Origin of the sequence: Escherichia sp. E2586, assembly GCF_005781105.1 — a bacterium.
In the GTDB taxonomy this organism is placed as follows: Bacteria; Pseudomonadota; Gammaproteobacteria; order Enterobacterales; family Enterobacteriaceae; genus Escherichia.
Genome location: NZ_VATN01000014.1, coordinates 1 through 54,888, shown reverse-complemented (window position 1 = coordinate 54,888; position 54,888 = coordinate 1). Strand labels below are relative to the sequence as shown.

The 54,888-nt window shown below is 48.9% G+C and carries 63 protein-coding genes, 7 tRNA genes, 1 other RNA gene and 3 pseudogenes (1 of these 74 only partly in view); 38 read left to right on the top strand and 36 right to left on the bottom strand.

Annotated elements, in window-relative coordinates:
• Together glmL and glmS are read right to left on the bottom strand one after the other, a co-directional pair.
• Window positions 1-1,254: the 5' portion of a methylaspartate mutase accessory protein GlmL gene (gene glmL, locus FEK50_RS15185; RefSeq protein ID WP_131161677.1), read on the bottom strand. It extends 135 nt beyond the left edge of the window; only the first 1,254 of its 1,389 coding nucleotides appear in the window; its start codon is at window positions 1,252-1,254; the stop codon falls past the left edge of the window.
• Entirely contained in the window at window positions 1,254-1,703 is a 450-nt protein-coding gene (gene glmS / locus FEK50_RS15180) for a methylaspartate mutase subunit S (RefSeq protein ID WP_131161678.1), read from the bottom strand. The genes glmL and glmS overlap by 1 nt, the downstream gene beginning before the upstream one ends.
• Before the next feature lie 1,379 nt (window positions 1,704-3,082).
• Here glmS and cydA point away from each other — a divergent pair.
• The 21 genes from cydA to pnuC all read left to right on the top strand — a co-directional run bounded on the left by cydA (window position 3,083) and on the right by pnuC (window position 15,336).
• A complete protein-coding gene (gene cydA, locus FEK50_RS15175; protein WP_131161695.1) occupies window positions 3,083-4,651 on the top strand; it encodes a cytochrome ubiquinol oxidase subunit I in 1,569 nt (522 codons plus the stop codon).
• A 15-nt stretch (window positions 4,652-4,666) separates the two neighbouring features.
• Window positions 4,667-5,806: a cytochrome d ubiquinol oxidase subunit II gene (cydB, locus tag FEK50_RS15170; protein ID WP_000568264.1), complete on the top strand. Its 1,140-nt coding sequence runs from the start codon at window positions 4,667-4,669 to the stop codon at window positions 5,804-5,806.
• A 14-nt stretch (window positions 5,807-5,820) separates the two neighbouring features.
• Window positions 5,821-5,934 (top strand): cytochrome bd-I oxidase subunit CydX, encoded by a 114-nt coding sequence (gene cydX / locus FEK50_RS15165; RefSeq protein ID WP_000270283.1) that lies wholly within the window; start codon window positions 5,821-5,823, stop codon window positions 5,932-5,934.
• A complete protein-coding gene (gene ybgE, locus FEK50_RS15160) occupies window positions 5,934-6,227 on the top strand; it encodes a cyd operon protein YbgE (RefSeq protein WP_063096546.1) in 294 nt (97 codons plus the stop codon). The genes cydX and ybgE overlap by 1 nt, the downstream gene beginning before the upstream one ends.
• Before the next feature lie 149 nt (window positions 6,228-6,376).
• Entirely contained in the window at window positions 6,377-6,781 is a 405-nt protein-coding gene (gene ybgC / locus FEK50_RS15155) for a tol-pal system-associated acyl-CoA thioesterase (RefSeq protein ID WP_001098372.1), read from the top strand.
• A complete protein-coding gene (gene tolQ, locus FEK50_RS15150) occupies window positions 6,778-7,470 on the top strand; it encodes a Tol-Pal system protein TolQ (protein ID WP_000131310.1) in 693 nt (230 codons plus the stop codon). The genes ybgC and tolQ overlap by 4 nt, the downstream gene beginning before the upstream one ends.
• A 3-nt stretch (window positions 7,471-7,473) precedes the next feature.
• Entirely contained in the window at window positions 7,474-7,902 is a 429-nt protein-coding gene (gene tolR / locus FEK50_RS15145) for a colicin uptake protein TolR (protein WP_000090096.1), read from the top strand.
• A 63-nt stretch (window positions 7,903-7,965) separates the two neighbouring features.
• On the top strand, window positions 7,966-9,258 hold the full coding sequence (gene tolA / locus FEK50_RS15140) for a cell envelope integrity protein TolA (protein WP_131161679.1): 1,293 nt from the start codon (window positions 7,966-7,968) through the stop codon (window positions 9,256-9,258).
• Between the two features lie 132 nt (window positions 9,259-9,390).
• A complete protein-coding gene (gene tolB, locus FEK50_RS15135; protein ID WP_010352214.1) occupies window positions 9,391-10,683 on the top strand; it encodes a Tol-Pal system beta propeller repeat protein TolB in 1,293 nt (430 codons plus the stop codon).
• Window positions 10,684-10,717: 34 nt separating this feature from the next.
• Complete coding sequence (pal, locus tag FEK50_RS15130; protein WP_001295306.1) at window positions 10,718-11,239, top strand: peptidoglycan-associated lipoprotein Pal; 522 nt, start codon at window positions 10,718-10,720, stop codon at window positions 11,237-11,239.
• A 9-nt stretch (window positions 11,240-11,248) separates the two neighbouring features.
• Window positions 11,249-12,037 (top strand): cell division protein CpoB, encoded by a 789-nt coding sequence (gene cpoB, locus FEK50_RS15125; RefSeq protein WP_130209908.1) that lies wholly within the window; start codon window positions 11,249-11,251, stop codon window positions 12,035-12,037.
• A 164-nt stretch (window positions 12,038-12,201) separates the two neighbouring features.
• Window positions 12,202-12,277, top strand: a tRNA-Lys gene (locus tag FEK50_RS15120).
• Between the two features lie 126 nt (window positions 12,278-12,403).
• A tRNA-Val gene (locus FEK50_RS15115) sits at window positions 12,404-12,479 on the top strand.
• A gap of 2 nt (window positions 12,480-12,481) precedes the next feature.
• Window positions 12,482-12,557 (top strand) — tRNA-Lys (locus FEK50_RS15110).
• A gap of 51 nt (window positions 12,558-12,608) precedes the next feature.
• Window positions 12,609-12,684: transfer RNA gene (locus FEK50_RS15105), tRNA-Val, on the top strand.
• 3 nt (window positions 12,685-12,687) lie between these two features.
• Window positions 12,688-12,763: transfer RNA gene (locus tag FEK50_RS15100), tRNA-Lys, on the top strand.
• Window positions 12,764-12,909: 146 nt separating this feature from the next.
• A tRNA-Lys gene (locus FEK50_RS15095) sits at window positions 12,910-12,985 on the top strand.
• A 33-nt stretch (window positions 12,986-13,018) separates the two neighbouring features.
• A tRNA-Lys gene (locus tag FEK50_RS15090) sits at window positions 13,019-13,094 on the top strand.
• Window positions 13,095-13,118: 24 nt separating this feature from the next.
• A non-coding RNA gene (locus FEK50_RS15085) (RtT sRNA) lies at window positions 13,119-13,250 on the top strand.
• Window positions 13,251-13,535: 285 nt separating this feature from the next.
• Window positions 13,536-14,579: a quinolinate synthase NadA gene (nadA, locus tag FEK50_RS15080; protein WP_131161680.1), complete on the top strand. Its 1,044-nt coding sequence runs from the start codon at window positions 13,536-13,538 to the stop codon at window positions 14,577-14,579.
• 37 nt (window positions 14,580-14,616) lie between these two features.
• The gene (gene pnuC, locus FEK50_RS15075) at window positions 14,617-15,336 is read left to right on the top strand and encodes a nicotinamide riboside transporter PnuC (RefSeq protein WP_131161681.1); all 720 of its coding nucleotides are present in this window, start codon (window positions 14,617-14,619) and stop codon (window positions 15,334-15,336) included.
• On the opposite strand, the gene zitB is transcribed toward pnuC, so the two are convergent.
• Together zitB and FEK50_RS15065 are read right to left on the bottom strand one after the other, a co-directional pair.
• Window positions 15,333-16,268, bottom strand: coding sequence for a CDF family zinc transporter ZitB (gene zitB, locus FEK50_RS15070; protein ID WP_130214939.1), 936 nt, complete (start codon window positions 16,266-16,268; stop codon window positions 15,333-15,335). The genes pnuC and zitB overlap by 4 nt on opposite strands.
• A 114-nt stretch (window positions 16,269-16,382) precedes the next feature.
• Window positions 16,383-16,763 carry a YbgS-like family protein gene (locus tag FEK50_RS15065; protein WP_064530615.1) on the bottom strand — a complete coding sequence of 127 codons (381 nt, stop codon included), beginning with the start codon at window positions 16,761-16,763 and terminating at the stop codon, window positions 16,383-16,385.
• 315 nt (window positions 16,764-17,078) lie between these two features.
• On the opposite strand from FEK50_RS15065, the gene aroG reads away from it, so the two are divergent.
• Complete coding sequence (gene aroG, locus FEK50_RS15060; protein WP_131161682.1) at window positions 17,079-18,131, top strand: 3-deoxy-7-phosphoheptulonate synthase AroG; 1,053 nt, start codon at window positions 17,079-17,081, stop codon at window positions 18,129-18,131.
• Between the two features lie 147 nt (window positions 18,132-18,278).
• Here aroG and gpmA read toward each other — a convergent pair whose 3' ends face one another.
• From gpmA to modE, 7 genes are all read right to left on the bottom strand, one after another.
• Window positions 18,279-19,031, bottom strand: coding sequence for a 2,3-diphosphoglycerate-dependent phosphoglycerate mutase (gpmA, locus tag FEK50_RS15055; protein ID WP_001295305.1), 753 nt, complete (start codon window positions 19,029-19,031; stop codon window positions 18,279-18,281).
• A gap of 202 nt (window positions 19,032-19,233) precedes the next feature.
• Window positions 19,234-20,274 carry a galactose-1-epimerase gene (gene galM, locus FEK50_RS15050; RefSeq protein ID WP_059321515.1) on the bottom strand — a complete coding sequence of 347 codons (1,041 nt, stop codon included), beginning with the start codon at window positions 20,272-20,274 and terminating at the stop codon, window positions 19,234-19,236.
• Window positions 20,268-21,416, bottom strand: a complete 1,149-nt coding sequence (gene galK / locus FEK50_RS15045; protein WP_131161683.1) for a galactokinase — start codon at window positions 21,414-21,416, stop codon at window positions 20,268-20,270. Before galK ends, galM begins: the two co-directional genes overlap by 7 nt.
• Window positions 21,417-21,419: 3 nt before the next feature.
• Window positions 21,420-22,466 (bottom strand): galactose-1-phosphate uridylyltransferase, encoded by a 1,047-nt coding sequence (gene galT / locus FEK50_RS15040; protein WP_000191508.1) that lies wholly within the window; start codon window positions 22,464-22,466, stop codon window positions 21,420-21,422.
• 9 nt (window positions 22,467-22,475) lie between these two features.
• Complete coding sequence (gene galE / locus FEK50_RS15035) at window positions 22,476-23,492, bottom strand: UDP-glucose 4-epimerase GalE (protein ID WP_001265443.1); 1,017 nt, start codon at window positions 23,490-23,492, stop codon at window positions 22,476-22,478.
• A gap of 261 nt (window positions 23,493-23,753) precedes the next feature.
• Window positions 23,754-25,226 carry a molybdate ABC transporter ATP-binding protein ModF gene (gene modF / locus FEK50_RS15030; RefSeq protein WP_131161684.1) on the bottom strand — a complete coding sequence of 491 codons (1,473 nt, stop codon included), beginning with the start codon at window positions 25,224-25,226 and terminating at the stop codon, window positions 23,754-23,756.
• Window positions 25,227-25,293: 67 nt separating this feature from the next.
• Entirely contained in the window at window positions 25,294-26,082 is a 789-nt protein-coding gene (gene modE, locus FEK50_RS15025; RefSeq protein WP_130214929.1) for a molybdenum-dependent transcriptional regulator, read from the bottom strand.
• 128 nt (window positions 26,083-26,210) lie between these two features.
• Here modE and acrZ point away from each other — a divergent pair, with 128 nt between their 5' ends.
• The 4 genes from acrZ to modC all read left to right on the top strand — a co-directional run bounded on the left by acrZ (window position 26,211) and on the right by modC (window position 29,049).
• Entirely contained in the window at window positions 26,211-26,360 is a 150-nt protein-coding gene (acrZ, locus tag FEK50_RS15020) for a multidrug efflux pump accessory protein AcrZ (RefSeq protein ID WP_000891515.1), read from the top strand.
• A gap of 165 nt (window positions 26,361-26,525) precedes the next feature.
• Window positions 26,526-27,299: a molybdate ABC transporter substrate-binding protein gene (modA, locus tag FEK50_RS15015; RefSeq protein WP_130259794.1), complete on the top strand. Its 774-nt coding sequence runs from the start codon at window positions 26,526-26,528 to the stop codon at window positions 27,297-27,299.
• On the top strand, window positions 27,299-27,988 hold the full coding sequence (gene modB / locus FEK50_RS15010) for a molybdate ABC transporter permease subunit (protein ID WP_000604034.1): 690 nt from the start codon (window positions 27,299-27,301) through the stop codon (window positions 27,986-27,988). Before modA ends, modB begins: the two co-directional genes overlap by 1 nt.
• Window positions 27,989-27,990: 2 nt before the next feature.
• Entirely contained in the window at window positions 27,991-29,049 is a 1,059-nt protein-coding gene (gene modC, locus FEK50_RS15005; protein WP_131161685.1) for a molybdenum ABC transporter ATP-binding protein ModC, read from the top strand.
• Here the strand turns inward: modC and ybhA are convergent, their stop codons facing one another.
• A complete protein-coding gene (gene ybhA / locus FEK50_RS15000; RefSeq protein WP_000213425.1) occupies window positions 29,050-29,868 on the bottom strand; it encodes a bifunctional pyridoxal phosphate/fructose-1,6-bisphosphate phosphatase in 819 nt (272 codons plus the stop codon).
• 154 nt (window positions 29,869-30,022) lie between these two features.
• Between ybhA and pgl the strand changes: the two genes are divergently transcribed.
• Entirely contained in the window at window positions 30,023-31,018 is a 996-nt protein-coding gene (pgl, locus tag FEK50_RS14995; RefSeq protein WP_130209934.1) for a 6-phosphogluconolactonase, read from the top strand.
• A 41-nt stretch (window positions 31,019-31,059) separates the two neighbouring features.
• Here pgl and FEK50_RS14990 read toward each other — a convergent pair whose 3' ends face one another.
• Complete coding sequence (locus tag FEK50_RS14990) at window positions 31,060-32,013, bottom strand: LysR family transcriptional regulator (protein ID WP_131161686.1); 954 nt, start codon at window positions 32,011-32,013, stop codon at window positions 31,060-31,062.
• 183 nt (window positions 32,014-32,196) lie between these two features.
• Here FEK50_RS14990 and FEK50_RS14985 point away from each other — a divergent pair, with 183 nt between their 5' ends.
• The 4 genes and pseudogenes from FEK50_RS14985 to FEK50_RS14970 all read left to right on the top strand — a co-directional run bounded on the left by FEK50_RS14985 (window position 32,197) and on the right by FEK50_RS14970 (window position 38,215).
• Window positions 32,197-33,249, top strand: coding sequence for a 4-oxalomesaconate tautomerase (locus tag FEK50_RS14985; RefSeq protein WP_130209938.1), 1,053 nt, complete (start codon window positions 32,197-32,199; stop codon window positions 33,247-33,249).
• Window positions 33,250-33,324: 75 nt separating this feature from the next.
• Window positions 33,325-34,758 carry an anion permease gene (locus FEK50_RS14980; RefSeq protein ID WP_130259791.1) on the top strand — a complete coding sequence of 478 codons (1,434 nt, stop codon included), beginning with the start codon at window positions 33,325-33,327 and terminating at the stop codon, window positions 34,756-34,758.
• Window positions 34,759-34,940: 182 nt separating this feature from the next.
• Window positions 34,941-37,201, top strand: a pseudogene (locus FEK50_RS14975) (hydratase).
• Window positions 37,202-37,561: 360 nt separating this feature from the next.
• Window positions 37,562-38,215: a hypothetical protein gene (locus tag FEK50_RS14970; protein WP_131161687.1), complete on the top strand. Its 654-nt coding sequence runs from the start codon at window positions 37,562-37,564 to the stop codon at window positions 38,213-38,215.
• A gap of 47 nt (window positions 38,216-38,262) precedes the next feature.
• On the opposite strand, the gene FEK50_RS14965 is transcribed toward FEK50_RS14970, so the two are convergent.
• The 23 genes and pseudogenes from FEK50_RS14965 to FEK50_RS14845 form a co-directional block, all read right to left on the bottom strand.
• A complete protein-coding gene (locus tag FEK50_RS14965; RefSeq protein WP_130210879.1) occupies window positions 38,263-39,546 on the bottom strand; it encodes a putative acyl-CoA thioester hydrolase in 1,284 nt (427 codons plus the stop codon).
• A gap of 135 nt (window positions 39,547-39,681) precedes the next feature.
• Entirely contained in the window at window positions 39,682-40,752 is a 1,071-nt protein-coding gene (locus FEK50_RS14960; RefSeq protein ID WP_000533643.1) for a tyrosine-type recombinase/integrase, read from the bottom strand.
• Entirely contained in the window at window positions 40,730-40,948 is a 219-nt protein-coding gene (locus tag FEK50_RS14955) for an excisionase (protein ID WP_061351518.1), read from the bottom strand. Before FEK50_RS14955 ends, FEK50_RS14960 begins: the two co-directional genes overlap by 23 nt.
• A 39-nt stretch (window positions 40,949-40,987) precedes the next feature.
• A complete protein-coding gene (locus FEK50_RS14950; protein WP_131161688.1) occupies window positions 40,988-41,155 on the bottom strand; it encodes a hypothetical protein in 168 nt (55 codons plus the stop codon).
• An 83-nt stretch (window positions 41,156-41,238) separates the two neighbouring features.
• Window positions 41,239-41,667 (bottom strand): DUF2513 domain-containing protein, encoded by a 429-nt coding sequence (locus FEK50_RS14945; protein ID WP_048970919.1) that lies wholly within the window; start codon window positions 41,665-41,667, stop codon window positions 41,239-41,241.
• Between the two features lie 28 nt (window positions 41,668-41,695).
• The gene (locus FEK50_RS14940; RefSeq protein ID WP_131161689.1) at window positions 41,696-42,034 is read right to left on the bottom strand and encodes a hypothetical protein; all 339 of its coding nucleotides are present in this window, start codon (window positions 42,032-42,034) and stop codon (window positions 41,696-41,698) included.
• A gap of 336 nt (window positions 42,035-42,370) precedes the next feature.
• A complete protein-coding gene (locus FEK50_RS14930; RefSeq protein WP_130210873.1) occupies window positions 42,371-43,072 on the bottom strand; it encodes a hypothetical protein in 702 nt (233 codons plus the stop codon).
• 272 nt (window positions 43,073-43,344) lie between these two features.
• Window positions 43,345-43,503 carry a DNA polymerase III subunit theta gene (locus FEK50_RS14925; RefSeq protein ID WP_105269881.1) on the bottom strand — a complete coding sequence of 53 codons (159 nt, stop codon included), beginning with the start codon at window positions 43,501-43,503 and terminating at the stop codon, window positions 43,345-43,347.
• A 379-nt stretch (window positions 43,504-43,882) separates the two neighbouring features.
• Window positions 43,883-44,011, bottom strand: a pseudogene (locus FEK50_RS24550) (hypothetical protein); the annotation flags it as partial.
• Window positions 44,008-44,217, bottom strand: coding sequence for a hypothetical protein (locus FEK50_RS14915; RefSeq protein WP_130216487.1), 210 nt, complete (start codon window positions 44,215-44,217; stop codon window positions 44,008-44,010). The gene FEK50_RS14915 and the pseudogene FEK50_RS24550, both read right to left, overlap by 4 nt.
• 186 nt (window positions 44,218-44,403) lie before the next feature.
• Window positions 44,404-44,580, bottom strand: coding sequence for a hypothetical protein (locus FEK50_RS24205; RefSeq protein ID WP_000797289.1), 177 nt, complete (start codon window positions 44,578-44,580; stop codon window positions 44,404-44,406).
• A 517-nt stretch (window positions 44,581-45,097) separates the two neighbouring features.
• A pseudogene (locus tag FEK50_RS24545) lies at window positions 45,098-45,313 on the bottom strand (ead/Ea22-like family protein); the annotation flags it as partial.
• On the bottom strand, window positions 45,310-45,531 hold the full coding sequence (locus FEK50_RS14900; RefSeq protein ID WP_000763363.1) for a TraR/DksA family transcriptional regulator: 222 nt from the start codon (window positions 45,529-45,531) through the stop codon (window positions 45,310-45,312). The pseudogene FEK50_RS24545 and the gene FEK50_RS14900, both read right to left, overlap by 4 nt.
• A gap of 98 nt (window positions 45,532-45,629) precedes the next feature.
• Window positions 45,630-45,845, bottom strand: a complete 216-nt coding sequence (locus FEK50_RS14895; protein WP_000188870.1) for a hypothetical protein — start codon at window positions 45,843-45,845, stop codon at window positions 45,630-45,632.
• Window positions 45,846-45,921: 76 nt separating this feature from the next.
• Window positions 45,922-46,479: a phage N-6-adenine-methyltransferase gene (locus tag FEK50_RS14890; protein WP_032255841.1), complete on the bottom strand. Its 558-nt coding sequence runs from the start codon at window positions 46,477-46,479 to the stop codon at window positions 45,922-45,924.
• Window positions 46,476-46,634: a DUF1317 family protein gene (locus FEK50_RS14885; protein ID WP_024203134.1), complete on the bottom strand. Its 159-nt coding sequence runs from the start codon at window positions 46,632-46,634 to the stop codon at window positions 46,476-46,478. Before FEK50_RS14885 ends, FEK50_RS14890 begins: the two co-directional genes overlap by 4 nt.
• The gene (locus FEK50_RS14880; RefSeq protein WP_131161691.1) at window positions 46,631-47,311 is read right to left on the bottom strand and encodes a lambda exonuclease family protein; all 681 of its coding nucleotides are present in this window, start codon (window positions 47,309-47,311) and stop codon (window positions 46,631-46,633) included. Before FEK50_RS14880 ends, FEK50_RS14885 begins: the two co-directional genes overlap by 4 nt.
• Window positions 47,308-48,093 carry a phage recombination protein Bet gene (bet, locus tag FEK50_RS14875; protein ID WP_000100847.1) on the bottom strand — a complete coding sequence of 262 codons (786 nt, stop codon included), beginning with the start codon at window positions 48,091-48,093 and terminating at the stop codon, window positions 47,308-47,310. Before bet ends, FEK50_RS14880 begins: the two co-directional genes overlap by 4 nt.
• A 5-nt stretch (window positions 48,094-48,098) precedes the next feature.
• Window positions 48,099-48,395 (bottom strand): host-nuclease inhibitor Gam family protein, encoded by a 297-nt coding sequence (locus FEK50_RS14870; protein WP_000995439.1) that lies wholly within the window; start codon window positions 48,393-48,395, stop codon window positions 48,099-48,101.
• A gap of 75 nt (window positions 48,396-48,470) precedes the next feature.
• On the bottom strand, window positions 48,471-48,677 hold the full coding sequence (locus tag FEK50_RS14860) for a phage encoded cell division inhibitor protein (RefSeq protein ID WP_000233576.1): 207 nt from the start codon (window positions 48,675-48,677) through the stop codon (window positions 48,471-48,473).
• A gap of 482 nt (window positions 48,678-49,159) precedes the next feature.
• Complete coding sequence (locus tag FEK50_RS14855; RefSeq protein ID WP_131161692.1) at window positions 49,160-50,092, bottom strand: hypothetical protein; 933 nt, start codon at window positions 50,090-50,092, stop codon at window positions 49,160-49,162.
• Window positions 50,089-50,562, bottom strand: coding sequence for a hypothetical protein (locus FEK50_RS14850; protein WP_000414677.1), 474 nt, complete (start codon window positions 50,560-50,562; stop codon window positions 50,089-50,091). The genes FEK50_RS14855 and FEK50_RS14850 overlap by 4 nt, the downstream gene beginning before the upstream one ends.
• Before the next feature lie 81 nt (window positions 50,563-50,643).
• The gene (locus FEK50_RS14845; RefSeq protein WP_000712399.1) at window positions 50,644-51,336 is read right to left on the bottom strand and encodes a helix-turn-helix transcriptional regulator; all 693 of its coding nucleotides are present in this window, start codon (window positions 51,334-51,336) and stop codon (window positions 50,644-50,646) included.
• Between the two features lie 110 nt (window positions 51,337-51,446).
• Between FEK50_RS14845 and FEK50_RS14840 the strand changes: the two genes are divergently transcribed.
• From FEK50_RS14840 to FEK50_RS14815, 7 genes are all read left to right on the top strand, one after another.
• The gene (locus tag FEK50_RS14840; RefSeq protein ID WP_000184665.1) at window positions 51,447-51,674 is read left to right on the top strand and encodes a helix-turn-helix domain-containing protein; all 228 of its coding nucleotides are present in this window, start codon (window positions 51,447-51,449) and stop codon (window positions 51,672-51,674) included.
• A 30-nt stretch (window positions 51,675-51,704) separates the two neighbouring features.
• Window positions 51,705-52,244, top strand: coding sequence for a toxin YdaT domain-containing protein (locus tag FEK50_RS14835; protein WP_001182881.1), 540 nt, complete (start codon window positions 51,705-51,707; stop codon window positions 52,242-52,244).
• A complete protein-coding gene (locus tag FEK50_RS14830; RefSeq protein WP_077888178.1) occupies window positions 52,241-53,260 on the top strand; it encodes a replication protein in 1,020 nt (339 codons plus the stop codon). The genes FEK50_RS14835 and FEK50_RS14830 overlap by 4 nt, the downstream gene beginning before the upstream one ends.
• Window positions 53,257-53,958 carry a replication protein P gene (locus tag FEK50_RS14825; protein WP_000788810.1) on the top strand — a complete coding sequence of 234 codons (702 nt, stop codon included), beginning with the start codon at window positions 53,257-53,259 and terminating at the stop codon, window positions 53,956-53,958. Before FEK50_RS14830 ends, FEK50_RS14825 begins: the two co-directional genes overlap by 4 nt.
• Window positions 53,955-54,254 carry a protein ren gene (locus FEK50_RS14820; protein ID WP_131161693.1) on the top strand — a complete coding sequence of 100 codons (300 nt, stop codon included), beginning with the start codon at window positions 53,955-53,957 and terminating at the stop codon, window positions 54,252-54,254. Before FEK50_RS14825 ends, FEK50_RS14820 begins: the two co-directional genes overlap by 4 nt.
• A 146-nt stretch (window positions 54,255-54,400) precedes the next feature.
• A complete protein-coding gene (locus FEK50_RS24540) occupies window positions 54,401-54,508 on the top strand; it encodes an ash family protein (protein ID WP_215629063.1) in 108 nt (35 codons plus the stop codon).
• 21 nt (window positions 54,509-54,529) lie between these two features.
• Window positions 54,530-54,888 (top strand): Bro-N domain-containing protein (locus FEK50_RS14815; RefSeq protein ID WP_138211668.1); only part of this gene is annotated, 359 nt, incomplete at its 3' end.

Sequence of the window (54,888 nt, the reverse complement as noted above, 5' to 3'; positions counted from 1 at the left end):
GTCGTCGTTTAACTCGCGGTATTTCAACCAACGATGAATATCAAACTGGCTGGCGCGCGACAGCCATCCACCGGAACCAACGACTTTGCGCACGGTGGTCAGGTCGCGTCCCATCTGTAAATCGACATTGCCGACGCAGGTGCAGACCTCTTTTTTGGTGCCGGCATGACGTTCAGTGGCGTAACCTACGCACAGTCCGGCCAGCACAGTATCGAAATATTTTTCTTCTGCGTTAGTGGGTAAATGGTCGGGATGTGCAACCAAATGACGGAGATAATGATAAAAAGCGTCCTGCTGCGTGGGGTGCTGAGAAAAGATCACATTAACTAAGTCTTTTGCGCTTTCACCAACCACCATTGCTGAGACGCGCATCCCCAGATCGCCTTCAACGGTCCGTTTTACGAAGGGTTCCGGTACGCCGTGTAAAACGGTGTCGGGTGAGAGATTATTGGCACAGGCAGAATACATATCGGTGGTTGCGCCGCCCATGTCGATCAGCATGAACTCTTTCCAACGGCTATCGACATTACTGATTGCCTTAACCAGTTCAAAAACTGTCCACGGCGTTGGCATTGGCTCTTCGCCCGTTTCATCAACAATGACATCCAGTCCTTTTCCTTTAACAATGCGTTTGAGGAAAATGTCGCAGATGGCCTGTCGCGCGGCGAAAGGGGAGGGATTTTCAAGGTCAGGCAGGACGTTATCGACGATGGTCAGATCTTTATGCCCGAGGATGTCCTGTATATTGTCCTGAATGTCCCTGTTTCCGGCATAAATAATGGCGCAATCGAGTTTTGATTCCGCCAGCACACGGGCGTTATTTAGCCCGTAACTCTCTTCTCCGCCGTCGGTGCCGCCAGTGAATAAGAGGATATCGGGTGGTGACTCTTCCAGCGCCTGAATATCACGGCGGTTCAGCTTGTAGGAGTAATGCTGCGCAATTTTAGCGCCAGCAGAGTGAGCGGTTACTTTCGCGGATTCCAGGGTAATAGAAGGCACTAATCCCATTGCGGCAACCGCCAGTCCACCTTTGGCTGAAGAAGAGTACTTCAATGCGACTTCGCCGCTTTTTAACAGGGGGAGGGCGTTATCTACGTTTAACACCTGATTCAGGCTTGAGAAAAAACCATCGGCCAGATGATGCGTGGTGGTTGGGGTCAGAACGTGGTTAACCAGCGTTAACGCGTCCCCCTCCCGGGTAAAGAGGGCAGCTTTGGTCCACGTCGATCCAATATCGACAGAGACGATTTGCATCAGATGGCCTCTTCGAAAATACGTGTTTCAACACCATGACGCTGGTTGATATCGTTGGACATCAGCTGGCAGACATCTTCTAAGTCATGGCTGGGGGCGAAGACGCGGTCAAAACCCATCTCTTTGAATTTGATTTCCACGTTAGCGAAGTCATGTTTACCCACCACCAGGTTACCGCCTACATAGAGCAGAATGTCGCCCAGCCCACGTTCGATGCAGCGTTCACGCATGCCCAGACAGTCGATATCCCCATGCCCATAGATAGAGGAAACTACTATCGCGTCAGCGCCAGTTTCAATGGCAGCATCAATATATTCATCCTGGCTGACCATTACGCCCAGGTTTATGACTCTGAAGTCATGAGAAGTAAAAACGCGATCCAGAACTTTATTGCCAACTGCATGGCAGTCGGCACCAATAACGCCAAGCACTAGTGTTGCTTTCTTCATGGGTAATCCTTTGTAAGACAGAGAGTAAAATAAGTTACACACGTCGTATTTATGGCCGTTTCTGTGGCACATGATTAATAACACTGGAGTGTCTGTGTCCTGTCGTCTGGTTGCAATTGATCTATTTTCAAAATATCTTTCGAAAAATGCTTGTTTATGTGATTGCTTTAAATATGACGGTTATTTCAATGGGTTACGTATATGGTTGTTATTGATTTTAATTTTTCAAATTATATTGATTTAATGTGTTGATATATTTGTGATCAACATCTGATTTGCATTTTTTAAGAGGGGACTGGTTATAAAAGTAGTTCATAAAGTTTGGTGCGCATTATTAATGCAATTTACTGCCGTCTTAACATGGAATTGTAACGGTAATGTTTAAAGTAACAAATGGTTAATAACTAATTTGGGGTTGTGCTATTCATTGGGCCTAATTAATCACTTCTACTCAAATGATTATTCTTGAGCAGTGGAACGTATTACTTAGAGTGGGCTGGTGTTCAATAACGTCCAGATATAATACCGTTTCATTGTCTCGTCTTGCTGCTGGGTTAATAAAAATAATTTACATATATCAACACAGGATAAACTTAGTTATTGAATCTCATGTTGTTTGATGTTGGGTCACTGAGCCGTTCATTGAATATAAAAAGGGGAAAAATACTTATATCAGATGTAATTTAGCTTAAAAGCTCTCTTTCCCTTCTTCCTGAATTCAACAAATCCATCCTTCAATGTGATTATTAGCAAAGCAACAATAACATTCCGGGGTAAAGGTTGGTGCTCATAAAGACAACAATCAATTAACTTTGATAAAAATATGTTATGTAAAATGACAACAAATTGGCTAATCTAACCAATTAGTCTTATAAAAAGTGGGTAAGGCGGTTCTGTTAAATAAAATACTGGTTTTTTATCTATGCATTTCCATAGTGGTAATTTTACTGTGCTATTTGGTTACAATAAATTAACAATAAAATTACCAATGATCTATAGATTATACATGGTTAACATATCTGGTTGATTTTGATATAAATCAATTTTTAATTCTTGAAAAAAATCTGCAAAACGCGATAAATTGTCGTAGATCAAATTGGTGGGATGGTGACAATTTCACTATAAATTGATCACTGTCGAAAAATGCAAATTTGCTCAATAAAAACCTGTTTATTGTAAGGATTTTGCGGCGTAATATAATTACGGGATCAATTTGGTTTATTCATTAACATATTTGTAACTTTTTTATCATTGTCTTTCCTCTTTTGATGAAATGGCAACGATAGGGGCGAGCAAATAATTTTGTATTGGGGCATGCGTGTGACCCTTTCTAACGGGGTTCACTCTCGGAGTCTTCATGCGATGAGCAAGGAGTCATGATGTTAGATATAGTCGAACTGTCGCGCTTACAGTTTGCCTTGACCGCGATGTACCACTTCCTTTTTGTGCCGCTGACGCTCGGTATGGCGTTCCTGCTGGCCATTATGGAAACGGTCTACGTCCTTTCCGGCAAACAGATTTATAAAGATATGACCAAGTTCTGGGGCAAGTTGTTTGGTATCAACTTTGCTCTGGGTGTGGCAACCGGTCTGACCATGGAGTTCCAGTTCGGGACTAACTGGTCCTACTATTCCCACTATGTAGGGGATATCTTCGGTGCGCCGCTGGCAATCGAAGGTCTGATGGCCTTCTTCCTCGAATCCACCTTTGTAGGTCTGTTCTTCTTCGGTTGGGATCGTCTGGGTAAAGTTCAGCATATGTGTGTCACCTGGCTGGTGGCGCTCGGTTCAAACCTGTCCGCACTGTGGATTCTGGTTGCGAACGGCTGGATGCAAAACCCAATCGCGTCCGATTTCAATTTCGAAACCATGCGTATGGAGATGGTGAGCTTCTCCGAACTGGTGCTTAACCCGGTTGCTCAGGTGAAATTCGTTCACACTGTAGCCTCTGGTTATGTGACTGGCGCGATGTTCATCCTCGGTATCAGCGCATGGTATATGCTGAAAGGCCGTGACTTCGCCTTCGCTAAACGCTCCTTTGCTATCGCTGCAAGCTTCGGTATGGCTGCCGTTCTGTCTGTTATTGTTCTGGGTGATGAATCCGGTTACGAAATGGGCGACGTGCAGAAAACCAAACTGGCTGCAATTGAAGCCGAGTGGGAAACTCAACCTGCGCCTGCTGCCTTTACTCTGTTCGGTATTCCTGATCAGGATGAGCAGACGAACAAATTTGCGATCCAGATCCCTTACGCGCTGGGCATCATTGCAACGCGTTCCGTGGATACGCCAGTGATCGGCCTGAAAGAGCTGATGGTTCAGCATGAAGAACGCATCCGTAACGGGATGAAAGCGTACTCTCTGCTCGAACAACTGCGTTCTGGTTCTACCGACCAGGCGGTTCGTGACCAGTTCAATAGCATGAAGAAAGACCTCGGTTACGGTCTGCTGCTGAAACGCTATACGCCGAACGTGGCTGATGCGACTGAAGCTCAGATTCAACAGGCAACCAAAGACTCCATTCCGCGTGTAGCGCCGCTGTACTTCGCGTTCCGTATTATGGTGGCGTGTGGCTTCCTGCTGCTGGCAATCATTGCGCTCTCCTTCTGGAGTGTCATCCGCAACCGCATTGGCGAGAAAAAATGGCTGCTGCGCGCCGCGCTGTACGGTATTCCGCTGCCGTGGATTGCTGTAGAAGCGGGCTGGTTCGTGGCTGAATATGGCCGCCAACCGTGGGCTATCGGTGAAGTGCTGCCGACAGCTGTGGCGAACTCGTCACTGACCGCAGGCGATCTCATCTTCTCGATGGTGCTGATTTGCGGCCTGTATACCCTGTTCCTGGTGGCAGAATTGTTCTTAATGTTCAAGTTTGCACGCCTCGGCCCAAGCTGCCTGAAAACCGGTCGCTATCACTTTGAGCAGTCCTCCACGACTACTCAGCCGGCACGCTAAGACAGGAGTCGTCAAATGATCGATTATGAAGTATTGCGTTTTATCTGGTGGCTGCTGGTTGGCATTCTGCTGATTGGTTTTGCAGTCACTGACGGTTTCGACATGGGGGTGGGCATGCTCACCCGTTTCCTCGGTCGTAACGACACCGAGCGTCGAATTATGATTAACTCCATCGCACCACACTGGGACGGTAACCAGGTTTGGCTTATCACCGCAGGCGGCGCACTGTTTGCTGCCTGGCCGATGGTCTATGCCGCTGCGTTCTCCGGCTTCTATGTGGCGATGATCCTTGTGCTGGCGTCTCTGTTCTTCCGTCCGGTCGGTTTTGATTACCGCTCCAAGATTGAAGAAACCCGCTGGCGTAACATGTGGGACTGGGGCATCTTCATTGGTAGCTTCGTTCCGCCGCTGGTGATTGGTGTGGCGTTCGGTAACCTGTTGCAGGGCGTACCGTTTAACGTTGATGAATATCTGCGTCTGTACTACACCGGTAACTTCTTCCAGCTGCTTAACCCATTCGGCCTGCTGGCAGGTGTGGTAAGCGTAGGGATGATCATTACCCAGGGCGCAACCTATCTGCAGATGCGTACCGTGGGCGAACTGCACCTGCGTACCCGTGCAACGGCACAGGTAGCGGCACTGGTGACGCTGGTCTGCTTCGCACTGGCGGGTGTATGGGTGATGTACGGTATCGATGGTTATGTCGTGAAATCGACAATGGACCATTACGCTGCCTCTAACCCGCTGAATAAAGAAGTGGTTCGTGAAGCTGGCGCATGGTTGGTGAACTTCAACAACACGCCGATTCTGTGGGCTATTCCGGCGCTGGGTGTGGTTCTGCCGCTGCTGACCATCCTGACTGCACGTATGGATAAAGCCGCGTGGGCGTTTGTGTTCTCCTCCCTGACGCTGGCCTGCATCATCCTGACTGCCGGTATTGCAATGTTCCCGTTTGTGATGCCGTCCAGCACCATGATGAATGCAAGTCTGACAATGTGGGATGCAACTTCCAGCCAGCTGACGCTTAACGTCATGACCTGGGTTGCGGTGGTTCTGGTTCCGATCATTCTGCTCTACACCGCCTGGTGTTACTGGAAAATGTTCGGACGTATCACCAAAGAAGATATTGAACGTAACACCCACTCTCTGTACTAAGTAAGGAGCTAAAAATGTGGTATTTCGCATGGATTCTGGGAACGCTTCTTGCCTGTTCGTTTGGGGTAATCACCGCGCTGGCGCTTGAGCACGTCGAATCAGGTAAAGCCGGTCAAGAAGACAGCTGATGAGTAAGGTTATCGCAACTTTGTATGCGGTAATGGACAAGCGCCCCCTGCGGGCGCTTTCCTTCGTGATGGCGCTTCTGTTAGCAGGATGTATGTTTTGGGACCCATCACGTTTTGCCGCGAAGACCAGTGAACTGGAAATCTGGCATGGTTTATTGCTGATGTGGGCCGTCTGTGCTGGCGTAATTCACGGCGTGGGTTTTCGTCCGCAGAAGGTTCTCTGGCAAGGGATTTTTTGCCCACTGCTTGCCGATATCGTTCTCATTGTCGGGCTGATTTTCTTCTTCTTTTAAATCAGAATTCTCTTTAAAAATTTATGGACCTTCAACAGTCCATAAATTTTTACGCTCCCTTAACTTGCCCTCATTCCCAAACCTCAATCGCGCGCGTATAGTAGCAGCGTTTAAAAGTTCTAATTTTTGTTGCATTACTGGGATGTAAAGTGAATACAACGCTGTTTCGATGGCCGGTTCGCGTCTACTATGAAGATACCGATGCCGGTGGTGTGGTGTACCACGCCAGTTACATCGCTTTTTATGAAAGAGCACGCACAGAGATGCTGCGTCATCATCACTTCAGTCAACAGGCTCTGATGGCTGAACGCGTTGCCTTCGTGGTGCGTAAGATGACGGTGGAATATTACGCGCCTGCGCGGCTCGACGATATGCTCGAAATACAGACTGAAATAACATCAATGCGTGGCACCTCTTTGGTTTTCACGCAACGTATTGTCAACGCTGAGAATACTCTGCTGAATGAAGCTGAGGTTCTGATTGTTTGCGTTGACCCACTCAAAATGAAGCCTCGTGCGCTTCCCAAGTCTATTGTCGCGGAGTTTAAGCAGTGACTGACATGAATATCCTTGATTTGTTCCTGAAGGCGAGCCTTCTGGTTAAACTTATCATGTTGATTTTGATTGGTTTTTCAATCGCATCCTGGGCCATTATTATCCAGCGGACCCGTATTCTTAACGCCGCGGCTCGCGAAGCCGAAGCGTTTGAGGATAAATTCTGGTCTGGAATCGAACTTTCTCGCCTCTATCAGGAGAGCCAGGGAAAACGAGATAATCTCTCGGGGTCGGAACAAATCTTTTACAGTGGGTTCAAAGAATTTGTGCGCCTGCATCGTGCTAACAGCCATGCACCGGAAGCCGTAGTGGAAGGCGCGTCGCGCGCGATGCGTATTTCCATGAACCGTGAGCTGGAAAATCTGGAAACGCACATTCCGTTTCTCGGTACGGTAGGTTCCATCAGCCCGTATATCGGTCTGTTCGGTACGGTCTGGGGGATCATGCACGCCTTTATCGCGCTCGGCGCGGTGAAACAGGCGACGCTGCAAATGGTTGCACCGGGTATCGCAGAAGCGTTGATCGCCACGGCTATCGGTCTGTTTGCCGCAATCCCTGCGGTTATGGCTTACAACCGTCTGAACCAGCGCGTCAACAAACTGGAGCTGAACTACGACAACTTTATGGAAGAGTTCACCGCCATTCTGCACCGCCAGGCGTTTACCGTTAGCGAGAGCAACAAGGGGTAAGCCATGGCCAGAGCGCGTGGACGAGGTCGTCGCGATCTCAAGTCCGAAATCAACATTGTACCGTTGCTGGACGTACTGCTGGTGCTGTTGCTGATCTTTATGGCGACAGCGCCCATCATCACCCAGAGCGTGGAGGTCGATCTGCCAGACGCTACTGAATCACAGGCGGTGAGCAGTAACGATAATCCGCCTGTGATTGTTGAAGTGTCTGGTATTGGTCAGTACACCGTGGTGGTTGAGAAAGATCGTCTGGAGCGTTTACCACCAGAGCAGGTGGTGGCGGAAATATCCAGCCGTTTCAAGGCCAACCCGAAAACGGTCTTTCTGATCGGTGGCGCAAAAGATGTGCCTTACGATGAAATAATTAAAGCGCTGAACTTGTTACACAGTGCGGGTGTGAAATCGGTTGGTTTAATGACGCAGCCTATTTAAGCATCTGCGTTTCCCTTGCTTTAAGAGAGCGGGTAACAGGCGAACAGTTTTTGGGAACCGAGAGTGTCAAAGGCAACCGAACAAAACGACAAGCTCAAACGGGCGATAATTATTTCAGCAGTGCTGCATGTCATCTTATTTGCAGCGCTGATCTGGAGTTCGTTCGATGAGAATATAGAAGCTTCAGCCGGAGGCGGCGGTGGTTCGTCCATCGATGCTGTAATGGTTGATTCAGGTGCGGTAGTTGAGCAGTACAAACGTATGCAAAGCCAGGAATCAAGCGCGAAGCGTTCTGAAGAGCAGCGCAAGATGAAGGAACAGCAGGCTGCTGAAGAACTGCGTGAGAAACAAGCGGCTGAACAGGAACGCCTGAAGCAGCTTGAGAAAGAACGGTTAGCTGCTCAGGAACAGAAGAAACAGGCTGAAGAAGCCGCTAAACAGGCCGAGTTAAAGCAGAAGCAAGCGGAAGAGGCAGCAGCGAAAGCGGCGGCAGATGCTAAAGCGAAGGCTGAAGCGGAAGCCAAAGCTGCCGAAGAAGCAGCGAAGAAAGCGGCTGCGGACGCGAAGAAAAAAGCAGAAGCAGAAGCCGCCAAAGCCGCAGCCGAAGCGCAGAAAAAAGCCGAGGCCGAAGCCGCCAAAGCTGCAGCGGCGCTGAAGAAGAAAGCGGAAGCGGCAGAAGCTGCTGCAGCTGAAGCAAGAAAGAAAGCGGCAACTGAAGCTGCTGAAAAAGCGAAGGCCGAAGCTGAGCAGAAAGCGGCTGCTGAAAAGGCGGCTGCAGATAAGAAAGCCGCCGCTGAAAAAGCTGCAGCCGACAAAAAAGCAGCAGAAAAAGCGGCTGCTGAAAAGGCAGCAGCTGATAAGAAAGCAGCGGCAGAAAAAGCCGCCGCAGACAAAAAAGCCGCAGCGGCAAAAGCAGCAGCAGAAAAAGCAGCAGCAGAAAAAGCGGCTGCAGCAAAAGCTGCCGCGGAGGCAGATGATATTTTCGGTGAGCTAAGCTCTGGTAAGAATGCACCGAAAACGGGGGGAGGGGCGAAAGGGAACAATGCTTCGCCTGCCGGGAGTGGTAATACTAAAAACAATGGCGCATCAGGCGCAGATATCAATAACTATGCCGGGCAGATTAAATCTGCTATCGAAAGTAAGTTCTATGATGCATCGTCCTATGCAGGTAAAACCTGTACGCTGCGCATAAAATTGGCACCGGATGGCATGTTACTGGATATCAAACCTGAAGGTGGCGATCCCGCTCTTTGTCAGGCTGCGTTGGCAGCAGCTAAACTTGCGAAGATCCCGAAACCACCAAGCCAGGCAGTATATGAAGTGTTCAAGAACGCACCATTGGACTTCAAACCGTAATCGCGATGTTGGTCGTCACGGCGGTCAACATCAGACATCGGTTGTCGCAGGGTTCTGGTAGTTTTGTGTATTTGAGTTTGTTAACATTCTGCTAAATTATCGTGGGCTATCTGTCCAGATAAGGGAGATATGATGAAGCAGGCATTACGAGTAGCATTTGGTTTTCTCATACTGTGGGCGTCAGTTCTGCATGCTGAAGTCCGCATTGTGATCGACAGTGGTGTAGATTCCGGTCGTCCTATTGGTGTCGTTCCATTCCAGTGGGCGGGTCCAGGTGCGGCACCTGAAGATATTGGCGGCATCGTTGCTGCTGACTTGCGTAACAGCGGTAAATTTAATCCGTTAGATCGCGCTCGTCTGCCTCAACAGCCAGGTAGCGCGCAGGAAGTTCAACCTGCTGCATGGTCTGCGCTGGGCATTGACGCTGTCGTTGTAGGTCAGGTCACTCCGAATCCGGACGGTTCTTACAATGTTGCTTATCAGCTGGTTGATACCGGCGGTGCACCGGGTACTGTGCTTGCTCAGAACTCATACAAAGTAAACAAACAATGGCTGCGTTACGCTGGCCATACCGCCAGTGATGAAGTGTTTGAAAAACTGACCGGCATTAAAGGTGCGTTCCGTACCCGTATTGCCTATGTTGTTCAGACCAATGGTGGCCAGTTCCCGTATGAGTTGCGCGTGTCTGACTATGATGGCTACAACCAGTTTGTGGTTCACCGTTCTCCGCAGCCGCTGATGTCTCCGGCGTGGTCACCGGACGGTTCTAAACTGGCATATGTTACCTTCGAAAGCGGTCGTTCTGCGCTGGTAATCCAGACGCTGGCTAACGGTGCAGTGCGTCAGGTTGCTTCCTTCCCGCGTCACAACGGTGCGCCTGCATTCTCGCCGGACGGCAGCAAACTGGCTTTTGCTCTGTCGAAAACTGGTAGCCTGAATCTGTACGTAATGGATTTAGCCTCTGGTCAAATCCGTCAGGTAACAGATGGTCGCAGCAACAACACCGAACCGACCTGGTTCCCGGACAGTCAAAACCTGGCCTTCACCTCTGACCAGGCCGGTCGTCCGCAGGTTTATAAAGTGAATATCAACGGCGGTGCGCCGCAACGTATTACCTGGGAAGGTTCGCAGAACCAGGATGCGGATGTCAGCAGCGACGGTAAATTTATGGTAATGGTTAGCTCCAATGGTGGGCAGCAGCACATTGCCAAACAAGATCTGGTAACGGGAGGCGTACAAGTTCTGTCCTCAACGTTCCTGGATGAAACGCCAAGTCTGGCACCTAACGGCACTATGGTAATCTACAGCTCTTCTCAGGGGATGGGATCCGTGCTGAATTTGGTTTCTACAGATGGGCGTTTCAAAGCGCGTCTTCCGGCAACTGATGGACAGGTCAAATTTCCTGCCTGGTCGCCGTATCTGTGATAATAATTAATTGAATAGTAAAGGAATCATTGAAATGCAACTGAACAAAGTGCTGAAAGGGCTGATGATTGCTCTGCCTGTTATGGCAATTGCGGCATGTTCTTCCAACAAGAACGCCAGCAATGACGGCAGCGAAGGCATGCTGGGTGCCGGCACTGGCATGGATGCGAACGGCGGAAATGGCAACATGTCTTCCGAAGAGCAGGCTCGTCTGCAAATGCAACAGCTGCAGCAGAACAACATCGTTTACTTCGATCTGGACAAATACGATATCCGTTCTGACTTCGCTCAAATGCTGGATGCGCACGCAAACTTCCTGCGTAGCAACCCGTCTTACAAAGTCACCGTAGAAGGTCACGCGGACGAACGTGGTACTCCGGAATACAACATCTCCCTGGGTGAACGTCGTGCGAACGCCGTTAAGATGTACCTGCAGGGTAAAGGCGTTTCTGCAGACCAGATCTCCATCGTTTCTTACGGTAAAGAAAAACCTGCAGTACTGGGTCATGACGAAGCGGCATACTCCAAAAACCGTCGTGCGGTACTGGTTTACTAAGAGAATTGCATGAGCAGTAACTTCAGACATCAACTATTGAGTCTGTCGTTACTGGTTGGTATAGCGGCCCCCTGGGCCGCTTTTGCTCAGGCACCAATCAGTAGTGTCGGCTCAGGCTCGGTCGAAGACCGCGTCACTCAACTTGAGCGTATTTCAAATGCTCACAGCCAGCTTTTGACCCAACTCCAGCAGCAACTCTCTGATAATCAGTCCGATATTGATTCCCTGCGTGGTCAAATTCAGGAAAATCAGTATCAACTGAATCAGGTCGTGGAGCGGCAGAAGCAGATCTTGTTGCAGATCGATAGCCTTAGCAGCGGTGGTGCAGCGGCACAATCAGCCGGCGGCGATCAAAGCGGAGCGGCGGCAACGACGCCAACAGCTGATGCAGGTACTGCGAATGCTGGTGCGCCGGTGAAAAGCGGCGATGCAAACACTGATTACAATGCAGCTATTGCGCTGGTACAGGATAAATCCCGCCAGGATGACGCGATGGTGGCATTTCAGAATTTCATCAAAAATTATCCTGATTCAACTTACCTGCCCAACGCCAATTATTGGCTGGGTCAGTTAAACTACAACAAGGGTAAGAAAGATGATGCGGCGTACTATTTTGCTTCGGTAGTGAAAAACTATCCGAAGTCACCGAAGGCTGCAGATGCGATGTTTAAAGTTGGCGTCATCATGCAGGACAAAGGTGACACCGCGAAAGCAAAAGCCGTGTACCAGCAGGTTATCAGTAAATACCCTGGTACTGATGGTGCTAAACAGGCGCAAAAACGTCTGAACGCCATGTAATGCATAACACGCGACCAGAAGTCGCATTATTTCTGGTCGTGTCGTGCGATTCATAAGCAGTTGAGTGATCTACATCGAAATTTTTGTTGCGCTCAAGTCTGAAATCAGTAATATATGCCGCCGTTGCCACGGGATATCAAACAAACCGAAAGCAACGAAAAAGTGGGTCGTTAGCTCAGTTGGTAGAGCAGTTGACTTTTAATCAATTGGTCGCAGGTTCGAATCCTGCACGACCCACCAATCGCTAAGGTGGAAGCGGTAGTAAAACGTGAAGGATAACGTTGCGTCAGCAACGGCCCGAAGGGCGAGACGAAGTCGAGTCATCCTGCACGACCCACCACTTTAAGTAGTATCCAGCGTAGTATCGGGTGATTAGCTCAGCTGGGAGAGCACCTCCCTTACAAGGAGGGGGTCGGCGGTTCGATCCCGTCATCACCCACCACCGGGTCGTTAGCTCAGTTGGTAGAGCAGTTGACTTTTAATCAATTGGTCGCAGGTTCGAATCCTGCACGACCCACCACTAATTGCGGTGGGTTTGGTGGAAGTAGTTTGTAGTATCCAGCGTAGTATCGGGTGATTAGCTCAGCTGGGAGAGCACCTCCCTTACAAGGAGGGGGTCGGCGGTTCGATCCCGTCATCACCCACCACTCGGGTCGTTAGCTCAGTTGGTAGAGCAGTTGACTTTTAATCAATTGGTCGCAGGTTCGAATCCTGCACGACCCACCAATTTTAACATCAAACTCAGATGTTAAGCGTGAAGGATAACGTTGCGCCAGCAACGGCCCGTAGGGCGAGCGAAGCGAGTCATCCTGCACGACCCACCAATCTTAAAGATTGGATTCGAGTAGAAATCTTTCAGGTAACACCCATATGGGTCGTTAGCTCAGTTGGTAGAGCAGTTGACTTTTAATCAATTGGTCGCAGGTTCGAATCCTGCACGACCCACCATCCTGAATGATTAAAGCAGCATAATCCCGCAAGGGGTCGTTAGCTCAGTTGGTAGAGCAGTTGACTTTTAATCAATTGGTCGCAGGTTCGAATCCTGCACGACCCACCAATGTAAAAAAGCGCCCTAAAGGCGTTTTTTTGCTATCTGCGATACTCAAAGATTCGAACCTGCAGCAGGTTCGAGTTGAGCGCAGCGAAACAACGGAGCCGCTTGCGGCGACGGCCCGAAGGGCGAGCGAAGCGAGTCATCCTGCACGACCCACCAATGTAAAAAAGCGCCCTAAAGGCGCTTTTTTGCTATTCAGGCATCCCACAATTTCAATTTGTAAACCTGATGGCATAGTCAGAGGCTTACTGCGCAAGCAACTCTGTGTCTGCGTCGGTTGAATTAGGCGTAAAATGACGCATCCTGCATATCAGGCGTAATACGTGTGACTTTTCCTCACCATTCGGCTATTTTGTTTAGCATATAAAACAATTGAGGCCGATTGCAGCGGATTGAACGCTTCATGTCGGCATAAACGTTAAGCCTGTAAAACGAGATGGCCAAATGAGCGTGATGTTTGATCCTGAAACGGCGATATATCCTTTTCCACCGAAGCCAACGCCGTTAAGCATTGATGAAAAAGCGTATTATCGCAAGAAAATCAAACGGCTGCTGAAAGAACGTAATGCGGTGATGGTCGCCCACTACTATACCGATCCCGAAATTCAACAGCTGGCTGAAGAAACCGGTGGCTGTATTTCTGATTCTCTGGAAATGGCCCGCTTCGGTGCAAAGCATCCCGCTTCTACGCTGTTAGTCGCTGGGGTGAGATTTATGGGGGAAACCGCCAAAATTCTCAGCCCGGAAAAAACAATTCTGATGCCAACACTTCAGGCTGAATGTTCACTGGATCTCGGATGTCCGATTGAAGAATTCAACGCATTTTGCGATGCCCATCCCGATCGTACTGTCGTTGTCTACGCCAACACTTCTGCTGCGGTAAAAGCGCGTGCAGATTGGGTGGTAACTTCAAGCATTGCCGTCGAACTCATTGATCATCTGGATAGTTTGGGTGAAAAAATTATCTGGGCACCAGACAAACATCTGGGGCGTTACGTGCAAAAACAGACAGGCGCAGACATCTTATGCTGGCAAGGTGCCTGTATCGTTCATGACGAGTTTAAGACTCAGGCGTTAACCCGCTTACAAAAACAGTACCCTGATGCTGCCATACTGGTGCATCCGGAGTCACCACAAGCTATTGTCGATATGGCCGATGCTGTTGGTTCCACAAGTCAGTTGATTAACGCTGCAAAAACATTGCCACATCAGCAGCTGATTGTGGCGACTGACCGGGGCATTTTCTACAAAATGCAGCAGGCCGTGCCAGATAAAGAATTGCTGGAAGCGCCAACCGCAGGCGAGGGCGCTACCTGTCGAAGTTGCGCTCATTGTCCGTGGATGGCAATGAATGGCCTTCAGGCCATCGCAGAGGCGCTGGAACAGGGAGGAAGCAATCACGAGGTTCATGTTGACGAAAATCTGCGAGAGAGGGCGCTGGTGCCGCTCAACCGTATGCTGGATTTTGCGGCTACACTACGTGGATAACTGACAATAAGGCGTCACGCTACGCATTGGGGGAAAGATGGATTTTTTTAGCACACAGAGCATTCTGGTTCATATACCGATCGGTGCTGGCGGTTACGATCTCTCATGGATCGAAGCGGTGGGGACGATCGCTGGGTTACTGTGTATTGGCCTTGCCAGTCTGGAGAAGATCAGCAACTACTTTTTTGGCCTGATCAACGTTACCCTGTTTGGCATTATTTTCTTTCAGATTCAGCTGTATGCCAGCCTGCTGTTACAGGTGTTTTTCTTTGCCGCTAACATTTATGGCTGGTATGCCTGGTCGCGACAAACCAGTCAACATGAAGCTGAGTTAAAAATTCGCTGGTTGCCATTGCCGAAGGCGCTAAGCTGGTTGGCGGTTTGCGTGGTTTCGATTGGTCTGATGACGGTATTTATCAATCCGATGTTTGCATTTTTGACCCGCGTGGCAGTCACGATTATGCAAGCATTGGGTTTGCAGGTAGTGATGCCAGAATTGCAACCGGACGCCTTCCCATTCTGGGACTCCTGCATGATGGTACTCTCCATCGTGGCAATGATCCTGATGACGCGTAAATACGTCGAAAACTGGTTATTGTGGGTCATCATTAACGTGATTAGCGTGGTGATTTTCGCCTTGCAGGGCGTCTATGCCATGTCGCTGGAGTATCTGATCCTGACCTTTATTGCCCTCAACGGCAGCCGGATGTGGATCAACAGCGCACGCGAAAGAGGTTCACGCGCGCTGTCCCATTAATGGTGATGATGTGAATGGCCAGACACCCCTTCATTCAGGTGGCAGTCTGGCCCATGACAAGGTTGATATTCCATCTGGATGGTGGCGTGCTCAATCTGATAGTGATCCATCAGATAGTGTTGGATCTGATCTAACAAGGCATCGTGATCGTGTGGCGGGATCACCTGCACATGCAGCGTCATCACTGGCTTTTCGCCCACCATCCACACATGTACATGGTGCACATTGCGGACTTCCGGGATTTCCCGGCACATGCGGCGTTTCATTTCAGCAATATCCAGCGAAACGGGCGCACCTTCAAGTAATTCATTCACGCTGTCTTTCAATAATCGCCACGCGCTGCGTAGAACCAGAAGCGACACGAGTATCGAGAGAATGGGGTCCGCAGGTGTCCAGCCGGTCCAGATAATTATCAACGCGGCGACGATAGCACCAACGGAACCCAGCAGGTCCCCAAGCACATGCAGTGCCGCTGCTCGCACGTTGAGGTTTTTCTCTTCACTACCGTGATGAAGTAACCAGAAAGAAAGTATATTTGCCAGCAATCCCGCCACGGCAATCGCCATCATCATACCGCCTTCAACCGGACGCGGCGTGCGGAAACGTTCTATTGCCTCCCAGACAATCAAAATCGTAATCACCACCAGGGCGATGGCATTCACAAACGCCGCGAGCGTGGTCAATCTTAGCCAACCGAAAGTGTGGCGAATGGTGGGAGGACGACGTGAAAATTGCACTGCGAGTAGGGCGAAAAGCAGGGCGGCAGTATCGGTCAACATATGTCCGGCATCAGCCAGCAATGCCAGAGAACCGGAAAGAAAACCGCCAATGACTTCTACCAGCATAAACCCGGCAGTTACGCCGAAAGCATACAACAAGCGACGAGCATTATTATCTTCTGGTAGGTGTGGGGAAGTGTGTGAGTGCGCCATGACGAGTCATCCCTTAATTTATCTCACTTAACTTTATGACATCATACTTCTTTTAGAAGGGAAAAATTAAAAAGGAGAGCCTCCGCTCTCCCATTATCAGCCATATATCCTGGCTTACTGCGTAGTACCGTCGGTTTTGGTATCGACATCATTATTGATGCCATCACCGGTTTGTACCTTTTTATTGATGTCCGGGCAGCGACCATCTTTGCACATGGTGTTTTTGTGCTCTTCATCTTTGGTCATGCCGTCATTATTCATGGATGAACCATTCGGGTGCAGCATCGTCCCGCCCGAGTTGGTATTAACCCCGTTATTGTCGACGTTATTTGGCGCGACATTTTCACGGGCGTCAGGGGCTACCTGGCCCGCATCAGCTGCGGCGTTTGCCTGGCCGTTATTGGTTTGCGCCCCGCTATCGGCAGCCAGTGCGGCACCGCTGGCAAGGCTCAGAGTGGCAGTCAGAAATAGTGTGGCCAGTTTTGTCATTTTCATAGGATGCTCCTGTTATGGGCGTTATGTCGGATAACCTCTTCCAACAGTGCATTTGCAGGTGAATATCAGGCAATGGTTGAAGATTTCAGCCAGAAGAAGAGATCCAGCTGAGAATCTTGAAAAAATTAATAAATAGAGAAGTTACAGTTAGAAATTGTAGGGGAGATCTCGTTTTTCGCGACAATCTGGCGTATTTCTTGCCGATTCCAGGATTATTCCGTCCATAGTGTAAAACCCCGTTTACACATTCTGACGGAAGATATAGATTGGAAGGATTGCATTCACCAAGATAAGTATGGCAACACTGGAACAGACATGAATTATCAGAACGACGATTTACGCATCAAAGAAATCAAAGAGTTACTTCCTCCTGTCGCACTGTTGGAAAAATTCCCCGCTACTGAAAATGCCGCGAATACGGTTGCCCATGCCCGAAAAGCGATCCATAAGATCCTGAAAGGTAATGATGATCGCCTGTTAGTGGTGATTGGTCCGTGCTCAATTCATGATCCTGTCGCGGCTAAAGATTATGCCACTCGCTTGCTGGCGCTGCGTGAAGAGCTAAAAGACGACCTGGAAATCGTAATGCGCGTTTATTTTGAAAAGCCACGCACCACGGTGGGCTGGAAAGGGCTGATTAACGATCCGCATATGGACAACAGCTTCCAGATCAACGACGGTTTGCGAATTGCCCGTAAATTGCTGCTCGATATTAACGACAGCGGTCTGCCAGCGGCGGGCGAATTTCTCGACATGATCACCCCTCAGTATCTCGCTGACCTGATGAGCTGGGGCGCAATTGGCGCACGTACCACCGAATCGCAGGTGCATCGCGAACTGGCGTCTGGTCTTTCTTGCCCGGTAGGTTTCAAAAATGGCACAGACGGTACGATTAAAGTGGCTATCGATGCCATTAATGCCGCCGGTGCGCCGCACTGCTTCCTTTCAGTGACCAAATGGGGTCATTCGGCGATTGTGAATACCAGCGGTAACGGCGATTGCCATATCATTCTGCGCGGCGGTAAAGAGCCTAATTACAGTGCAAAACACGTTGCTGAAGTGAAAGAAGGGCTGAACAAAGCAGGCCTGCCAGCACAGGTGATGATCGATTTCAGCCATGCTAACTCGTCCAAACAATTCAAAAAGCAGATGGATGTTTGTGCTGACGTTTGCCAGCAGATTGCCGGTGGCGAAAAGGCCATTATTGGCGTGATGGTGGAAAGTCATCTGGTGGAAGGCAATCAGAGTCTGGAGAGCGGGGAGCCGCTGGCTTATGGCAAGAGTATCACTGATGCCTGCATTGGCTGGGACGATACCGATGCTCTGTTACGTCAACTGGCAAATGCAGTAAAAGCGCGTCGTGGATAATTTATAGTCAAATCGCCATGACTGTATGTTTGTAGGTCTGATAAGACGCGCAGCGTCGCATCAGGCAATGTGCTCCATTGTTAGCAACGACAAACAAAAAAGCCGACTCGCTTGCAGTCGGCTTTCTCATTATTAAACAAATGACGTTTACTTCGCTTTACCCTGGTTAGCGACAGCAGCTGCTTTCGCCGCGATCTCGTCAGCATTACCCAGATAATAGCGTTTCAGCGGTTTGAAGTTCTCGTCGAACTCATACACCAGCGGCACGCCAGTCGGGATATTTAGCTCAAGAATCTCTTCTTCGCTCATGTTATCAAGATATTTCACCAGCGCACGCAACGAGTTACCATGAGCGGCGATGATTACGCGCTCACCGCTCTTCATACGGGGCAGAATGGTTTCATTCCAGTAAGGGATCACGCGGTCAATGGTCAGCGCCAGGCTTTCAGTCAGCGGCAGCTCTTTCTCGCTCAGTTTCGCGTAACGCGGATCGTGGCCCGGATAACGCTCATCATCTTTAGTCAGTTCCGGCGGAGTCACCGCAAAACCACGACGCCACTGTTTCACCTGCTCGTCGCCATACTTTTCAGCAGTTTCCGCTTTGTTCAGACCCTGCAACGCACCGTAGTGACGTTCGTTCAGTTTCCAGGATTTCTCAACGGGCAGCCATGCCTGATCCAGTTCGTCCAGCACGTTCCACAGGGTATGGATAGCGCGTTTCAGCACAGAGGTGTAAGCAAAGTCAAAGCTGTAACCTTCCTCTTTCAGCAGCTTACCTGCTGCTTTTGCTTCGCTTACGCCTTTCTCAGACAGATCCACGTCGTACCAACCGGTGAAACGGTTTTCTTTGTTCCACTGACTTTCGCCATGACGAACCAGAACCAGCTTAGTTACAGCCATATACTTACTCCTCAAATCATCTTTTAATGATAATAATTCTCATTATATTGCCGTGACGAAGCAACAGCAATGCTTACGCATAACCATAGCGAAAATAGTGTCGCAGTGTAAGGTTGTTGTGAATATTGAGTTGCAAATATGTCGGTATTTGCTGGTGATTTGAACAATACGAGGATAAAGCCCTCATGACGAGGGCTTAACATTACTCAGCAATAAACTGATATTCCGTCAGGCTGGAATACTCTTCGCCAGGACGCAAGAAGCAGTCCGGCTGCGGCCATTCAGGGTGGTTCGGGCTGTCCGGCAGAAACTCGCTTTCCAGCGCCAGCCCCTGCCAGTCGGCGTAAGGTTCAGTTCCTCTTGATGGCGTGCCGCCGAGGAAGTTGCCGGAGTAGAATTGCAGAGCCGGAGCGGTGGTGTAGACCTTCAGCTGCAATTTTTCATCTGCTGACCAGACATGCGCCGCCACTTTTTTGCCATCGCCTTTGGCCTGTAACAAGAACGCGTGATCGTAACCTTTCACTTTGCGCTGATCGTCGTCGGCAAGAAACTCACTGGCGATGATTTTGGCGCTGCGGAAATCAAAAGACGTTCCGGCGACAGATTTCAGGCCGTCGTGCGGAATGCCGCCTTCATCAACCGGCAGGTATTCGTCCGCCAGAATCTGCAACTTGTGATTGCGCACGTCAGACTGCTCGCCGTCAAGATTGAAATAGACGTGATTAGTCATATTCACCGGGCAAGGTTTATCAACTGTGGCGCGATAAGTAATAGAGATACGGTTATCGTCGGTCAGACGATATTGCACCGTTGCGCCGAGATTACCCGGAAAGCCCTGGTCGCCATCATCTGAACTCAGGGCAAACAGCACCTGACGATCGTTCTGGTTCACAATCTGCCAGCGGCGTTTGTCGAACCCTTCCGGGCCGCCGTGCAGTTGGTTGACGCCCTGACTTGGCAACAGCGTCACGGTTTCACCGTCAAAGGTATAACGACTATTGGCGATACGGTTGGCATAACGACCAATAGAGGCCCCAAGAAATGCGGCCTGATCCTGGTAGCATTCCGGGCTGGCGCAGCCAAGCAGAGCCTCGCGGACGCTGCCATCGGAAAGCGGAATACGGGCGGAAAGTAAAGTCGCACCCCAGTCCATCAGCGTGACTACCATCCCTGCGTTGTTACGCAAAGTTAACAGTCGGTACGGCTGACCATCGGGTGCCAGTGCGGGAGTTTCGTTCAGCACTGTCCTGCTCCTTGTGATGGTTTACACACGTAAAAAGTCTCTTTAATACCTGTTTTTGCTTCATATTGTTCAGCGACAGCTTGCTGTACGGCAGGCACCAGCTCTTCCGGAATAAGCGCGACGATACAGCCGCCAAATCCGCCGCCGGTCATGCGTACGCCACCTTTGTCGCCAATCACAGCTTTTACGATTTCGACCAGAGTGTCAATTTGCGGCACGGTGATTTCGAAATCATCGCGCATAGAGGCATGAGACTCTGCCATCAACTCGCCCATACGTTTCAGGTCGCCTTTCTCCAGCGCGCTGGCAGCTTCAACGGTACGCGCGTTTTCGGTCAGGATATGACGCACGCGTTTCGCGACGATCGGGTCCAGTTCATGCGCAACAGCGTTGAACTCTTCAATGGTGACATCGCGCAGGGCTGGCTGCTGGAAGAAACGCGCACCGGTTTCGCACTGTTCACGACGGGTGTTGTATTCGCTGCCAACCAGGGTACGTTTGAAGTTACTGTTGATGATGACCACAGCTACGCCTTTCGGCATGGAAACCGCTTTGGTCCCCAGCGAGCGGCAGTCGATCAGCAAGGCATGATCTTTCTTGCCGAGTGCGGAAATTAGCTGATCCATGATCCCGCAGTTACAGCCAACAAACTGGTTTTCTGCTTCCTGACCGTTAAGCGCGATTTGTGCGCCGTCCAGCGGCAGATGATAAAGCTGCTGCAATACGGTTCCGACCGCGACTTCGAGTGAGGCGGAAGAACTTAACCCGGCACCCTGCGGCACGTTGCCGCTGATCACCATGTCCACGCCGCCGAAGTTGTTGTTACGCAGTTGCAGATGTTTCACCACGCCACGAACGTAGTTCGCCCATTGATAGTTTCCATGCGCGACAATGGGCGCATCGAGGGAAAACTCGTCAGTCTGATTTTCATAATCGGCTGCCATTACGCGAACTTTACGGTCATCGCGTGGCGCACAGCTAATGACGGTTTGATAATCAATCGCGCAGGGCAGAACGAAACCGTCGTTGTAGTCGGTGTGTTCACCAATCAAATTCACGCGGCCAGGCGCCTGAATGGTGTGAGTGGCAGGGTAGCCAAATGCGTTGGCAAACAGAGATTGTGTTTTTTCTTTCAGACTCATTTCTTACACTCCGGATTCGCGAAAATGGATATCGCTGACTGCGCGCAAACGCTCTGCTGCCTGTTCTGCCGTCAGATCACGCTGGGTTTCTGCCAGCATTTCATAACCGACCATAAATTTACGTACGGTGGCGGAGCGCAGCAGAGGCGGATAAAAGTGCGCGTGCAGCTGCCAGTGTTGATTCTCTTCACCATTAAACGGCGCACCGTGCCAGCCCATAGAGTAGGGGAAGGAGCACTGGAAGAGGTTGTCATAACGACTGGTCAGCTTTTTCAACGCCAGCGCAAGATCGCTGCGCTGGGCGTCGGTCAAATCGGTGATCCGCAAAACATGGGCTTTGGGCAGCAGTAGCGTTTCGAACGGCCAGGCAGCCCAGTAAGGCACTACGGCTAACCAGTGTTCGGTTTCGACAACGGTACGGCTACCGTCTGCCAGCTCGCGCTGGACATAATCCACCAGCATTGGCGATTTCTGCTCGGCAAAATATTCTTTTTGCAGGCGGTCTTCGCGCTCAGCTTCGTTAGGCAGGAAGCTATTTGCCCAAATCTGTCCGTGCGGATGCGGGTTAGAGCACCCCATCGCTGCACCTTTGTTTTCAAATACCTGCACCCACGGATAGGTTTTTCCCAGCTCTGCGGTTTGCTCCTGCCAGGTTTTGACGATTTCCGTCAATGCCGCAACGCTGAGTTCTGGCAGTGTTTTACTGTGATCAGGTGAAAAGCAGATCACCCGGCTGGTACCGCGCGCGCTCTGGCAACGCATCAACGGATCGTTGCTTTCTGGCGCGTCTGGCGTGTCAGACATCAAGGCCGCAAAGTCATTGGTAAAAACGTAAGTCCCGGTGTAATCGGGGTTTTTATCGCCTGTCACCCGCACATTACCTGCGCAGAGAAAGCAATCTGGATCGTGCGCAGGTAACACCTGTTTGGCTGGCGTTTCCTGCGCCCCCTGCCAGGGGCGCTTAGCGCGGTGCGGTGAAACCAGAATCCATTGCCCGGTGAGCGGGTTGTAGCGGCGATGTGGATGATCAACGGGATTAAATTGCGTCATGGTCGTTCCTTAATCGGGATATCCCTGTGGATGGCGTGACTGCCAGTGCCAGGTGTCCTGCGCCATTTCATCGAGTGTGCGCGTTACGCGCCAGTTCAGTTCACGGTCGGCTTTGCTGGCGTCCGCCCAGTAGGCTGGAAGGTCGCCCTCGCGACGCGGTGCAAAATGATAGTTAACCGGTTTGCCGCAGGCTTTGCTGAAGGCATTAACCACGTCCAGCACGCTGCTGCCTACGCCTGCGCCGAGGTTGTAGATGTGTACGCCAGGCTTGTTCGCCAGTTTTTCCATCGCCACGACGTGACCGTCCGCCAGATCCATTACGTGGATGTAATCGCGTACGCCAGTACCGTCTTCGGTCGGATAATCGTTACCAAAAATAGCCAGCGAGTCGCGACGGCCTACAGCAACCTGGGCAATGTACGGCATCAGGTTATTCGGAATGCCTTGCGGATCTTCGCCCATATCGCCCGACGGATGCGCGCCAACCGGGTTGAAGTAGCGCAGCAGGGCAATGCTCCAGTCCGGCTGGGCTTTTTGCAGGTCGGTGAGGATCTGTTCCACCATCAGTTTGCTTTTGCCGTAAGGGCTTTGCGGTGTGCCGGTCGGGAAGCTTTCAACGTAAGGAATTTTGGGCTGATCGCCATAGACGGTGGCGGAGGAGCTGAAGATAAAGTTTTTGACGTTAGCGGCGCGCATGGCGCTAATCAGGCGCAGAGTGCCGTTGACGTTGTTGTCGTAATATTCCAGCGGTTTTTGTACCGATTCGCCAACGGCTTTCAGCCCGGCGAAGTGGATCACGGTGTCGATAGCGTGATCGTGCAGGATCTCGGTCATCAACGCTTCGTTACGGATATCGCCTTCAACAAACGTTGGATGTTTGCCGCCTAAACGCTCGATAACAGGCAGTACGCTGCGCTTACTGTTACAGAGGTTATCAAGAATGATGACATCATGACCGTTTTGCAGTAATTGCACACAGGTATGACTTCCAATGTAACCGCTACCACCGGTAACCAGAACTCTCATAATTCGCTCCATTAGGCTTATGGTATGAAATAACCATAGCATAACAAAGATGCGAAAAGTGTGACATGGAATAAATTAGTGGAATCGTTTACACAAGAATTTAGCCGTTTTTTATGCGCGATTAAGTGATTATAAAACAGAGGGTTTATGAATGATTGCGCTTTTTATCTGAAAAAAAGATGCGGTTTTATGCCTGGATGCGTCGAACCGTGGGCCGGATAAAGCGTTTACGCCGCATCCGGCACAGTCAGCATTACCGACTCAATTTATTTTTGTCAGCGCATAACGATAGAGGTCACCGTCTGGCACGAACTCCAGACGATGGGTAATACAGGCAGGCGCATCTTCCGCATGGTGCGAAACAAACAATAATTGCGTTTCACCTTCGCTAATTAGCACGTCAACAAAACGGCGGATAAGCTGGCGATTGAGCGGATCCAGCCCCTGTAGTGGTTCATCGAGAATAAGCAAAGTCGGATGTTTCACCAGTGCGCGGACGATCAGCGCCAGGCGTTGTTGCCCCCAGGAAAGACTATGGAAAGGGGCGTCAGCCGTGCGTTTATCAATGCCGAGAATATCCAGCCACTGCTGCACCAGCTTTTGCTGGCGATCCGAAACGGCCTGATAAATGCCAATCGAATCAAAATAGCCAGAAAGGATCACATTACGCACGGTAGTGCTGACCCGGTAATCCAGATGCAAACTACTGCTGACGTAACCGATATGCTTTTTAATATCCCAGATGGTTTCGCCGCTGCCGCGACGTCGGCCGAAAAGCGTCAAATCGTTGCTGTAACCTTGCGGATGATCGCCAGTAATCAGGCTTAATAATGTCGATTTTCCCGCGCCATTTGGCCCGATAATTTGCCAGTGTTCGCCAGAATTCACCTGCCAGCTAAGGTTATTAAGAATGGGGCGATCGTTATAAGAAACCACGCCGTTGTTCAGCACAATGCGCGGTTCGTTGGCGGGTAAGGCGTGACGTGCTGAAGGTTCATCCGGCTCCGGCAGTTGCACACCTTCAAGCTGTTCGCTATGCGCCAGTTGCGCGACGAGTGCTTGCTGGAGCAGTTCCTCTTTAGCGCCAGTTTCCGCTAACGTGCAATCCGCCAGCACACCAGCAAACTGGACAAATTCCGGGATCTCATCGAAGCGATTGAGCACTAGTACCAGAGTAATACCGGACTGATGTAACGAGGCGAGTAATTCTGCCAGCTGCTGACGTGAGGCAACGTCAAGACCATCGAACGGTTCATCAAGAATCAATAAGGCAGGCTTCGACATCAGCGCCTGACAGAGCAGGGTTTTACGCGTCTCGCCAGTGGAAAGATATTTAAAACGTCGGTCGAGCAGGGCGGTAATGCCGAACTGCTGTGCCAGTTGCGCACAACGCGGTGCATCCTTAACTTCATCCTGAATGATCTCAGCCGTGGTGCGCCCGGTGTCATCTTCGCCAGGGCCGAGCATATCGGTGTTATTCCGCTGCCATTCGTCACTGACGAGCTTTTGCAATTGCTCGAAGGAGAGACGAGTGATGTGGGAAAACTGGCTTTGCCGTTCACCTTTCAAAAGCGGAAGTTCACCGGCCAGCGCGCGGGCCAGCGCCGACTTACCGCTGCCATTAGAACCGACAAACGCCCAACTATCACCCGCGTTTAACGTTAGCTGAGGCAATTGCAGCGTTTTTGTGTCGCTAAGACGAAACGTGCCTTGCAAAATTTGCAACGATGACATTTTATATCCCATTTTTTGCAGCGATTACTGACAGGGATACGTGTTTCATAACAAATTGTCAACACGCTTAGCACAGTGTGGCGATAATCACGCTGTCGGCATTAAAGTAGGCCGTGACATTCTGTCCTTGCTCAAGAGAAGCCGCTTCATTTACCGGCACCGTGGCGCACAAGGTTTGCCCGTCGGGTAGCGCCATTAATACTTCGCACTGTTCTGCGCCGCGCTCTATATGGCGAATAATGCCCGGCAATTGGTTGTCGGCACTCTGGGCTACGGTGTCATCTTGGGTAATGTTCACCCACGGCGCTTTCAGCAGAATCAACACTTCTTTGCCTTCATCCAGCCCCAGACGCGCGCCACTTTGCGCGGTAATCGCGACTTTTAAGCGTGTTTTGCCGTCGGCCAGTAAGACATCAACATGCTGTTGAACGTCATCATGATCGCGGGCTGTGATGGTACCGAACCACTGGTTACGGGCGCTGGTTTGCAGTGAAAAACGTGAGATCGCGGCCAGCAGGCTGTTCAGCGGCAGGGCGTCATCGTCACTTAACACATCAAAGGCTTTTTGCTGGATCTGGGCGAGAAGATCGTAAAGCTGAATCAGTCGTTGACCATAGCGGGTCAGCACAGCACCGCCACCGCCTTTTCCGCCCGTAGCTCGTTCAACCAGCGTATGCTCACTTAACTGATTCATTTCGTTAATGGCATCCCAGGCGCTTTTATAGCTGATACCGGCATCTTTCGCCCCCTGGCTGATGGAACCGGAAAGCGCGATGTGTTTTAGTAGCGAAATGCGGCGTGGGTCGGCAAAGAGCTTTTGTTGCAGCTTAAGAGTGAGAAGGATTTCGGCCTGCATAACAATGTCCTGGCAAAAGTCTTATTGTGACGGAAAATGAGCGCCACGCAAAGCTGACCGCACAAAAGGGGAGTGCTTTTCTGTGCTTAACGGTTAGAATAGTCACAGGACTACATCTGGAGTTGACCATGTTAGAGTTATTAAAAAGTCTGGTATTCGCCGTAATCATGGTACCTGTCGTGATGGCCATCATCCTGGGTCTGATTTACGGTCTTGGTGAAGTATTCAACATCTTTTCTGGTGTTGGTAAAAAAGACCAGCCCGGACAAAATCATTGATTCCATGAATGCCCGCTGAGTCGGGCATTTTCTTTTTCTCAACTTCCTGCTTTTCCTGCCGATATTTTTTCTATCTACCTCTCAAAGGTTAACAATAACTGCTGGGAAAATTCTGAACTTGCCGTTATATTGACGCCTACATAACGTTAAATAAAGGGGTTACAAATGGCTCGTAAATGGTTAAACCTGTTTGCCGGGGCGGCGCTCTCTTTCACTGTTGCTGGCAATGCGTTGGCGGATGAAGGGAAAATCACGGTTTTTGCCGCAGCATCACTGACCAACGCGATGCAGGATATCGCTACGCAGTATAAAAAAGAGAAAGGCGTAGACGTCGTTTCTTCTTTCGCCTCCTCTTCTACTCTGGCTCGTCAGATTGAAGCAGGTGCGCCTGCGGATCTGTTTATTTCTGCCGATCAGAAATGGATGGATTATGCAATTGATAAAAAAGGAATTGATACCGCCACGCGTCAAACCTTGCTCGGCAATAGCCTGGTCGTTGTAGCACCGAAAACCAGCGAGCAGAAAGAGTTCACCATCGACAGCAAAACTAACTGGACCTCTCTGCTGAATGGCGGCCGCCTGGCGGTTGGCGATCCGGAACATGTTCCGGCTGGCATTTATGCGAAAGAAGCTCTGCAAAAACTGGGCGCATGGGATACGCTCTCCCCGAAACTGGCTCCGGCAGAAGATGTTCGTGGGGCGCTGGCGCTGGTCGAACGTAATGAAGCGCCGCTGGGTATTGTCTACGGTTCTGACGCAGTTGCCAGCAAAGGGGTAAAAGTGGTCGCCACTTTCCCGGAAGGTTCGCATAAAAAAGTGGAATATCCGGTTGCCGTCGTGGAAGGGCATAACAACGCGACAGTGAAAGCATTTTACGATTATCTGAAGGGACCGCAGGCTGCGGAAATCTTTAAACGTTACGGATTTACAACTAAGTAATGATACTGACCGATCCAGAATGGCAGGCGGTTTTATTAAGCCTGAAAGTTTCTTCCCTGGCTGTGCTGTTTAGCCTGCCGTTTGGGATCTTTTTTGCCTGGTTACTGGTGCGTTGCACGTTTCCGGGCAAAGCTCTGCTCGACAGCGTACTGCATCTACCGCTGGTGTTACCGCCCGTGGTTGTCGGTTACTTGCTGTTAGTTTCTATGGGACGGCGCGGATTTATCGGCGAACGCCTGTATGACTGGTTTGGCATTACCTTCGCGTTTAGCTGGCGCGGCGCGGTTCTCGCTGCCGCAGTCATGTCTTTTCCGTTGATGGTGCGGGCGATTCGTCTGGCGCTGGAAGGGGTTGATGTCAAACTGGAACAGGCCGCAAGAACGCTGGGGGCTGGGCGCTGGCGTGTTTTCTTTACTATCACGTTACCGCTGACGTTGCCGGGAATTATCGTCGGTACAGTACTGGCATTTGCTCGTTCGCTCGGTGAATTTGGTGCAACCATCACCTTTGTTTCTAACATTCCAGGTGAAACGCGAACCATTCCTTCTGCCATGTATACCCTGATCCAGACCCCAGGCGGTGAAAGCGGCGCGGCGAGACTCTGCATTATTTCTATTGCGCTGGCGATGATCTCCCTGTTGATTTCAGAATGGCTGGCCAGAATCAGCCGTGAACGGGCGGGGCGCTAATCATGCTGGAACTGAATTTTTCCCAGACCTTGGGCAACCATTGCCTGACCATTAATGAAACGCTGCCCGCCAATGGCATCACTGCTATCTTTGGCGTCTCCGGTGCCGGAAAAACTTCGCTGATTAACGCCATTAGTGGACTGACGCGCCCGCAAAAAGGGCGGATTGTCCTCAATGGTCGGGTACTAAATGATGCCGAAAAAGGTATCTGCCTGACGCCGGAAAAGCGTCGCGTTGGCTATGTGTTTCAGGATGCACGGCTGTTCCCGCATTACAAAGTGCGTGGCAATCTGCGCTACGGCATGTCGAAAAGTATGGTCGATCAGTTTGATAAGCTGGTGGCGCTTTTAGGCATTGAACCGTTGCTTGACCGTTTACCGGGCAGCCTGTCCGGGGGCGAAAAACAGCGTGTGGCAATTGGTCGGGCATTGCTGACGGCTCCGGAATTATTATTGCTGGATGAACCACTGGCGTCGCTGGATCTTCCGCGCAAACGCGAGCTATTGCCTTATCTGCAACGGCTGACGCGGGAAATCAACATTCCGATGCTGTATGTCAGTCATTCGCTGGATGAAATCCTCCATCTGGCGGACAAAGTGATGATACTGGAAAACGGCCAGGTGAAAGCTTTCGGGGCGCTGGAAGAAGTGTGGGGCAGTAGCGTGATGAATCCGTGGCTGCCGAAAGAGCAACAAAGCAGCATTCTGAAAGTAACGGTACTGGAACATCATCCGCGTTACGCAATGACCGCGCTGGCGCTGGGCGATCAGCATTTATGGGTTAATAAGCTGGATGAACCGCTGCAAGCCGCGCTACGCATCCGCATCCAGGCTTCCGATGTTTCTCTGGTTTTACAACCGCCGCAACAAACCAGCATCCGCAATGTGCTGCGCGCAAAAGTCGTCAATAGCTATGACGATAACGGCCAGGTGGAAGTGGAACTGGAAGTCGGCGGTAAAACGCTGTGGGCGCGAATAAGCCCGTGGGCCAGGGATGAACTGGCGATCAAACCTGGCCTGTGGCTATACGCGCAAATTAAAAGTGTGTCGATAACCGCCTGATTAAATCAGGTGGCTATAAATAAACTGGGCGATGCTGTCGGTGGTATTGTCACCAATCACGATATTGGCGCGTGCTTTTACCGCGTCATCGGCATTGCCCATCGCTACACCCGTTCCGGCAGCTTCCAGCATACTGATATCATTGAAGTTATCGCCGAATGCGACTACGTTTTCCATCGACCAGCCTTGCGCCTCAACCCATTTCGTCAGGCGTTTGCCTTTACTGTTGCCGCCGCGTGCAATATCAACCTGATCGTGCCAGGACCATTCACACTCCAGACCCAACTCATGTTCAACATGCTTACCAAAATGCTGTAACTGCGGCAGGTCATCGTGCGTCAGAGCGAACTTCCACACGGCGTTAACTTGTTGCGCCGTTTCAGCCAGAGAAGCGACTTGTGTGAAAGTCGGGCGTTGTTCCGGCGGCAAAGTCTGCGCCCAGTTAGACGTGCGAATGACATGTCCGGTCGGATGCTCATAGACCATTGCGTCATCCACATACATCAGACCGTGAATGTGGTGTTCATTCAGCATCTCGATGAGTTGCAGGGCTTTGTTAACGGGCATTGGATCGGCTTCAAGCACAGTTTTTGCATGATAATCATACAAATAGGTGCCATTACAGCAAATAGCAGGTGTATCCAGCGCCAGCGCCTGATAAAAAGGATGAATAGCGACGTGATGGCGACCCGTGACGATAATCAATTGGTAACCTGCTTCGCGAGCGCGGGCAAGCGCTTCAATCGATGAGGGAAGCAGAGTCTTTTTCGGGGTCAATAAGGTGCCGTCTAAGTCGAGAGCAATCACGCGTGTGGTCATGGCGTTTTCCAGATTAAGGTTAAGAATTTTCGTCTGCGCGAATGGTACACCGATACCACTATCGGACAAAATTCTGCGTTTTAATTCAGCATTCACCGCCAAAAGCGACTAATTTTAGCTGTTAAAGTCAGTTGCTAAATGCAAAGGAGCATTCATGAAGCAAACAGTTTATATCGCCAGCCCTGAGAGCCAGCAAATTCACGTCTGGAACCTGAATCATGAAGGCGTGCTGACGCTGACACAGGTTGTCGATGTGCCGGGGCAGGTGCAGCCGATGGTGGTCAGCCCGGATAAACGTTACCTCTACGTTGGCGTTCGTCCCGAATTTCGCGTTCTGGCGTATCGCATTGCACCAGATGATGGCGCACTGACATTTGCCGCAGAGTCTGCGCTGCCGGGTAGCCCGACGCATATTTCCACCGATCACCATGGGCAGTTTGTCTTTGTCGGCTCTTATAATGCGGGGAATGTGAGCGTAACGCGACTGGAAGATGGCCTGCCTGTGGGCGTTGTCGATGTGGTTGAGGGACTGGACGGCTGTCATTCCGCCAATATTTCACCAGATAACCGCACCCTGTGGGTTCCGGCATTAAAGCAGGATCGTATTTGCCTGTTTACGGTCAGCGATGACGGTCATCTGGTGGCGCAGGACCCCGCAGAAGTGACTACCGTTGAAGGGGCCGGTCCGCGTCATATGGTGTTCCATCCAAACGAACAATATGCATATTGCGTCAATGAGTTAAACAGCTCAGTGGATGTCTGGGAACTGAAAGATCCGCACGGCAATATCGAATGTGTCCAGACGCTGGATATGATGCCGGAAAACTTCTCCGACACCCGTTGGGCGGCTGATATTCATATCACCCCGGATGGTCGTCATTTATACGCCTGCGACCGTACCGCCAGTCTGATTACCGTTTTCAGCGTTTCGGAAGATGGCAGCGTGTTGAGTAAAGAAGGCTTCCAGCCAACGGAAACTCAGCCGCGCGGCTTTAATGTTGATCACAGTGGCAAATATCTGATTGCCGCCGGGCAAAAATCGCACCATATCTCGGTATACGAAATTGTCGGCGAGCAGGGGCTGCTGCATGAAAAAGGCCGCTATGCGGTAGGGCAGGGGCCAATGTGGGTTGTGGTGAACGCACACTAACCGCTGATTTACCCGGCGCTGAATCTCCTGCGCCGGGAGTATTAGCCCATCTCCTGTAACGCGTGTCTCTGGCGTTCGACGATATTGGTCCACAAATTGTCTTTATCGTCAGTCCATAAATTAATCAGCAAGGCAAAAAAGCGTTCTGCTGCTGGAGAAAGTACGGCATCTTTACGGCGAATTATTCCCAATGTCCGACGTATAACGGGTTCCACCAATGGGATACCAATAATCGAAGAATAGGGCGCATGAGGCATTGCCAGGCCAGGAAGCGCCGAAATCCCCAGTCCCGCTTCCACCAATCCTAATGACGTCGAAAGATGACGCACTTCATAAAACCAGTCCAGTTTCCAGGGCTTGTTGGACAATTTTTGCTCAATTAGCAGTCGGTTGCCGCTGGAGGAACGCACGCCAATCATTTTGTAACCTACTAACTCCTGCCATTCCACCAGCTGCTTTTTGGCCAATGGATGGTCACGCCGACAGGCCAGCACGAACGGCTCATTGACCAGTGGGGTAAAGTCAATGGATGAATTTGTGACATTGTTCATGTTTATGCCAAAGTCAGATTCATTGCACAGCACCGATTCCATGCAATTATTCGTACCTTGTTCCAGAATCCGCACTTTAATATTGGGATACAGCTCATTAAATTTACCGATTGCCAGTGGTAAAAAATAAAATACGGCGGTCGGAATACATGCTAACGTCACCATACCACGATGATAAGCATTCATATCACGAATACTAAAAAGCGTTTCATCGAATTTCTTTATTAATTCCCGCGCCTCCGGGAGCAACCTTTTTCCTGCTTTTGTTAACGTAACCTTGCGAGTTGTACGCTCAAAAAGTTGAATATGTAAATCTTCTTCCATCTTTTTTATTCTTCGCGTTAATGCAGGTTGCGTAATATTGAGTAATTTAGCGGCATTGTTAAATGAACTGGACTCTGCCAGTATGACAAATGCCTTCATACCTGATAATTCATGCTTCATTATTACTCCGAAAAATGGATGCGGTGCATTTTAGTGATTTACAGTTAAACAGTTTAACTGCAATTTAATCACTTAAATTAATGAAAAAATGTTATTAATCGTGGAGCTAAAGTCATTAGAGATGCTTTGCCCTTAATGTAACCATATCGCAATAAGTTATGTTTTTAAATTGAGGGCATTATTATGAAAAAAATACCCTGCGTGATGATGCGAGGTGGAACCTCGAGGGGCGCGTTCCTGTTAGCGGAACATTTACCCGAAGATCAAACGCAGCGCGATAAAATATTGATGGCAATTATGGGTTCCGGTAACGATCTGGAAATAGACGGTATCGGCGGCGGTAATCCGCTGACCAGTAAAGTCGCCATTATTAGCCGTTCCGACGATCCGCGTGCTGATGTCGATTATCTGTTTGCTCAGGTTATCGTCCATGAGCAGCGTGTTGATACGACACCAAACTGCGGCAATATGCTGTCTGGGGTTGGGGCATTCGCCATTGAAAATGGTTTGATTGCAGCGACATCACCGATCACCCGTGTGCGTATCCGCAACGTCAATACTGGTACGTTCATCGAAGCTGATGTGCAAACGCCAAATGGTGTTGTCAAGTACGAGGGTAGCGCCAGAATTGATGGTGTGCCAGGGACAGCCGCACCGGTCGCTCTCACTTTCCTGAATGCAGCAGGAACAAAAACCGGAAAAGTCTTCCCGACTGATAAACAGATTGATTATTTTGACGATGTTCCAGTGACCTGTATTGATATGGCGATGCCAGTCGTCATTATTCCGGCTGAATATCTGGGCAAAACAGGCTATGAATTACCGGCGGAACTGGATGCCGACAAAGCATTATTAGCCCGCATTGAATCTATCCGTCTGCAAGCGGGTAAAGCAATGGGCTTAGGCGATGTTAGTAATATGGTTATCCCTAAACCTGTGCTTATTTCTCCAGCGCAGAAAGGCGGGGCAATTAATGTGCGTTATTTTATGCCGCATTCTTGCCATCGCGCACTGGCGATAACTGGCGCTATTGCCATTTCCAGTAGCTGTGCATTGGAAGGCACCGTCACCCGACAAATCGTCCCTTCTGTGGGGTACGGCAATATCAATATTGAACACCCCAGTGGTGCGCTTGACGTTCATTTAAGTAATGACGGTCAGGATGCCACAACGTTACGTGCATCTGTTATTCGGACGACCAGAAAAATATTTTCCGGTGAAGTTTATCTTCCCTGAAAAATTTCGTTGTCGTGATAAGGACAATCAATAAAGGACTTCTGTATGAGTCATACAGAAAGAACAGGATTTTAAATGAATAAGAAATCGTTATGGAAGCTAATTCTGATATTAGCGATCCCATGTATTATTGGCGTTATGCCAGCCCCGGCAGGATTAAGCGAACTGGCATGGGTACTTTTTGGTATTTACCTGGCGGCGATTGTGGGGCTGGTTATCAAGCCTTTCCCGGAACCTGTCGTACTGTTAATTGCCGTTGCTGCCTCGATGGTGGTGGTCGGTAACTTATCCGACGGTGCGTTTAAAACCACCGCCGTATTAAGCGGTTACTCTTCAGGTACCACCTGGCTGGTGTTCTCGGCGTTTACCTTAAGCGCCGCATTTGTGACCACCGGCTTAGGCAAACGTATTGCCTATTTGCTGATTGGTAAAATTGGTAGCACTACCCTGGGTCTGGGTTACGTTACGGTATTCCTTGATCTGGTACTCGCTCCGGCTACGCCTTCGAATACCGCGCGTGCGGGCGGTATTGTATTACCGATCATCAACAGCGTGGCGGTGGCTTTGGGGTCAGAACCGGAAAAAAGTCCGCGTCGTGTTGGACATTACCTGATGATGTCCATTTACATGGTCACCAAAACCACCAGCTATATGTTCTTTACCGCAATGGCGGGGAACATTCTGGCGCTGAAAATGATCAACGACATTCTGCACCTGCAAATTAGCTGGGGTGGATGGGCGCTGGCCGCCGGATTGCCGGGCATCATTATGCTGCTGGTTACTCCGCTGGTGATTTACACCATGTATCCGCCAGAAATTAAAAAGGTGGATAACAAAACCATCGCCAAAGCGGGCCTTGCTGAACTGGGGCCGATGAAAATCCGTGAAAAAATGCTGCTCGTTGTCTTTGTGCTGGCACTGCTGGGCTGGATTTTCAGTAAGAGCCTGGGTGTTGATGAATCTTCAGTGGCAATTGTTGTTATGGCGACCATGTTGTTGCTGGGCATTGTGACCTGGGAAGACGTGGTTAAAAATAAAGGCGGCTGGAATACCTTAATCTGGTACGGCGGTATTATCGGCTTAAGCTCATTATTATCGAAAGTGAAATTCTTCGAATGGTTAGCTGAAGTCTTTAAAAATAACCTGGCATTTGATGGTCACGGTAACGTTGCTTTCTTCGTTATTATTTTCCTTAGCATCATCGTGCGTTATTTCTTCGCTTCCGGTAGTGCCTATATCGTTGCCATGTTGCCGGTATTTGCCATGCTGGCGAACGTCTCCGGCGCACCGTTAATGTTAACCGCGCTGGCACTGTTGTTCTCCAACTCCTATGGCGGCATGGTTACTCACTATGGTGGCGCGGCTGGTCCGGTCATCTTTGGTGTGGGTTACAACGATATTAAATCTTGGTGGTTGGTTGGTGCGGTACTGACGATATTAACCTTCCTGGTGCATATCACCCTTGGCGTATGGTGGTGGAATATGCTGATCGGCTGGAACATGCTGTAAATATACTCGTCATACTTCAAGTTGCATGTGCTGCGTCTGCGTTCGCTCACCCCAGTCACTTACTTATGTAAGCTCCTGGGGATTCACACGCTTGTCGCCTTCCTGCAACTCGAATTATTTAGAGTATATCCCTTCATTATTTTTCTGCGCACTTCACGGTGCGCAGATATCTGGAGCATTTGATGATCAAGTTATCTGAAAAAGGCGTGTTTCTCGCCAGTAATAACGAAATAATTGCCGAAGAACATTTCACCGGCGAAATAAAAAAAGAAGAAGCAAAAAAAGGCACTATTGCCTGGTCAATACTCTCTCTCATAATACGTCCGGAAATATGGATAAACTTAAAATTAAGTTTGATTCATTAGCCTCTCACGATATTACCTTTGTTGGTATTGTACAGACCGCTAAAGCGTCCGGTATGGAACGTTTCCCGCTGCCGTATGTGCTGACCAACTGCCATAATTCACTCTGTGCTGTGGGCGGCACTATTAACGGTGATGACCATATTTTTGGTTTATCGGCAGCCCAGCGTTATGGCGGTATTTTTGTGCCTCCGCATATTGCGGTCATCCATCAATATATGCGTGAAATGATGGCAGGCGGCGGCAAAATGATCCTCGGGTCAGACAGCCACACCCGTTACGGTGCATTAGGGACAATGGCAGTCGGTGAGGGCGGCGGCGAGCTGGTAAAACAACTGCTTAATGACACCTGGGATATCGACTATCCGGGCGTGGTTGCGGTGCATCTGACCGGAAAACCTGCGCCGTATGTGGGGCCGCAGGATGTGGCGCTGGCTATCATCGGTGCCGTGTTCAAAAACGGTTACGTCAAAAACAAAGTGATGGAATTCGTAGGTCCCGGTGTTGCTGCGCTCTCTACCGATTTCCGTAACAGCGTTGACGTGATGACCACTGAAACTACCTGTTTAAGTTCTGTCTGGCAAACCGATGAAGAAGTGCATAATTGGCTGGCGCTGCACGGTCGCGGCCAGGATTACTGCCAGCTTAATCCTCAGCCAATGGCGTACTACGATGGCTGCATCAGCGTTGATTTAAGTGCCATCAAACCGATGATTGCGCTGCCGTTCCACCCGAGCAACGTGTATGAAATCGACACGCTGAACCAGAATCTGACTGACATTCTGCGTGAGATTGAAATTGAGTCCGAACGCGTGGCGCACGGTAAAGCCAAACTCTCGCTGCTGGATAAAGTGGAAAATGGTCGCCTGAAAGTGCAGCAGGGGATTATCGCTGGCTGTTCTGGCGGTAACTATGAAAACGTTATCGCCGCAGCAAATGCGCTGCGCGGTCAATCCTGTGGCAATGACACCTTCTCGCTGGCGGTTTACCCGTCATCACAGCCGGTGTTTATGGATCTCGCCAAAAAAGGTGTGGTAGCAGATTTGATTGGCGCAGGCGCAATCATCAGAACTGCGTTCTGCGGCCCATGCTTTGGCGCGGGCGATACGCCAATCAACAACGGTTTGAGTATTCGCCACACCACGCGTAACTTCCCGAACCGCGAAGGCTCTAAGCCAGCCAATGGGCAGATGTCAGCGGTGGCGTTGATGGACGCTCGCTCTATCGCTGCGACTGCGGCAAACGGTGGCTATTTAACCTCTGCCAGCGAACTCGATTGCTGGGACAACGTGCCGGAGTACGCCTTCGATGTAACGCCGTATAAAAACCGTGTTTATCAGGGTTTTGTGAAAGGGGCGACTCAGCAACCGCTGATCTACGGACCGAACATTAAAGACTGGCCGGAATTAGGCGCGCTGACTGACAATATCGTCCTCAAAGTGTGCTCGAAGATCCTCGACGAAGTGACCACCACTGACGAATTGATTCCTTCCGGTGAAACCTCTTCGTATCGTTCAAATCCAATTGGTCTGGCGGAGTTTACCCTGTCACGCCGTGATCCGGGTTATGTTGGCAGAAGTAAAGCCACTGCCGAGCTGGAAAATCAGCGTCTGGCGGGGAATGTCAGCGAACTGGCAGAGGTGTTTGCGCGCATTAAGCAGATTGCTGGTCAGGAAAATATTGATCCGCTGCAAACTGAAATTGGCAGCATGGTCTATGCGGTCAAACCAGGCGATGGTTCTGCGCGTGAGCAGGCGGCGAGTTGCCAGCGTGTGATTGGCGGTCTGGCGAATATTGCCGAGGAGTACGCGACTAAACGCTACCGTTCTAACGTCATCAACTGGGGGATGTTACCGCTGCAAATGGCGGAAGCACCGAATTTTGACGTAGGTGATTACATTTACATCCCTGGCATTAAAGCGGCGCTGGATAATCCAGGTACGACGTTTAAAGGTTATGTGATCCATAAAGATGCGCCGGTAACGGAGATTACGCTCTATATGGAAAGTCTGACTGCTGAAGAGCGCGAGATTATCAAGGCGGGTAGTTTGATTAACTTCAATAAAAACCGTCAGATATAGCAGAGCAAGGGATACCAATGTTTTCATTGGTATCCCTCTCATACAGCAATTATATTTCTATCAATTAATTATTATCCATTCGATTAATGGTATGCGTCACATTATTTATCCACATTGTGGATGTGTTGGTGTTTTAATATAACCAATGATGATGAATATTGTAAATTGTTACTAAGAAATGATTTCTCTGTCGCAATAATATGTCTATCTTAAAGATGCTTTGGCGAGATATATGGCTCCATGGTTACAATTGTAGTAAGGGAGTTTGATGATATTTTTGTATCGTAATTTAAAGATGCAATATTCAAAATGATTGCTTATATATCTATTGTTACATAGCTATTGATAACAGGTGGTTTTATGAAGTGGGGTATGTATTTATTCTTTTTATCATTATTGCAGATTCTATTTCTGATAAAAATGAAGTCTTTATCTAAAGCGTGTAAAATTGAAAATAGCTATTTAGTTATGCAGCCGGTATCTTTACCTATAAAAATTTTCACCAGCAGTTTGTGTATAATGGCATTTTCATTTTTTATCGGTTTTATTCGCAATTGTCAAGTCGTAACTGAAAATAATATACACTTTTTAACAGGTATGGATAATCTGATGGCATGGTTGCTTGGAAGTGGATTAATGGTTGGCATTAGTGGTTTGCTAATACCCTATTTTTTTATCAAAGCTATCGAAATTTCAGACAAAGGGATTGTGATTGAAAATGTGGATGTCCCATACTCATTAAAAAAATTTTCTGCAGGAAATAACGTCAGGGTATTTATTCAGTTTTATTTGAAAGGGAAAAAATATGTTTATGCGACGACCAGCAAAAATGAACTGGAGTGGGAGACTAAAGCGGAAGGGATAAATTTTCCTGAAACAGATGCTAAAAAAAGATTAATTAGTGTATTGGAGCGAAATAAGAAAAACGCTAAAGTTATTTTCTTTCCGTTATCGATAAAAATTGCAGCGGTTTTATTTGTCATGATGTTAATATTGACTTTCATGACTTTATAATTCCGGATGAGATGTATACACATCACCATCCGGTAATTTTAAACGTATTACTTCTTCGCTTCTGCAACCACTTTGCTACCCACGCCGCGGTTATTGTATTCCCACATGCGGTTGTAGTTAGTGTCATTCAGATTGCGCTGTACTTCGTCGCTATCGTCAACGCTGCCGGTATTACCCGCAAATGGACGATTGGAAATCACCGCATCGGCCCACGGTTTAGCCGTGTTAAAACCTTCGTTGATGGCGCTATCACGGATCACCACCTGACCGTTGGTATTGGCATCAACATCCAGCGAGCGGCCCAGTTGCGCCACGCCATCACCGGAAGCATTGAAACGGCTGTTTACGGCGAGGAAACCGTAATAGATGTTAGACAGTGTAGCCGGTGCAAACACGTACGCTTCTTGCTGGGTACGGGAGTTCACCACGCGGAATTCGGTGTTATCGAACACCACCGCGCCGCGACCAGAAACGATATCCACATCCCCTTCAATGTAGCTATTCGTCACCAGAGTACGCGGTTGACGATTGGTTTCCAGACGGTTTTGCACACCACTGTTGGTGACAAAGAAGGTGTTCTGACGACCGAGAATGTTGACGTTATTGATCTGCACTTTGTCGCCATCAGTACGCAGCGCCACCGCCGGATGGTTACCCGCATCTACGCTATCGCCCAGCGTGTTTTCGATGGTTAGGTTTTGCAGTTGCAGGCCATTGTTTTGTGACCAGAAAACCGCAGAACAGAGCACGCCAATACTGTCGCTGCGTTTGCTCTGGCAGCTATCGTACATGTACCACGCTGGTTTACCTGGCATATATTTGCCGCGCGGGTTGACGTCGTGACGCCAGTCGGCAGGGCTCATGCTCCCATCAAGGGAAAGCCCAATCTTCACATCAATCGGTTTTTCACCTGTACCGTACAGAGTAATTCCACCCGGAGCGGCAGGGACATAGACCGTGCCTTCATACTCACCAGGCATCACGGCAATATACTGGCGCTTGTTGGTACGCTTGATAATTGCCGCATCCACCGCTGCCTGAATCGTGGTATGCGTTACACCTTGGGTACCCGCCGGGCCGACAACAAAGTCAGGTTGCGCAGGCAGGGTAATCGGGGAAGGATTCCACGCTGCAGCACCTGGTGTCAGGGATGCAAAATAGTGTTGAGCATCGAAATTCTGCGCTTCTTTTGCCGACAGAATCGGGCGAGAAGAGGTACCAGGCGCGGTTTGATCAGAAGGACGTTGATCGGGCGGTGTTGAGCTACAGGCGGTCAGCGTCACGCCAAAAGCCAGTGCCAGCGCCAGACGGGAAACTGAAAATGTGTTCACAGGTTGCTCCGGGCTTTAAAATGGAAAAAATGAATCCGTTGAAGCCTGCTTTTTTATACTAAGTTGGCATTATAAAAAAGCATTGCTTATCAATTTGTTGCAACGAACAGGTCACTATCAGTCAAAATAAAATCATTATTTGATTTCAATTTTGTCCCACTCCCTGCCTCTGTCATCACGATACTGTGATGCCATGGTGTCCGACTTATGCCCGAGAAGATGTTGAGCAAATTTATCGCTTATCTGCTTCTCATAGAGTCTTGCAGACAAACTGCGCAACTCGTGAAAGGTTGGCGGATCCCCTTCGAAGGAAAGACCTGATGCTTTTCGTGCGCGCATAAAATACCTTGATACTGTGCCGGATGAAAGCGGTTCACGACGAGTAGATGCAATTATGGTTTCTCCGCCAAGAATCTCTTTGCATTTATCAAGTGTTTCCTTCATTGATATCCCGAGAGCATCAACATGCAATGTTGTAGGGATGGCAATTTTTACGCCTGTTTTGCTTTGCTCGACATAAAGATATCCATCTACGATATCAGACCACTTCATTTCGCATAAATCACCAACTCGCTGCCCGGTAACAACAGCCAGTTCCATTGCAAGTCTGAGCCAACATGGTGATGATTCTGCTGCTTGATAAATTTTCAGGTATTCGTCAGCCGTAAGTCTTGATCTCCTTACCTCTGATTTTGCTGCGCGAGTGGCAGCGACCGGGTTTGTTGTTATATGGCCTTCAGCTATTGCCTCTCGGAATGCATCGCTCAGTGTTGATCTGATTAACTTGGCTGACGCCGCCTTGCCCTCGTCTATGTATCCATTGAGCATTGCCGCAATTTCTTTTGTGGTGATGTCTTCAAGTGGAGCATCAGGCAGACCCCTCCTTATTGCTTTAATTTTGCTCATGTAATTTATGAGAGTCTTCTGCTTGATTCCTCTGCTGGCGAGGATTTTTTCGTAGCGATCAAGCCATGAATGTAACGTAACAGAATTATCACTGTTGATTCTCGCTGTCAGAGGCTTGTGTTTGTGTCCTGAAAATAACTCAATGTTGGCCTGTATAGCTTCAGTGATTGCTATCCTCCTGTCTCGGCCTAATCCAAACTCTTTACCCGTCCTTGGATCCCTGTAGCAGTAATATCCATTGTTTCTTATATAAAGATTAGGGGGTAAATCCCGGCGCTCATGACTTCGCCTTCTTCCCATTTTTGATCCTCTTCAAAAGGCTACCTGTTACTGGTCGATTTAAGTCAACCTTTACCGCTGATTCGTGGAACAAATACTCTCTTCCGTCCTTAATCGGTGGTGGGAATATCCTGCACTCGCGTACCCATCGACGAACTGTTTCAAGGCTTCTTGGGCGCCGCTGGCGTGCGTTCCACTCCTGAAGTGTCAAGTACATCGCAAAGTCTCCGCAATTACACGCAAGAAAAAACCGCCATCAGGCGGCTTGGTGTTCTTTCAGTTCTTCAATTCGAATATTGGTTACGTCTGCATGTGCTATCTGCGCCCATATCATCCAGTGGTCATAGCAGTCATTGATGTTCTCTGCTTCGATAACTCTGTTGAATAGTTCTCCATTCCATTCACCTGTGACTCGGAAGTGCATTTATCATCTCCATAAAACAAAACTCGCCGTAGCGAGTTCAGATATAATTTCCACCAAAGGCAGTAGTTGCTTGATGCTAAGAATTATTCAATATCTATTCCTGTAATATCTTTTATCTTTTTCCTTGCAAAGCCTTTTGCTAGTGATTTTGAAACACTCATAAGTGTACTAATTCCCTCATCCTTAAAGTTTGTTTTTATAGCTTGCCAGACCTCCTTTTGACGTAAGTCAGCAATAAAGTCATGCCCTCTTGCTGTCAACCTCAGTGGTACTTCGATCCAACTATATCCAACACCTTCCCCTAACGCTTTGGACATTATATGACCGAACCCAGGTTTTCCATCAACCCTGACTATTAATTCGTAGTCACATAATAATCGCATATGGAAAATAAAATTTTGGTCATATCTATTAAAGCCATTATCCTCTAGTTCACTAAGCATCGTGTCAGGGCCATGAGTTTTTTCGAATGCGATAAGTAGATCTTTTAGATATTGCTGGTCTAATTTCATTGCCGCCTCCGTGACATGTCACAGAGATTTATATCATTAATTTTGTTTCGTGCCAGCCTTTGGTCACCCAGCATTGTGAGTCACCATTACACGGGCATGAATTAACAGGAACTCTCTCGCCGCACTTACCGCAACGTTTTCTGCTGATCGATTTTATACGCCAGCGCACACGTGCATCATCTTGGCGGCTCAGTAACGCGATGTACTCACCAAACTCGTAAGGCGCACGCCTGAAGCGACGCGTGGCACAGTTACGCTCCAGCATTTCAATTTCCTGAGCATCAAGTACAAGCTCCAGCTTACGCATACCGGATGATGCTTGCTTGGCCCTCTGATCGGCTTTGCGCTCTGCTGCTGATTTAGCCATTCTGCTTTTCCTGCATCAGGAGAAAGACAATCATAGCGGCGCGGATGCTTCCGATATCTCTTTATGCGATAAGCACATACAAGCAGCGAACCATCAACTGGAGTGAGTGAGGAATCGACCACAAGCAACGCCCCTTGCAATATGCCTTCGCGGTAATGGCTGTCACCCGCGGAACAATTTATCTGCTGGCTGCATGAAAAGCCAGCAATACAACTTTTGCTGACTTTCCACCGTTAACGCGACACAACCTTTGTTCCTGAGCTTCACGTTGCAGAGCCGATAATCTCCGTCTCTTTAAATTAAAAAGACGGAGACTATTAAAAACTCATTAAAACATCAGGAAACAACAGATTCCCCGTAAAACGCTACAGCCTGTGCAGACTGGGAGTCCATATCATCATGGAGATCTCTGGAGTATGGGAGGGAGTTGACTGTCGATATAAATATACTGTCATTTTCTAAAGTGAAAATTTCTGATTCGAGACTACCAATATCACCACGTACAGGATTAGTCCACCCACTAAACAGTAAAAATCCCCATTCCTGAAAAAGCCCGGAATTCACTTCACGTTTTACATCATGAAACATTTCTCCCGTCAGTTCATCGAAAGGGACATTATTGATATCGCGTCGTGCCGGGACAGTCCCTTTTTTATCCTCAATCCAAAACAATGCATCGTAAAATCTGTCCGACGTTGCGGTACGAGGTTTAAAGAAGCGATAAGGTTTAATTAAATAAGATGACACATTTTTCCCTGTGGCTTTATCCTTCGCAAAAATAACAAATGTTTTACCAATGCAACTTTCATCAATATCATTTGAAAATGACACCACGCCGTCCTGATTTACAGTCAGCGAATTGTCTCCCGCATTGGTGACAACACTCCAGTCCAACGTATTATTATTGACAACATCATTGTCAACCACCATCTGAAATGTCGCACCTGGAAATAATGTTTTCGGGAATGAACCATTAGCCATGTCTTTTTTTATATCGAACACATGGTGGCTCACTAGAACACCGGTAATTTTTGGCATAAAAAACTCCTTATTTGTTTAATTGAAATGCGATCAATAAATTCGATCACCAAAGAGATATTATTACTTTCACAAGAATAAATGTTGTTATTTGTTTATTATAAAACAATCATCACCCAGAAAAGAAAAAGATGCAGCTCGTTAACAAAAACCTTTGTGGCATATTAAGGTTGTGTCGCGTTAACGGTGGAAAGTCAGCAGATAAAATTGTTCTGTGGGTGACAATCCATCACCCTGAGGATGCTGATATTGCCCCTTGCGCATCATGTGGATTAATTCAACGCCGGCCAGTATCGTAGCCGTTCCATGAAATAGGTGTGCAAGTTCTCCGGTTGCTCACGGGCTACCTGTTCTGCAATTACCGGTATATTCATCCGCTCTTTGTAGGCAACGCCGCTGGCGGCCAGGTCAACGTTGAAGTGGTCAACCAAAACTGGCCACCGAGTTAGAGTTTTTTCAGTTGTCGCGTATATCAGATGCAAGCGACTGTTCGGATTTTGAGTTACATTTCTGTGCAAACATCTCCACCCCCTGCGCCCGTACTTCAGCCAGGCATTTGCGGAACTCGGAAACGTACTGCTCAACGCTCATTCCCCAGCTAAGTGGGCATTCGTTGAATGTTTCGCCTTCGTGTTCTTCATCAGGTAGCTCTTTGGTAAAGAACTCACGCTCAATGGCGTGGAGTGTGTCAGCAAAACGGCGTAAATTACTCAAACCTACCGCAATGGAGAATTCAGGAGCATCACATCCGACGCCCATCTGCTGATATACGGTGGTTTTGAAGGCCTTAAGCCCAGCATTTTCAGCCGCCAGAGCCTCGCATTTAGCTTCAAGTTCACCGAATTTACGAACAAGATATTCAGCGTTTGTTTCGTTAACCTTTAAATCACGTGGTATGCATTTACCTTTCAGAAAACCATCCATCTCAATTAGTGTCATTTGTTAATCCTCAAAACTTTATGCCCGGGCGCAAAAGCACGCGTTTTGTCTTTGCTTATTCGCCACCCGTCTGTACGGGCCTCTTTTGCACAGCCAGCCCATGACGTACCGATATACTCACCGAAGTCTGGCGACTTATATTTACCATCTGTACACTGGCGACAATCACAATAGAGATGCATGGTGTAACTTGCGGCAATAGCCATATCAGTCTCCTTTAGTGCGCAAGTGGTTTTTCCAGCGGTTTTGCGCCGTGCTGGGCTTTTTGCAACAACTGTGACCCATCACCCCCAAAAACCCCGTCAACCTCAACCGTCTGTTACTAATCCTCACCCACCGCCAGACATCAAAGCCGTTTCTGCGAGCTAACAGAATTTTTGCCTTACGGTTTTTCATCTTACTGCGTACCCTTTCTTCCGCCTGTTCTGTGACGCGGTAGGCTTACGCTTTGCGGCAAAAGCCACCTGACCAAATGGATGGAGTACCGCTATCTTATGGTTGCTAATAACCAGCTCCACCACACGCACAGGTCGCTGTAAAAAAAGTCGTTTTGCCTTACGGTTTTTCATCGTTTTGCTCTCCTGCGTTTCTTTGCTGCACGTCGTGCAGCTGCAATACCTGTACGACGCTTCGGGGCCGTGATGCCGTTGCCATCAGTAAAACCATGCGGCTTTATGAGTGACTGTGACAGCCAAAAACGGATCGGATGTGGTAATAAGCCAACAAATGCCACCTGCATTACGCACTCTCCTTGTGCAATTGCTTATTAACGTAATCCACAATTTCAGATGACAGTTCAAACGGCGATTTCATCGCATCAATATCCACGTTTCTGTCAATATGTCGGATTAAATCGTTCAGGGTTTCAGCACGGATTCCAGATTCAGAAATGCTGTTTTTGCGGCGATCCTGAAGTTCAATCAGGAACTGCCGTAAGAGCGTCCACCACTCGCTGTCTACAACCGGCGAACGCATACCCAGCATTTTGTCAGCATCGGCAATCAGCTTGGTCAGGTTCTTATCGCTTATTCTGGTTTGCTGGTTCGCTTTTGTTTCCAGTTCCGCAATGCGTTTTTTTGCTGCTCCCAGCTCAACTCGCAGTTTCCCAACCGTTAGCGCAATATCCTCGTTCTCCTGGTCGCGGCGTTTGATGTATTGCTGGTTTCTTTCCCGTTCATCCAGCAGTGCCAGCACAATCGATGGTGTTACCAGCTCATGGAAAAGGTCCGCATCAAATCCCCAGTCGTCATGCATTGCCTGCTCTGCCGCTTCACGCAGTGCCTGAGAGTTAATTTCGCTCACTTCGAACCTCTCTGTTTACTGATAAGCTCCAGATCCTCCTGGCAACTTGCACAAGTCCGACAACCCTGAACGGCCAGGCGTCTTCGTTCATCTATGGGGTCGCCACACTCACAACAATGAGTGGCAGATATAGCCTGGTGGTTCAGACGACGCATTTTTATTGCTGTATTGCGCTGTAATTCTTCGATTTCTGATGCTGAATCAATGATGTCTGCCATCTTCCATTAATCCCTGAATTGTTGGTTAATACGCTTGAGGGTGAATGCGAATAATAAAAAAGGAGCCTGTAGCTCCCTGATGATTTTGCTTTTCATGTTCATCGCTCCTTAAAGACGCCGTTTAACATGCCGATCGCCAGGCTTAAATGAGTCGGTGTGAATCCCATCAGCGTTACCGTTTCGCGGTGCTTCTTCAGTACGCTACGGCAAATGTCATCGACGTTTTTATCCGGAAACTGCTGTCTGGCTTTTTTGATTTCAGAATTAGCCTGACGGGCAATGCTGCGAAGGGCGTTTTCCTGCTGAGGTGTCATTGAACAAGTCCCATGTCGGCAAGCATAAGCACACAGAATATGAAGCCCGCTGCCAGAAAAATGCATTCCGTGGTTGTCATGCAGCCTCCCGACGGGCAAGAATCCTTGAGCCGAACGCCATCAACTCTCCACGATCAACGGTCGTAAAGTGGCAGTGTGTACGGGGGTATGGGTGCCAGATAATGAGCATCGAGCCTTTATTATTTCCACTGACGGGTTTCCCGGTGAGTGGGTTAATAAATGCCAGTCGTCCTGCCGTGATGAATCTGACCTCACTGGCGGTTTGTATCGCTTCATGAAACCATCCGACAGATGTGTCAGCAGGCAATAACATTACACATCCCACACTACTGAATTTGTTTTCAGTGGCTGCCTTTTTCACAAAAGGGGAAATATTGCTGTATGGTGGATTCAACCAGACATAACCAGAGGCATATCCCATTGCTTCAGGCCATGAAGTGGTTAATGTGTTCTGCTCCTGTGAGATAAAAAGCCGACATAGTCGGTTTTTTTCGCTGGCTGCAGCATCAAGTTGAAAAACGAACTCTGCATTAAGCGCAGCAAAAATCTCTGGTGGTGTGCGCCAGCTGTCGCGATGTTCGGCAGGAGTATTGCTTCCGGTGAAATCAGTCATACAGCCCCCCGTTTATTATTTATCTCCTCAGCCAGCCGCTGTGCTTTCAGGGGATTTCGGATAACAGAAAGGCCGGGAAATACCCAGCCTCGCTTTGTAACGGAGTAGACGAAAGTGATTGCGCCTACCCGGATATTATCGTGAGGATGCTTCATCGCCATTGCTCCCCAAATACAAAACCAATTTCAGCCAGTGCCTCGTCCATTTTTTCGATGAACTCCGGCACCATCTCGTCAAAACTCGCCATGTACTTTTCATCCCGCTCAACCACGACATAATGCAGTCCTTCACGCTTCATACGCGGGTCATAGTTGGCAAAGTACCAGGCATCTTTTCGTGTCACCCACATGCTGTACTGCACCTGGGCCATGTAAGCCGACTTTATGGCCTCGAAACCACCGAGCCGGAACTTCATGAAATCCCGGGAGGTAAACGGGCATTTCAGCTCAAGGCCATTGCCGTCACTGCATAAACCATCGGGAGAGCAGGCGGTGCGCATACTTTCGTCGCGATAGATGATCGGGGATTCAGTAACATTCACGCCGGAAGTGAATTCAAACAGAGTTCTGGCGTCGTTCTCGTACTGTTTTCCCCATGCCAGCGCCTTAGCATTAACTTCCGGAGCCACACCGGTGCAAACCTCAGCCAGCAGGGTGTGGAAGTAGGACATTTTCATGTCAGGCCACTTCTTTCCTGAGCGGGGCTTTGCTATCATGTTGTGAACTTCTGAAGCGGTGATGACGCCGAGCCGTAATTTGTGCCATGCATCATCCCCCTGTTCGACAGCTCTCACGTCGATCCCGGTACGCTGCAGGATAATGTCCGGTGTCATGCTGCCACCTTCTGCTCAGTGGCTTTCTGTTTCAGGAATCCAAGAGCTTTCACTGCTTCGGCCTGTGTCAGTTCTGACGATGCGCGAATGTCGCGGCGAAATATCTGGGAACAGAGCGGCAATAAGTCGTCATCCCATGTTTTATCCAGGGCGATCAGCAGAGTGTTAATCTCCTGCATGGTTTCATCGTTAACCGGAGTGATGTCGCGTTCCGGCTGACGTTCTGCAGTGTATGCAGTATTTTCAACAATGCGCTCGGCTTCATCCTTGTCATAGATACCAGCAAATCCGAAGGCGAGACGGGCACACTGAATCATGGCTTTATGCCGTAACATCCGTTTGGGATGCGACTGCCACGGTCCCGTGATTTCTCTGCCTTCGCGGGTTTTGAATGGTTCGCGGCGACATTCATCCATCCACTCGGTAACGCAGATCGGATGATTGCGGTCCTTGCGGTAAATCCGGCATGTGCAGGATTCATTGTCCTGCTCAAAGTCCATACCATCAAACTGCTGGTTTTCATTGATGATGCGGGACCAGCCATCAACGCCCACCACCGGAACGATGCCGTTCTGCTTATCAGGGAAGGCGTAAATTTCTTTCGTCCACGGATTAAGGCCGTACTGGTTGGCAACGATCAGTAATGCGATGAACTGCGCATCGCTGGCATCACCTTTAAATGCCGTCTGGCGAAGAGTGGTGATCAGTTCCTGTGGGTCAACAGAATCCATGCCGACACGTTCAGCCAGCTTCCCTGCCAGCGTTGCGAGTGCAGTACTCATTCGTTTTATACCTCTGAATCAATATCAACCTGATGGTGAGCAATGGTTTCAACCATGTACCGGATGTGTTCTGCCATGCGCTCCTGAAACTCAACATCGTCATCAAACGCACGGGTAATGGCTTTTTTGCTGGCCCCGTGGCGTTGCAAATGATCGATGCATAGCGATTCAAACAGGTGCTGGGGCAGGCCTTTTTCCATGTCGTCTGCCAGTTCTGCCTCTTTCTCTTCACGGGCGATCTGCTGGTAGTGACGCGCCCAGCTCTGAGCCTCAAGACGATCCTGAATGTAATAAGCGTTCATGGCTGAACTCCTGAAAATGGCTGTGAAACTATTGCCCGGGAAATGCCAGGCTGATTAGGAAAACAGGAAAGGGGATTAGTGATTCAGGCCGTTGCCTCGTCCGTCGAGAAAAACTTCCACGAGCAAATCACGGGTATAAGTGCGCTCGATGCCGCGATGCAGATAAAGCCGTCCGCGTAAATTAGCTGATGCAGTCCAGGTACCATCTTTGTGTTTGACCAGCATTCCTGGCATGACCGCGCCGCGATTAACGGTCTGCGTTCCGTAATGTTGATGAACCATAAAAACTCCTGCCCGTAAGCTGGGCTGCTGAACATATAGAGACTTCTGCGCGTATTCAGGCGGTGGATGGCCGCCGGTTGTCATAACTAAGCCGCCTCGTTGAAGCGACTGAGGTATGAAGTGTTGAGTTGATTTCAGCTGGTCACACCGACGTTCACGCGTCCGCTTCACCCCTCGCACTCCCCGGAGCCTGCTGAAATTCAAGCTGCGGATCTAAGCGGTCATCGCAACGGTGAATCAGGTGGTTGCCGTATCGTTGTGTTGTTGCGATATGGTGATAATAGCTATTGCTATTGGTGATATCAATACTTATTGCTATTGACTGATGTGTTTTGATATTAAATGTTTGATAGCAAAAAGAATTAATTTTGTGACTTGCATCGCATAGCGATAACTGAAGCGGGGTTGTGGTGGTTTTTTGAACGGTGTGTGTGATGAGGGTAGGGCAAAAGAAAACCCGGCGCGGTGGCCGGGTAGCATCACTATTCGATTTTTTTAACCATGTAGTTACGTCGTGATGTTCCTAATCTTTCATTGTGAATCTCAGAAACGCTTACTACGAGCGATATTCGTTCACCAACTTTATATTTACTTTGAATTTCTCCTAACATATCAATCGGATAAGAAGCCTTTATTTTTCCAAGCTCGCTTGCAATCTCCAATTTCCCGTACATGGATAAAATAGCAAGTTCGCCTGATATATGCTCATCCGGTAGCTGAACGACCTTCGTTAAAGCTAAGCGAGCATTCAGTTTTTTTATATCTTCTGAAGAAATTGACACTTGTCTGGTACCATCACTTAAAGGTCCAATCCAAGTAAGATCAAAGTTAAGACTATATTTTTCGCACTCATTTATGATGTTTTTTAGGTTAGCTGTTGATTGCGAACCAATTTCGGCAATTTTAGCCGTGAATGTTTCTTCATCAATGGATGAGAGTAGTGCAAAAATCTCCTTAACAGCATGACTGGATACTGTTTCGATGAGCTCGCAAGAACCAGTAGAAAAAGTAACACCTAACTTCGTCGAACCTGGACGCAAGTCTGCCAATCTCATGTCTAATGATTTTTTAACATCAATCGGCACACGACTAGAATCTTTCCCAGATCCAAGTCGGTAAACTGCTTTCTGTACAAGGGATGCGAGATTACCTGAAATTACAGATAGAATATCTAACGGAATAGACCCGAAATCGACCAAAACACCTTTTAATCTCAACTCCATGAAATCACGTAAAGGATGTTGGTTATCGATTGCACGTTGTCTCTCTCGGAGATCGCTCAGATGGGAGTCAAGTGATCTAAATATAATGTCATCAGCAAATGATCTCCCCTTATTTTGAGCAAGCAGATCCACATCGCGTTGAATGAACGCAATTCGCTCCTTGAGGGAGTTGAATGTTTTTTCTTCGCTCATAACATTACCCTCACGAGGCCTTTAGGATTCTCCTTCCGATCAAAACCAAACCACCCTCTCCAGTAACTTCGCCTTTCACTATAATCGATTTCTGGATGATTTTCAGGCAGCAAAAGAACGTCAATGCTGTAGTTTTCTTTAATAAAATCTCTATTTAACAATGAGCTAACCAATGGCATCAGCGTGTTTGGCAAAGAGTTTAGGGCCAAATAATCGACGACCACGAGTATATCTATATCATCAGGTTCAGGTTTCTCTGTAGTGAATGAACCATCGATCCACACTTCAGAAAAACATAGACACTGCTGATTAACAAGTTTAAATTGCTCAATAAGCTGTATAAAATTACAGTATAGCATACTTCTTCTAACGGATTTTGGGAAGGTGTCGACACAAAGAGACTTGATGCCATCACTATCCATATCATGAAATCCTGCTGTAAGAAGAGGTGGGAAGCTAGGCTTTTCCATCCTAAGTCCTTGTTTATGCCATATAGTGTTCTATTTAATATTCTTGAAAAGAGTGTGCCTTAAAAAGCTACAGGCTAATTATTAACCATGCTTCCTGTACGTCTGCGGCATGCTCCCAATAACCTTACCGAAGATGAACACCCGGTTCATCTCGTCTTTCTCGATCGGGTCCCACGGTGAGTAGCTCTTGTTATCAGAGATAACCAGTAGCTTATCCTTCATCATTTGCAGGCGCTTTACATGGGCGGTGTCGTCATACAGAAACGCATAGATACCATCACCGTCGAAAGATTTAACCGTGATATCAACGAACAGCAGATCACCTGGTTCGATCGTTCCTGACATGCTGTCACCACGCACGTTAATGATGCGGATATTTTCCGCCTTCCTGCCATCGAACATGTGACGAGCATCGTCAAACGAGTACTCAACCGAGCGTAGAACTTCTACAAACTCACGGTTGATTACACCCGGCCCAGCACTGACTTCTATATCAAGAACGTCAATCTTGAAGTATTTGGAATGGTTGACAGCAGGCTTCCCTGATTGTTGACCGTCATTTCTCATCGGGCCTATGCCTGATGAGAGCCACTCTGTTCGAACACCCAATGCATTAGCTATTTCAACAATTTTTGTTGAGCCGCGTGCGTTGCCGCTTGTTAGTCTCCAGATTGTGGGTTGAGCTACGCCAGACGCCTTTGCAAGAGCGCCTTGAGACATTCCAGATTGTTCCATCGCTAGGTTTAAGCGATCAGCAAGAGTTTCTTTTTTCATAAGTTTTAATTTATACGCTTGCGTATTGATGGTCAAAACATGTTTTGCTATTGATTGAATTAATACGCATTGCTATTATCCATTCATTGTAATACCAATAGGAATTGATAATGACAAATCAAACCATTCAACTCGCAATCAGTATTACAGGTAGTCAAAAACGACTGGCAGATCTATGCGGTGTAGCCCAGCCCACTGTTTGGCGTTGGCTACACGGTGGCGGAATTGATGCCCGCTATGTAATGAAAATTGTCTCAGCCACTGGTGGAAAGATTAAACCAGCAGATATTCGTCCCGACCTTGCACCATTGTTTAACGCGAGTAATTCTGCCGCCTAAACTGCGGCGTTAACTGATAAGGCAATGACTATGCAACCACTTACATACCAACAGACTAGCGGATTTAGCCCGACTGCGGTGATAAATCGTTCTCAAACAAAACAGGCGCCAGGCCACGAAAAAATCCGTGATGCCGTTCGCGCCTGGTCGGCTGCAGATAATCAGGATGTTGTTGCCGCACTCATTGTGAATGAGTATCGGGAGCAGGGCGGCGGCACCATCGATTTCCCTGATGATGTCAGCCGTGCACGCCAGAAGCTGTTCCGCTTCCTCGATAACAAATTCGATTCTGAAAAATACCGAAATAACGTGCGTGAACTGACCCCGGCAATTCTGGCGGTACTACCGCTGGAATATCGCGGCCACCTGGTTGAGCAGGATAGCTTCATGGCTCGGTTGGCTGAAATGGAAAAGGAACTCAGTGAGGCAAAGCAGGCGGTCATTCTCAACGCACCACGCCACCAGAAACTGAAGGAAATGAGTGAAGGTATTGTGTCGATGTTTCGTGTGGACCCGGATCTGGCTGGTCCATTAATGGCGATGGTGACCACCATGCTGGGGGCAATATGACAGGTTCAGAAATGGCGAAAGCCGGTCTGCGGGAACAGAGCCGACTTTCAGGTGCAAATCGTAACGCACTCATTGCGGAAGGAATTATGGCAAACACTGCTGAGATATTCAATTTTCCAGTGCCGGATGAGGCACAAAAGGAGCGGCGCGTGGCAGATCTCGATGATGGTTATACGCGCATTGCAAATGAGTTGCTGGAAGCTGTGATGCTGGCCGGATTAACACAGCACCAGCTTCTGGTCTTTCTGGCTGTCATGCGCAAAACATATGGCTTTAATAAAAAACTGGATTGGGTTAGCAACGAGCAACTTTCCGAATTAACCGGGATATTGCCGCACAAGTGTTCTGCTGCAAAAAGTGTTCTGGTAAAGCGTGGGATTTTTATTCAGAGCGGGCGGAATACCGGCATTAATAATGTGGTCAGTGAATGGTCAACATTACCCGAATCAGGTAAGAAAAATAAAGTTTACCTGAAAGAGGTAAATTTACCTGAATCAGGTAAAAAAAGTTTACCCAAATCAGGTAAAGACGTTTACCCGAATCAGGTAAACACAAAAGACAAAATAACAAAAGACAATATAAAACCTTATTCGTCCGAGAATTCTGGCGAATCCTCTGACCAGCCAGAAAACGACCTTCCTGTGGTGAAACCGGATGCTGCGATTCAGAGCGGCAGCAAGTGGGGGACAGCAGAAGACCTGACCGCCGCAGAGTGGATGTTTGACATGGTGAAGACCATCGCGCCATCAGCCAGAAAACCGAATTTTGCAGGGTGGGCTAACGATATCCGCCTGATGCGTGAACGTGACGGACGTAACCACCGCGACATGTGCGTGCTGTTCCGCTGGGCATGCCAGGACAACTTCTGGTCCGGTAACGTGCTAAGTCCGGCCAAACTCCGTGACAAGTGGACCCAACTCGAAATCAACCGTAACAAGCAACAGGCTGGAGTGACAGCCGGAAAATCAAAACTGGACCTGACAAACACTGACTGGATTTATGGGGTGGATTTATGAAAAACATCGCCGCACAAATGGTTAACTTTGACTGTGAGCAGATGCGCCGGATCGCCAACAACATGCCGGAACAGTACGACGAAAAGCCACAGGTACAGCAGGTAGCGCAGATCATCAACGGTGTGTTCAGGCAGTTACTGGCAACTTTCCCGGCGAGCCTGGCTAACCGTGACCAGAATGAACTGAACGAAATCCGCCGCCAGTGGGTTCTGGCTTTCCGGGAAAACGGGATCACCACAATGGAACAGGTTAACGCAGGAATGCGCGTAGCCCGTCGGCAGAATCGACCATTCCTGCCATCACCCGGGCAGTTTGTGGCCTGGTGCCGGGAAGAAGCATCCGTTAACGCCGGGCTGCCAAACGTCAGCGAGCTGGTTGATATGGTTTACGAGTATTGCCGGAAGCGTGGCCTGTATCCGGATGCAGAGTCTTATCCGTGGAAATCGAACGCGCATTACTGGTTGGTTACCAACTTGTACCAGAACATGCGGGCCAATGCGCTGACTGACGCGGAATTACGGCGCAAGGCTGCCGATGAACTGACCTGTATGACAGCGCGAATTAACCGTGGTGAGACGATACCTGAACCAGTAAAACAACTTCCTGTTATGGGCGGTAGACCTCTAAATCGTGCACAGGCTCTGGCGAAGATCGCAGAAATTAAAGCTAAGTTCGGACTGAAAGGAGCAAGTGTATGACGGGCAAAGAGGCAATTATTCATTACCTGGGGACGCATAAGAGCTTCTGTGCACAGGACGTTGCCGCGGTAACAGGCGCAACCGTAACCAGCATAAATCAGGCTGCGGCTAAAATGGCGCGGGCAGGAATCCTGGTCGTTGATGGTAAGGTCTGGCGAACGGTGTATTACAGGTTCGCTACCAGGGAAGAACGGGAAGGAAAGGTGAGCACGAATCTGATTTTCAAGGAGTGTCGCCAGAGTGCCGCGATGAAGCGGGTTTTATTTGTTTATGCGGCGGGGGGAGGAAATCAGTGAGGTTGACGATAACTAATATCTGGCGCTATATTCTGTGTGTTGCCGCAAAATCGGCACACGGGATTGGCGTCCCGGATAAGGTAATCGCGACTACTACACGCCGCGAGCGTGTTTTTTATTGTCGTAAGCATACGCACATCTGAATTATGGTGGGGCGTGTAGGGCCGACTTCGGTCGGGCCGGTTGATTACCCCGGTTACGCCAACCCTACATGTCTCACCACCAAACTGATTGGCGTCAGCGGTGGTGGTTAACTTGATTTATAGGTAATCATCATGAGCACACAACTAGTCTTTCATCAAACAAAATTCCATCCTGTTAAACACAACAACAGTATCTGGCTTACTGCCGTTGAGATTGCTCAAGCTCTCGGATATAAAAAATCTGATGCCGTAACTCAGATCTACGATCGAAATTCCGATGAATTTAGGGCAGATATGACTGAGACCCTCAATTTGAGTGTCTCAGGGAACTACCAGAAAACAATACGCATTTTCTCCCTCCGTGGTGCCCATTTGATCGCTATGTTCGCCCGCACTCCTGTAGCCAAAGAATTCCGCCGCTGGGTTCTGGATATTCTCGATCGAGAAGTTCAACAATCCCCAATCACAAAACAATTCACTGATAACGAACT

Excerpts from the sequence above, each read along its gene's own strand:
- glmS (WP_131161678.1), bottom strand. The coding sequence starts at position 1,703 with ATGAAGAAAGCAACACTAGTGCTTGGCGTTATTGGTGCCGACTGCCAT.
- cydA (WP_131161695.1), top strand. The coding sequence starts at position 3,083 with ATGTTAGATATAGTCGAACTGTCGCGCTTACAGTTTGCCTTGACCGCG.
- cydB (WP_000568264.1), top strand. The coding sequence starts at position 4,667 with ATGATCGATTATGAAGTATTGCGTTTTATCTGGTGGCTGCTGGTTGGC.
- cydX (WP_000270283.1), top strand. The coding sequence starts at position 5,821 with ATGTGGTATTTCGCATGGATTCTGGGAACGCTTCTTGCCTGTTCGTTT.
- ybgE (WP_063096546.1), top strand. The coding sequence starts at position 5,934 with ATGAGTAAGGTTATCGCAACTTTGTATGCGGTAATGGACAAGCGCCCC.
- tolR (WP_000090096.1), top strand. The coding sequence starts at position 7,474 with ATGGCCAGAGCGCGTGGACGAGGTCGTCGCGATCTCAAGTCCGAAATC.
- tolB (WP_010352214.1), top strand. The coding sequence starts at position 9,391 with ATGAAGCAGGCATTACGAGTAGCATTTGGTTTTCTCATACTGTGGGCG.
- pal (WP_001295306.1), top strand. The coding sequence starts at position 10,718 with ATGCAACTGAACAAAGTGCTGAAAGGGCTGATGATTGCTCTGCCTGTT.
- cpoB (WP_130209908.1), top strand. The coding sequence starts at position 11,249 with ATGAGCAGTAACTTCAGACATCAACTATTGAGTCTGTCGTTACTGGTT.
- nadA (WP_131161680.1), top strand. The coding sequence starts at position 13,536 with ATGAGCGTGATGTTTGATCCTGAAACGGCGATATATCCTTTTCCACCG.
- pnuC (WP_131161681.1), top strand. The coding sequence starts at position 14,617 with ATGGATTTTTTTAGCACACAGAGCATTCTGGTTCATATACCGATCGGT.
- zitB (WP_130214939.1), bottom strand. The coding sequence starts at position 16,268 with ATGGCGCACTCACACACTTCCCCACACCTACCAGAAGATAATAATGCT.
- FEK50_RS15065 (WP_064530615.1), bottom strand. The coding sequence starts at position 16,763 with ATGAAAATGACAAAACTGGCCACACTATTTCTGACTGCCACTCTGAGC.
- aroG (WP_131161682.1), top strand. The coding sequence starts at position 17,079 with ATGAATTATCAGAACGACGATTTACGCATCAAAGAAATCAAAGAGTTA.
- gpmA (WP_001295305.1), bottom strand. The coding sequence starts at position 19,031 with ATGGCTGTAACTAAGCTGGTTCTGGTTCGTCATGGCGAAAGTCAGTGG.
- galK (WP_131161683.1), bottom strand. The coding sequence starts at position 21,416 with ATGAGTCTGAAAGAAAAAACACAATCTCTGTTTGCCAACGCATTTGGC.
- galT (WP_000191508.1), bottom strand. The coding sequence starts at position 22,466 with ATGACGCAATTTAATCCCGTTGATCATCCACATCGCCGCTACAACCCG.
- galE (WP_001265443.1), bottom strand. The coding sequence starts at position 23,492 with ATGAGAGTTCTGGTTACCGGTGGTAGCGGTTACATTGGAAGTCATACC.
- modF (WP_131161684.1), bottom strand. The coding sequence starts at position 25,226 with ATGTCATCGTTGCAAATTTTGCAAGGCACGTTTCGTCTTAGCGACACA.
- modE (WP_130214929.1), bottom strand. The coding sequence starts at position 26,082 with ATGCAGGCCGAAATCCTTCTCACTCTTAAGCTGCAACAAAAGCTCTTT.
- acrZ (WP_000891515.1), top strand. The coding sequence starts at position 26,211 with ATGTTAGAGTTATTAAAAAGTCTGGTATTCGCCGTAATCATGGTACCT.
- modA (WP_130259794.1), top strand. The coding sequence starts at position 26,526 with ATGGCTCGTAAATGGTTAAACCTGTTTGCCGGGGCGGCGCTCTCTTTC.
- modB (WP_000604034.1), top strand. The coding sequence starts at position 27,299 with ATGATACTGACCGATCCAGAATGGCAGGCGGTTTTATTAAGCCTGAAA.
- modC (WP_131161685.1), top strand. The coding sequence starts at position 27,991 with ATGCTGGAACTGAATTTTTCCCAGACCTTGGGCAACCATTGCCTGACC.
- ybhA (WP_000213425.1), bottom strand. The coding sequence starts at position 29,868 with ATGACCACACGCGTGATTGCTCTCGACTTAGACGGCACCTTATTGACC.
- pgl (WP_130209934.1), top strand. The coding sequence starts at position 30,023 with ATGAAGCAAACAGTTTATATCGCCAGCCCTGAGAGCCAGCAAATTCAC.
- FEK50_RS14990 (WP_131161686.1), bottom strand. The coding sequence starts at position 32,013 with ATGAAGCATGAATTATCAGGTATGAAGGCATTTGTCATACTGGCAGAG.
- FEK50_RS14985 (WP_130209938.1), top strand. The coding sequence starts at position 32,197 with ATGAAAAAAATACCCTGCGTGATGATGCGAGGTGGAACCTCGAGGGGC.
- FEK50_RS14980 (WP_130259791.1), top strand. The coding sequence starts at position 33,325 with ATGAATAAGAAATCGTTATGGAAGCTAATTCTGATATTAGCGATCCCA.
- FEK50_RS14970 (WP_131161687.1), top strand. The coding sequence starts at position 37,562 with ATGAAGTGGGGTATGTATTTATTCTTTTTATCATTATTGCAGATTCTA.
- FEK50_RS14960 (WP_000533643.1), bottom strand. The coding sequence starts at position 40,752 with ATGGGAAGAAGGCGAAGTCATGAGCGCCGGGATTTACCCCCTAATCTT.
- FEK50_RS14955 (WP_061351518.1), bottom strand. The coding sequence starts at position 40,948 with ATGTACTTGACACTTCAGGAGTGGAACGCACGCCAGCGGCGCCCAAGA.
- FEK50_RS14950 (WP_131161688.1), bottom strand. The coding sequence starts at position 41,155 with ATGCACTTCCGAGTCACAGGTGAATGGAATGGAGAACTATTCAACAGA.
- FEK50_RS14945 (WP_048970919.1), bottom strand. The coding sequence starts at position 41,667 with ATGAAATTAGACCAGCAATATCTAAAAGATCTACTTATCGCATTCGAA.
- FEK50_RS14940 (WP_131161689.1), bottom strand. The coding sequence starts at position 42,034 with ATGGCTAAATCAGCAGCAGAGCGCAAAGCCGATCAGAGGGCCAAGCAA.
- FEK50_RS14930 (WP_130210873.1), bottom strand. The coding sequence starts at position 43,072 with ATGCCAAAAATTACCGGTGTTCTAGTGAGCCACCATGTGTTCGATATA.
- FEK50_RS14915 (WP_130216487.1), bottom strand. The coding sequence starts at position 44,217 with ATGGCTATTGCCGCAAGTTACACCATGCATCTCTATTGTGATTGTCGC.
- FEK50_RS24205 (WP_000797289.1), bottom strand. The coding sequence starts at position 44,580 with ATGAAAAACCGTAAGGCAAAACGACTTTTTTTACAGCGACCTGTGCGT.
- FEK50_RS14900 (WP_000763363.1), bottom strand. The coding sequence starts at position 45,531 with ATGGCAGACATCATTGATTCAGCATCAGAAATCGAAGAATTACAGCGC.
- FEK50_RS14895 (WP_000188870.1), bottom strand. The coding sequence starts at position 45,845 with ATGACACCTCAGCAGGAAAACGCCCTTCGCAGCATTGCCCGTCAGGCT.
- FEK50_RS14890 (WP_032255841.1), bottom strand. The coding sequence starts at position 46,479 with ATGACTGATTTCACCGGAAGCAATACTCCTGCCGAACATCGCGACAGC.
- FEK50_RS14885 (WP_024203134.1), bottom strand. The coding sequence starts at position 46,634 with ATGAAGCATCCTCACGATAATATCCGGGTAGGCGCAATCACTTTCGTC.
- FEK50_RS14880 (WP_131161691.1), bottom strand. The coding sequence starts at position 47,311 with ATGACACCGGACATTATCCTGCAGCGTACCGGGATCGACGTGAGAGCT.
- bet (WP_000100847.1), bottom strand. The coding sequence starts at position 48,093 with ATGAGTACTGCACTCGCAACGCTGGCAGGGAAGCTGGCTGAACGTGTC.
- FEK50_RS14870 (WP_000995439.1), bottom strand. The coding sequence starts at position 48,395 with ATGAACGCTTATTACATTCAGGATCGTCTTGAGGCTCAGAGCTGGGCG.
- FEK50_RS14860 (WP_000233576.1), bottom strand. The coding sequence starts at position 48,677 with ATGGTTCATCAACATTACGGAACGCAGACCGTTAATCGCGGCGCGGTC.
- FEK50_RS14855 (WP_131161692.1), bottom strand. The coding sequence starts at position 50,092 with ATGAGCGAAGAAAAAACATTCAACTCCCTCAAGGAGCGAATTGCGTTC.
- FEK50_RS14850 (WP_000414677.1), bottom strand. The coding sequence starts at position 50,562 with ATGGAAAAGCCTAGCTTCCCACCTCTTCTTACAGCAGGATTTCATGAT.
- FEK50_RS14845 (WP_000712399.1), bottom strand. The coding sequence starts at position 51,336 with ATGAAAAAAGAAACTCTTGCTGATCGCTTAAACCTAGCGATGGAACAA.
- FEK50_RS14840 (WP_000184665.1), top strand. The coding sequence starts at position 51,447 with ATGACAAATCAAACCATTCAACTCGCAATCAGTATTACAGGTAGTCAA.
- FEK50_RS14835 (WP_001182881.1), top strand. The coding sequence starts at position 51,705 with ATGCAACCACTTACATACCAACAGACTAGCGGATTTAGCCCGACTGCG.
- FEK50_RS14830 (WP_077888178.1), top strand. The coding sequence starts at position 52,241 with ATGACAGGTTCAGAAATGGCGAAAGCCGGTCTGCGGGAACAGAGCCGA.
- FEK50_RS14825 (WP_000788810.1), top strand. The coding sequence starts at position 53,257 with ATGAAAAACATCGCCGCACAAATGGTTAACTTTGACTGTGAGCAGATG.
- FEK50_RS14820 (WP_131161693.1), top strand. The coding sequence starts at position 53,955 with ATGACGGGCAAAGAGGCAATTATTCATTACCTGGGGACGCATAAGAGC.
- FEK50_RS24540 (WP_215629063.1), top strand. The coding sequence starts at position 54,401 with ATGGTGGGGCGTGTAGGGCCGACTTCGGTCGGGCCGGTTGATTACCCC.